Here is a 56225-nt window from a genome sequence, read left to right as displayed (position 1 = left end):
CCCTCGCCCAGCCCCGAGGAAGCGGACGAGGACGCCCGGCAGCAAGCTCCTCCCGGCCGTACCGCACCCGGCCTACCCCGCACCCGCCCTCCTCCAACAGGCCACGGACCTCCTCGCAGGCCTCCACCGCGAGGACAGCCGCCTCCTCCTCTCCACCCGCGACGTCGCCCACCTCGCCCCCGGTGTCGCCGCCTGGTTGGAACGCGACGTCTCCCCCACCGCCGTACGCCACGCCCTGACGACCGACCTCCCGCCCGAATCCCTCCGCCGCCCGGCCGCCCTCCTGGCCCACCGCCTCACGGCCCAGCTGCCACCCCCGCCCCCGTTCGGTGCCCCTACTCCCCCGCCGGCCGTCCCCCACCGATTCCAGACCTGCGACGGCTGCGACCGCGCCTTCCGCGCACCGGCTCCCGGCCACTGCCGCGATTGCCGATCACGTCTCCTGGAGGCCGCCTAGCATGAAGGCAACGATCCTTGCCCCTGGGCACAGACGACGAGGAGCGAGCGCCATGACCATCGCCCCGGACAACCCGCGGCAGGGCACCTCCCACCTGTACCGGGCCATGCGCGACTTCGTTCAGTCCGCGGACGACGACCTCCCCGGCAAGTTCGAGATCACCAAGGAAGGGATCGTCCTCGACATGATGGCGCCCATGAAGCCGCACGAGCTCACCGTGCTGCGCGTCCGCAAGCGCCTGGAAAAGGTGATGCCGGACGAGATCGTGGCGCACACGGGTGAGCCCGACGTGGAGGACGAACCCCAGGGCATCATGCGCCGGCCGGACGTCATGGTGATCGCCGAGTCGGAGATGGAAGGAGAGGGCTCGTTCGACCCCCGGTCGCTCGTCGCCGCCATCGAGGTCGTCTCCCGCTCCAACCCGGACAACGACCTCGTCACCAAGATGCGCGACTACCCCCTCATCGGTATCCCCGTCTACGCCGTCTTCGACCCCCGCACCGGCACGGGCGCCGTCCTCACCGACATCCACCCCACACCGCACGGCCCGCGCTACGCGACCCGCAAAGACTTCGTCTACGGCGAAGACGTGACCATCGCCGACTGGACGATCGCGACGGAGGGCCTGCCCTTGTACCGGGACAGCGACGCCCCACAGGAGTGATCCGGCACCGCGGGCACAGCAAAGGGGCCCGCACGACCGAAGTCGTACGGGCCCCTCCGAGCCACTCAGGTCAGCAGACCCTCAAGCCAGTCCGAAGACTCACTTGTTGATCTTGGTGACCTGGCCGGCGCCCACGGTCCGGCCACCCTCACGGATGGCGAACTTCAGGCCCTCCTCCATGGCGACGGGCTGGATGAGCTCCACCTTCATCTCGGTGTTGTCACCCGGCATGACCATCTCGGTGCCCTCGGGGAGGGTCACCACGCCGGTCACGTCCGTCGTACGGAAGTAGAACTGCGGGCGGTAGTTGTTGAAGAACGGCGTGTGGCGGCCACCCTCGTCCTTGGACAGGATGTAGGCCTGCGCCTCGAACTCGGTGTGCGGGGTGACCGAGCCCGGCTTGATGATGACCTGGCCGCGCTCGACGTCCTCGCGCTTGATGCCACGCAGGAGCAGACCGACGTTCTCACCGGCCTGGCCCTCGTCGAGGAGCTTCCGGAACATCTCGATGCCGGTGACCGTGGTGGTGGTCTTCTCCTGCTTGATGCCGATGATGTCCACGGTCTCGTTGACCTTCAGGACACCACGCTCGATACGGCCGGTGACGACCGTACCGCGACCGGTGATCGTGAAGACGTCCTCGATCGGCATGAGGAACGGCTTGTCGACGTCGCGCTCGGGCTCCGGGATCGCCGTGTCGACGGCGTTCATGAGCTCGAGAACCGAGTTGCCCCACTCCTTGTCGCCCTCAAGGGCCTTCAGAGCGGAGACCTTGACGACGGGAACGTCGTCGCCCGGGAACTCGTACTCGGTGAGGAGCTCACGGACCTCGAGCTCGACGAGCTCCAGGATCTCCTCGTCGTCCACCATGTCGGCCTTGTTCAGGGCGACGACGATGTACGGAACGCCGACCTGGCGGGCCAGGAGCACGTGCTCCTTGGTCTGCGGCATCGGGCCGTCGGTGGCGGCGACCACGAGGATGGCGCCGTCCATCTGCGCCGCACCCGTGATCATGTTCTTGATGTAGTCCGCGTGACCGGGGCAGTCGACGTGGGCGTAGTGACGCGTCTCGGTCTGGTACTCGACGTGCGCGATGGAGATGGTGATACCGCGCTGGCGCTCCTCAGGAGCCTTGTCGATCTGGTCGAAGGCCGAGGCCTCGTTCAGGTCCGGGTACGCGTCGTGCAGCACCTTGGTAATGGCGGCCGTGAGGGTCGTCTTACCGTGGTCGATGTGACCGATGGTGCCGATGTTGACGTGCGGCTTAGTCCGCTCGAACTTCGCCTTCGCCACTGGGGTCCTCCTGTGGAGTGGTTCTGGTACGCCTTACTCATCGGCGCCAGGTGATCTTTGCTGGAAAGCCCGGGCCCCGGGGCACTCTCACCATGATTGCGGCGGAATGCCCCTCAAGGCTCCGGAGTCAAGCCTACGGCGTGCAGACGCGGTGCGTTACTCGCCCTTGGCCTTCGCGATGATCTCCTCGGCGACGTTCCGCGGAACCTCGGCGTAGGAGTCGAACTGCATGGAGTAGCTGGCACGGCCGGACGTCTTGCTGCGCAGGTCGCCGACGTAGCCGAACATCTCCGAAAGGGGCACGAGGCCCTTCACGACGCGGGCACCGGCCCGCTCCTCCATGGCCTGGATCTGGCCACGGCGGGAGTTGATGTCACCGACGACCTCACCCATGTAGTCCTCGGGCGTGGTGACCTCGACGGCCATCATCGGCTCGAGCAGTACGGGGCTGGCCTTGCGCGCGGCCTCCTTGAAGGCCTGCGAACCGGCGATCTTGAACGCGAGCTCGGAGGAGTCGACCTCGTGGTAGGCACCGTCGAGCAGCGTCACGCGCACACCGGTCATCTCGTAACCGGCGAGGATGCCGAACTGCATGGCCTCCTGCGCACCGGCGTCCACCGAAGGGATGTACTCCTTCGGCACACGGCCACCGGTGACCTTGTTGACGAACTCGTAACTGGCGTCGCCGCCCTCGATCGGCTCGATCGCGATGATCACGCGAGCGAACTGGCCGGTACCACCCGTCTGCTTCTTGTGGGTGAACTCGACCTTCTCGACGGCCTTGCGGATCGTCTCACGGTACGCGACCTGCGGCTTGCCGACGTTGGCCTCGACCTTGAACTCGCGCTTCATGCGGTCCACGAGCACCTCGAGGTGAAGCTCGCCCATACCGCCGATGACGGTCTGGCCGGTCTCCTCGTTGGTGTGCACCTGGAAGGAGGGGTCCTCCTCGGCCAGGCGCTGGATCGCGACGCCGAGCTTCTCCTGGTCGCCCTTCGACTTGGGCTCGATGGCGACCTCGATGACCGGCGCCGGGAAGTCCATGGACTCCAGGATCACCGGGTTCTTCTCGTCCGCCAGCGTCTCACCGGTGGTGGTCTGCTTCAGGCCCATGACGGCGACGATGTCGCCGGCGCCCACCGACTCGATCTCCTCACGCTTGTTGGCGTGCATGCGGTAGATCTTGCCGATGCGCTCCTTGCGGCCCTTGACCGAGTTCAGCACGGCGGTGCCGGAGTGCAGGCGGCCGGAGTACACGCGGACGAAGGTGAGCTTGCCGAGGTGCGGGTCGCTCATGATCTTGAACGCGAGTGCGGCGAGGGGCTCCTCGTCCGACGGCTTGCGCGCGATGACCTGCTCCGGGTCCTTGACGTCGTGGCCCTCGATGGCCTCGACGTCGAGCGGGGTGGGCAGGTAGCGCACGACCGCGTCGAGCAGGGGCTGAACGCCCTTGTTCTTGAACGCGGTACCGCAGAACACGGGGGTGACGGTGGTGCCGCCGCCCTTGCCGGACGCGATGGTGATGCGACGGATCGCGGCGTAGAGCTGCTCCACGGTGGGCTCGGTGCCCTCCAGGTACAGCTCCATCAGCTCGTCGTCGTTCTCGGCGACGGCTTCGAGCAGCTTGCCGCGGTACTCCTCGGCGGCCTCGACGTGGGTGTCCGGGATGTCGACGGTGTCGTACATCTCGCCCTTGGTCGCCTCGGCCGACCAGACCAGGGCCTTCATCGTCACGAGGTCGATGACGCCCTTGAAGTCCGCCTCGGCACCGATCGGCAGCTGCATGACCAGCGGCTGCGCGCCCAGGCGGTCGCTGATCATGTCGACGCAGCGGTGGAACTCCGCGCCGGTGCGGTCGAGCTTGTTGACGAAGCAGATACGCGGAACGCCGTAGCGGTCCGCCTGACGCCACACGGTCTCGGACTGGGGCTCAACGCCGGCGACACCGTCGAACACCGTCACGGCACCGTCGAGCACGCGCAGGGAGCGCTCCACCTCGACGGTGAAGTCGACGTGACCCGGGGTGTCGATGATGTTGATGGTGTAGTCGTTGCCCTCGAGCGGCCAGTGACAGGTGGTGGCAGCAGAGGTGATCGTGATGCCACGCTCCTGCTCCTGCTCCATCCAGTCCATGGTGGCGGCGCCGTCGTGGACCTCACCGATCTTGTACGAAACGCCGGTGTAGAACAGGATCCGCTCGGTGGTGGTCGTCTTGCCCGCGTCGATGTGGGCCATGATCCCGATGTTGCGGACCCTGGCCAGGTCAAGCGAAGTGGTAGCCATAAGGCTTCAGTCTTCTCTCGGTCTCGATGGGGTCTGCGACTACCAGCGGTAGTGCGCGAAGGCCTTGTTGGACTCGGCCATCTTGTGCGTGTCCTCGCGCTTCTTCACAGCGGCACCCAGGCCGTTGCTGGCATCGAGGAGCTCGTTGAGCAGACGCTCGGTCATGGTCTTCTCGCGACGGGCGCGGGAGTAACCGACGAGCCAGCGCAGCGCCAGGGTGTTGGCACGGCCGGGCTTGACCTCGACCGGGACCTGGTAGGTGGCACCACCGACACGGCGGGACTTGACCTCGAGGGTCGGCTTGATGTTCTCGAGAGCGCGCTTCAGCGTGATGACCGGGTCGTTGCCGGTCTTCTCGCGCAGGCCCTCCATGGCGCCGTAGACGATGCGCTCGGCGGTGGAGCGCTTGCCGTTCAGCAGCACCTTGTTGATCAGGGAGGTCACCAGAGGAGAGCCGTAGACCGGGTCGATGATGACCGGGCGCTTCGGGGCGGGGCCCTTACGAGGCATTCTTACTTCTCCTTCTTGGCGCCGTAGCGGCTGCGGGCCTGCTTGCGGTTCTTGACACCCTGAGTGTCGAGCGAGCCGCGGATGATCTTGTAGCGAACACCCGGCAGGTCCTTCACACGGCCGCCGCGCACGAGCACGATGGAGTGCTCCTGCAGGTTGTGTCCCTCACCCGGAATGTAAGCGGTGACCTCGATCCCGCTGGTCAGACGCACACGCGCGACCTTACGCAGGGCCGAGTTCGGCTTCTTCGGGGTGGTCGTGAACACACGCGTGCAGACGCCACGACGCTGGGGCGAACCCTCGAGTGCGGGCGTCTTGTTCTTCTCGACCTTGTCCTGCCGGCCCTTGCGGACCAGCTGCTGGATCGTAGGCACTACTTCTCCGGTTTCTGTGTGCCGAATGGTGAAGCTAACCTGGAACGTCGCCGACCCACGCGGTCGGGTGTGTCGAATCCCGCGGACTCCCGCCGCCAGGCAGAATTAAGCGCAGATTGCGGTGGCCGGTGTCAGCTCGCAGTGCGGGTGATGGCACGCACGAGAGCCAGGGCACACCCCAGGCACAAGGTCTGAGCGTACCTACCGCATTCGCTGCGGTCAAAACAATTGGGCGCCGGCCGCATCACCCTGCGGGGCATGTCAAGCCCCACGGCCGTTCCCGATCTTCATTTCGATGACGGCCTGTCCGATTTACCCATGTTTCTGTGTGCGTCACCCGGCCGCGATGGACACCACCGTCAGCAACACCAGGACGAGTGCCCAGCCTGCCGTGGACAACCATCCGAGCACGAGACCGGTCAGGGCGAGCCCGTCCCCCAGCTCCCCCCGGCTGCGGATCTCGGCCCGCGCCACATGCCCCAGCACCACGGCCGGAATCCCGGTCAGCCCCATGGTCGGCACGCACAGCAGCCCGCACACGCCGGCCGCCACCGCCTTCCCGTTCGTATGCGGCCGCGGCACGGGCAGGAACGTCCGCGGCACCGGCAGGACCCCGGCGGGCTGCGGCAGGGGCCCCTGCGGCAGATCCGCGACGAGCACCGCCAGCTCCCCCACCGTCCGCGCCGCGTACGCCCGCGCCACCCGCTTCTCGAACTCGTCGTGCTCCATCCGCCCCTCGCCGTACCCGGCTCTGAGCACGTCCACGGCCCGCTCCCGATCGGCATGCGACGCGAGCATCGACGGGGCACCGGGCCCCTGCCAGGGATGCCAGGAGGGATAGGGCGGCTGCGACACGAAGAACCTCCCCGGAAGCCGGAGTCCTTCCATGATGCGCCGAAGCGCGGCATCCGGCACCGGTGCGTCCGCGGCCGGGGGACTGTCACCGGCCAGGCGGCTGATTGTCGCTCGTTCCTTCCATGGTCATCTCAAGTACGTTGACTGCCTGTACGCGACAGGCGTCGGCAAAGGTGAACGCGGGGGTCGGCGGGATGACCGGGGGGCAGGCACGAGCGTGGGACGACGACGGCGTCCCGTTCCTCGCCCGGCTGGAGAAGGAGGACCGCGCCGCCCTGCTCGCCATCGGCCGCCCCCTGCGCTACCCCGCCCGCGGCGTCATCCTGCACCAGGACGAGCCCTCGTCCCACGTTCTGCTGTTGCTGCACGGCTGGACCAAGGTCACGGCGATCGCGGCCAACGGCTACGAGGCCCTGCTCGCCCTGCGCGGTCCCGGCGACATCATCGGTGAGGGAGCGGCGCTGACCGGCCGCCACCGCGCGGCGACCGTGACGGCTCTGGAACCGGTCGAGGCGGTCGTCATCGACCAGGCCCGTTTCACCGTCTTCGTCTCGGATCACCCTCCGGTGGCATTGAAGCTGCTGAGTCTGTCCACGGACCGGCAGCGCTCGACCGACCGCCGGCGGCTGGAGTGGGCGGCCCTCACCGTCCGGGAGCGGCTGGCCGTACTGCTCCTCGAACTGCTGCGCACCCACGGCAACCGGACGGACGAGGGCATCGAACTCACCATCGGACTCAGCCAGCAGGAGTTCGCCGGCTCGGTCGGCTCCTCGCGCGAGGCGGTGGCCCGGCTCCTCAAGGAGCTGCGGGACCGGCAGGTCGTCGCCACCCGGCGCCGCCGCATCGTCGTACTCCGCCCCGACGTCCTGCGCCGCATAGCCGGCGAGAGCCCGGCCTGACCTACGCACATCCCCCGCCCCCGGTCTGTGCACACGGTCACACTCCCTCCATGTCATCGGTCCTCTGACGCTCGCCCGCGGCCCGCCATCGTGCTGGTGGACGGACACCGACGCCAGAGAGGCAGCCATGACCGACCCCGTGTACCGCACGATCCTCCTCTTCGACATCGAGCAGTACGGCTCCCGCGACGACGTGGAACAGGCGTTCCTGCGCCGGGTCCTCTACGACGTCGTCGACGCGACCCTGCTCGACGCCGCCGTCGACGAGACGGCCCGCATGCGCGCCGACCGCGGCGACTCGGTCATGGAGCTCATCGACACCGCGGTCCCCGTACCGGCCCTGATCAAGACCCTCCTGACCGAGACGCCCGCCCTCCTTCACAACAAGAACCGCCTCCTCGCGACCAGCGCCCGCATGCGCCTGCGCATCGTCCTCTCCTCCGGCTACGTCGCCGTCGACGAACTCGACGGCTGGGTCGGCTCGGACCTCAACCACGCGGTCCGTCTTCTGAACTCCGACCCGCTGCGCGACGCCCTGAAGCAGCGCGAGGCCGACTGCGTGCTGTGCGTCTCGGAAGGCGTCTATCAGGGGGTAGTACGCCACGGCCCGCTGGGCGTGCGCCCGGAGGAATTCCATCGGGTGACCGTGGAGACGAAGGAGGGGCCCACGGTGGCTTGGGTGCATGGGGAGCCGGGCACGCCGGGTTCCCCCGAGGCCGCTGCCGGAGCCGCTGCCTCGGGCCCGGGCGCACCCGCCTCCCAGCACAACGACGTCAGCATCGGCGGCGACCAGTACGGTCAGGCGGGCGGCATCCACAACGGCGACCAGCACTTCGACTTCACCGGCCGGGCCCGGGACGAGCGCCGATGAGCCAGGAGGAAGCGGCAGCCGGCGCGGCGAAACCGGCCGACGAGGCCGCGCAGGACGGCGAGCAGCAGAAGCAGGAAGACGCGACCGGGGAACAGCCGAGGCAGGAGGCGTGGGCCGCCCGCCGGGACCTGATCGCGCACGGCCCGGACTTCGTCTCCACCCTCGTCACCCGCGACCAGTTCGGCCAGACGGGCGGCACGCACTTCGGCGACCAGCACTTCCACTTGGGGGGCGGGGCCGAGACACCCCGCACGCTGTCCGGGCCCGTCCCCCAGTCGGAGATCGACGAACTGGCGGACGTCTTCCGGGGCTGCGACAGCTTCGACGAGGCGCTCGCACGGCTGAGGAACGACAGGCTGGTCATCCTGTCCGGCGGACGCGAGACGGGCCGCCGCTCCGCCGCGCTGATGCTGCTGCGCCGACTGGGCGTCGACCGCATGCGCTCCCTCGTTCCCCCCGCGTCGCTCTCGGCGCTGCCCGACCAGCTGGACACCTCGGCCGGATACGTCCTGTGCGATCTGGCCGTCAGCCGGAACCGGCCCCTGCGCGAGGCCCAACTCCTGGCACTCTGCGAGCAGTTGGAGCGCATCCGAGCCCATCTGGTGATCACCGTCGAGCCCTCGGCGGCGCTGGACGACATCCGCTCCGTACGGTGGGAGCCGCCGTCGGCCGAGGACATGCTGCACGCCCATGTCACGCCGGCGACCGGTGAGTCAGCCTGGCCGGACCTGTGCGGCCTGACAGCGGTGAAGGAGTTCCTCACCCGGTCCCACCGGCCGAGAGAGATCAAGGAGTTCGCGCTGCGGCTCGTCGCACACCATCGCGGCGAGATCGCCGAGCCGGAGCTTGCCTCCTTCGGCGAAACGGCCGTGGCGACCCGGGTGTTCCGCTGGCTCACCCAGGAGAAGCCCGAGCTGCGCGACAAGGCGTTCCTCGTCTCTCTGGCGGTGTTCGACAAGGCGCCGTACGCGGTGACCGCCGAGCTCGCGGACGGCCTCTTCGTACGCCTGCACAAGATCCAGGAGCCCGGGCTGCCACCGCCCATCCCCGTCTTCGGCAGCTCCCGCGAGGAGCGGCTCCGGCTCGCGCACGCCGACGGGTACGTGACCGCGGAAGTCACCGAGTGGGGTCCTCTGGAGGGCAGGTTCTGCGCCCGGTTCCGGGACGAACGGACGGCTCCGATGCTGCTGGAGGAGGTGTGGAACCTCCACCCGTCCGCCCGTCCGGCCTTCGCGGAGTGGATCCGCAAGCTGGCCGACGACCGCCGGCCTCTGGTGCGGACCCGCGCTGCGTCGGCGGCGGCGCTGCTCGCCACCGCCGATCTGTCCTCCGCCATGGCCCACCTCATCGAGCCGTGGGCGGACGGCCGTAAGCCGCATGCCTGGCTGACTGCGGCCAACGCGCTCACCATGGCCGAGCTGCTGAAGGTGCCGACCGCCTCCCGGATCCTGCACGACTGGTGCACCGGAGACGCCGAGAGCCGCCGCTGGACGGCGATCCGCGCCTACGGCCTACTGGGGCCGGTGCACCACAGGGAGACCCTGGCGGCCCTCGTCGACGCCATGCACCGGCCCCCGTCCGCCGAAGCCGAGAGCAGCCAGGAGAACGAGGAGGTACCGGAGGAGGCCCGCCAGCTCGCCGACGCCCTCGAACTCCTGCTCCTCGCCGTACGGGACCCCGTACTGGCAACCCTGACCGAACTCCTGCGCACCGACCGCGCGGTCCGCCCGCACGCCCTGCTCGCCTTTCTCCATGCCTGCAAGCAGACGAAGGACGACGACAGCGACCGTCCGCCCGTCCTCGACTGGTACGCCCGAGCCGCAGCGGCCGAGGACCCGGCGGCCGCCCGGCACCTGGCCGTGTTCTGGGACGCGCTGCTCACCGACCGGACGCACAACCCGCAGGCCCTCGGCATCCTGCGCGGCTGGGTGCGCAGGGCCGACGACGATCCGGAGTCCGAAGCGGCCCTCGCGGCGCTGCTCGGCGCCCTCGTCACCACGCCCACCAACCAACGGAGGGTCAGCCATCTGCTGCGCGCGGTCCGCGACTCCAAAGCGGCCTCCTCGCCGGCCGCGGATCGGCTGCTGAAGCGCCTCTCCCTCGACTGACCCCCTTTCGGAGGCCGACCATGGAACACCCCGGGCAAGAGCAACTGGACTGGTTCCAGCAGCAGCCCCAGCCCCCCGCCGCCCCTCACGCCGACGCGGACCCCGTCCGCACCGTCTGGCAGCTCCCGCGCTTCCACCTCGGTGGCCGGCGTTTCACCGGGCGCATCGACCACGCCCTGGTCTGCGTGACACGGAAGGGGACGTACGACACCTTCCCGCCGCCCGACCGTCCCACGTCCGTGCGGCGCTACGTCGCCGTGTACGAGGTGGATACGGGCCCGCACGCCTTCCAGCTGAACATGCCCGTGCCCAGCCTGGTCGACAGTTTCGAGTTCGAGGTCACCGCCGACATCGGCTGGCGGGTCGCCCACCCGGCGCTGTTCGTCCGCAGCCAGGAGCGGGACGTGCCCGGGCTGCTCACACGAGAGCTGCTGCCGCTGATGCGTGCCGCCGGCCGCCGGCATCCCATCGAGGCCGGGGCTGACGCGGAGCAGGCCCTGCAGCGGGCGGTGCGGGACGCGACCTGGCTCGGCCAGGCCCAGGGCCTGCACGTCACCTGCGCCATACGCCTGCGCCACGACGCGACGGAGCGCTCTCACCAGGCCCGCCTGCGCACCGCCCGGCACGAACTGGAGGCCGCGAAACCGGAGCACGCGGCGGCCCTGCTCCGCGAGTCGTACGAGGCCGAGCGCAGGGCCGAACAGATCAGGTTCTACGAACTCACTCTGGCCAGGGGCGGCACCGCCGCGCTCGCCCTGCACCTGGCGGCACACCCCGACGAGACCCAGCTCGTCCTGGAACACCTCCAGGCAGGTCAGAACAGGCTGCTGGACACCCAAGTGAGCCTGATCAACCAGGCCTTGGAGAACAAGCGTCTGGAGGACTACCACCTCGACGAGCCGCACAAGCTCATCGCCGAGCGGATGAAGGCCATCCTGCGGGCCACGGACCCGTCCACGCCGCCCGAGGAGGACTCGGAGCCGGGCACATGACCCCGCCGGACGACCCCGAGATGCGCGCGGGCCTCCAGCTGCTCGCCGACCTCCGCAGCGAGATCGCCCGCGCCGATGCGAAGGCCACCGTTCTGGTCGGCGCGCTCGGCATCTCGGCGGGCGTGCTGGCCGCGCCGCTGACCGACCGCGGCTGGAGTCCCGCTCAGCTCCCCACGCTCGCAGCCCTGCTGTGGTGGGCCGGGGCGACGTCCTTGGTCGTCGCCCTGTTCGCCCTTCTGCTGGCGGTCATGCCCCGCTACCGAAGCAGCCGCTGGACGCCCGGCCACCCACTCACCTACTTCGGTGACGTACGACGCGCCGCACAAGCCGGCCGGCTCACCACGGCTCTCGCCGAAACGGGCCGCGACCCCGTACGCGGCGTCCTGCTCGCCCTCGCCGAGACGAGCGGCATCGCCGCCCGCAAGCACTTCTGGATCCGGACCGGACTGAGCGCGTTCGGCTGCGCGACCGTTCTGTTCCCCGGCTCTTTGCTCCTCGCCTGACCCCCACGCTTCGTGCCCCGCACGGGAAGGAAGGCCCACAACCATGTCCCCACCGGACCACGACCACCTCCCCCGACACCCCGGCCGCGTCCACATAGCCGCCCGCCAGCGCAGGACGGACCTCACCGCGCTCGGCTCGCTGGCGCTGCACCTTCCCCACCTGGCGGCCAGCCTGGCCGTCGTCTTCGTCGTGTCGTACGCACTGGCCTGTCTGAGCAATCCGCCGTGGTGGCTTTTCTTCGGCTGCTGGGCCGCGAGCGGAGCCCTGGTCTTCCACCGCCCGTGTGAGCGGCTCATGGCCCGGTGCCTGTTCGGACTGCGCTACCCCACTCCGGAGGAGGACGGGCGGCTGCGGCCCGTGTGGCGCGAGGTGACCGCCCGGGCCGGAGTGGACGGGGGCGCCTATCAGCTGTGGATCGAGGAGAGCGACGGGGTCAATGCCATGGCGGCGGCCGGTCACATCGTCGGCGTGACCAGTCACTCACTGCGGACGCTGACGCCCGGGCAACTCGCCGGCGTTCTCGCCCACGAGCTGGGTCACCACACGCGGGGACACGCGTGGGCCTCCCTGCTGTCCTTCTGGTACGCGCTGCCGGCCCGGCTCGCCTGGCGTCTGCTGCTGCGGCTGGCCACCCGGTTGGGCCGGCTCCCGACCGGTGCGGCCGCCGTGGTGATCGGCGTGTCCGGCGCGGCCGTGGCCGCACTGGCGACCGCCACGTATGGACTGATCTTCCTGCCCCTGGCCACGCCCTATCTGGTGGCCGCCGTGTCCCGGCGCTCAGAGCTCCGGGCCGACGAGCATGCCGCGGGCCTCGGCTTCGCGCCCCAGCTGATGGCCGTACTGCACCAGGAGCGCGACATGGAGGAGTGCCGTCGCGTCCTGGCCGCCGCCCCGGGTGCCGCCTTCACAAAGGGAGGGATGATCGCGCGGCTGCTCGACTCCCATCCCGACGTCCACACCCGGCTCCACCACTTACAGACCCATGTGGAGAACCGTCACTGACACGCCAAAGGGCGGTCACCCCAAAGGATGACCGCCCTCGGCTCAAGCGACTCGCTTACTGGTTGTACGGACCGTAGTCGTAGTCCTCCAGCGGCACGGCCTGGCCGGAGCCCGTGCCGAACGGCGAGTAGTCGATGTCGTCGTAGCCGACGGCCGAGTACATCGCGGCCTTGGCCTCCTCGGTCGGCTCCACCCGGATGTTGCGGTAGCGGGACAGGCCCGTACCGGCCGGGATGAGCTTACCGATGATGACGTTCTCCTTGAGGCCGATGAGCGAGTCGGACTTGGCGTTGATCGCCGCGTCCGTGAGGACTCGCGTCGTCTCCTGGAAGGACGCCGCCGACAGCCAGGACTCCGTGGCCAGCGAGGCCTTGGTGATACCCATGAGCTGCGGACGACCGGAGGCCGGGTGACCGCCCTCCTGGACCACACGACGGTTCTCGGTCTCGAACTTCGAGCGCTCGACCAGCTCGCCGGGCAGCAGCTCGGCGTCGCCGGACTCGATGATCGTCACACGGCGGAGCATCTGCCGGATGATGATCTCGATGTGCTTGTCGTGGATCGACACACCCTGCGAGTTGTAGACCTTCTGGACCTCGCCGACCAGGTGGACCTGGACGGCACGCTGGCCCAGGATGCGCAGCACGTCGTGCGGGTTGGTGGCACCCACGGTGAGCTTCTGGCCCACCTCGACGTGCTCGCCCTCGCTGACCAGGAGCCGGGCACGCTTCGAGATCGGGTACGCCGTCTCGTCGCTGCCGTCGTCCGGGGTGACGACGATCTTCTTGGTCTTCTCGGTCTCCTCGATCCGGATGCGGCCGGAGGCCTCGGAGATCGGGGCGACACCCTTCGGGGTACGGGCCTCGAAGAGCTCGACGACACGCGGCAGACCCTGGGTGATGTCGTCACCGGCCACACCACCGGTGTGGAAGGTACGCATCGTCAGCTGGGTGCCGGGCTCACCGATGGACTGGGCGGCGATGATGCCGACCGCCTCACCGATGTCGACCAGCTTGCCGGTGGCCAGCGAACGGCCGTAGCACATCGCGCAGGTGCCGACGGCGGACTCGCAGGTCAGGACCGAGCGGGTCTTGACCTCCTCCACGCCGTGGCGGACCAGCTCGTCGATGAGCACGTCGCCGAGGTCGGTACCGGCCGGGGCCAGCACCTTGCCGTCGACCACGATGTCCTCGGCGAGGCAGCGCGCGTACACGGACGTCTCGACGTCCTCCGCCTTGAGCAGCGTGCCCTCGGCGTTCCGGCTCGCGATCTTCAGACGCAGACCGCGCTCGGTGCCGCAGTCCTCCTCGCGGATGATGACGTCCTGGGAGACGTCGACCAGACGACGGGTGAGGTAACCCGAGTCGGCGGTACGCAGAGCGGTGTCCGCCAGACCCTTACGGGCACCGTGCGTGGAGATGAAGTACTCCAGCACGGACAGGCCCTCACGGAACGACGCCTTGATCGGACGCGGGATCGTCTCGTTCTTCGCGTTCGACACCAGACCACGCATACCGGCGATCTGACGCATCTGCATCATGTTGCCTCGTGCACCCGAGTTCACCATCATGAAGATCGGGTTGGTCTTCGGGAAGTTGTCGTTCATCGCCTCGGCGACCTCGTTGGTCGCCTTGGTCCAGATCGCGATGAGCTCCTGCGTGCGCTCGTCCTTGGTGATCAGACCGCGCTCGTACTGCTTCTGGACCTTCTCGTCCTGCGCCTCGTAGCCCTTGACGATCTCCTTCTTCGCCTCGGGAACGACGACGTCGGAGATGGCCACGGTGACACCGGAACGGGTCGCCCAGAAGAAGCCGGACGCCTTCAGGTTGTCGAGCGTCGCCGCCACGATGACCTTCGGGTAGCGCTCGGCGAGGTCGTTGACGATCTCCGAGAGCTGCTTCTTGCCGACCTCGTAGTCGACGAACGGGTAGTCCTCGGGCAGCAGTTCGTTGAAGAGCGCACGGCCCAGGGTGGTGTTCAGCCGGAAGCTGTCACCCTGCTGCCACTCGGGCTCGCCCTCCTCACGCGCCGGCGGGGTCCAGCCACGCGGCGGGATGGTGCCGACCGGGAAGCGGACGTCGATCCTCGACTGGAGCGACAGCTCGCCCGCGTCGAAGGCCATGATCGCCTCGGCGACCGAGGCGAAGGAACGGCCCTCGCCCTTGAGGTCGCGCATCTCGCCGTCGGTGGTGAGGAAGAACAGACCGAGGACCATGTCCTGGGTCGGCATCGTCACCGGACGGCCGTCGGCCGGCTTGAGGATGTTGTTCGAGGACAGCATCAGGATGCGGGCCTCGGCCTGCGCCTCCGCGGACAGCGGCAGGTGCACGGCCATCTGGTCACCGTCGAAGTCCGCGTTGAACGCGGTGCAGACGAGCGGGTGGATCTGAATGGCCTTGCCCTCGACCAGCTGCGGCTCGAAGGCCTGGATGCCGAGGCGGTGCAGCGTGGGCGCACGGTTCAGCAGAACCGGGTGCTCCGCGATGACCTCTTCCAGCACGTCGTACACGACCGTGCGGCCGCGCTCGACCATGCGCTTGGCGCTCTTGATGTTCTGCGCGTGGTTCAGGTCGACCAGGCGCTTCATCACGAACGGCTTGAACAGCTCCAGCGCCATCGCCTTCGGCAGACCGCACTGGTGCAGCTTCAGCTGCGGACCGACGACGATCACGGAACGCGCGGAATAGTCCACACGCTTACCGAGCAGGTTCTGACGGAAGCGACCCTGCTTACCCTTCAGCATGTCGCTGAGGGACTTCAGCGGGCGGTTACCGGGACCGGTGACCGGACGGCCGCGGCGGCCGTTGTCGAACAGCGCGTCGACGGCCTCCTGGAGCATGCGCTTCTCGTTGTTCACGATGATCTCGGGCGCACCGAGGTCGAGAAGCCGCTTCAGGCGGTTGTTCCGGTTGATCACACGGCGGTACAGGTCGTTCAGGTCGGAGGTCGCGAAGCGGCCACCGTCCAGCTGCACCATCGGGCGAAGGTCCGGCGGGATGACCGGGACGCAGTCCAGCACCATGCCCTTGGGGCTGTTGGACGTCTGCAGGAACGCGGAGACGACCTTCAGGCGCTTGAGCGCACGGGTCTTCTTCTGGCCCTTGCCGGTGCGGATGATCTCGCGGAGGCGCTCGGCCTCCTCGTCGAGGTCGAAGGACTCCAGGCGCTTCTGCAGCGCCGCGGCACCCATCGAACCGTCGAAGTACGTGCCGAAGCGGTCGCGCAGCTCGCGGTAGAGCAGCTCGTCGCCCTCCAGGTCCTGGACCTTGAGGTTCTTGAAGCGGTTCCACACCTCGTCGAGACGGTCGATCTCGCGCTGCGCGCGGTCACGCAGCTGCTTCATCTCGCGCTCGGCACCCTCGCGCACCTTGCGGCGCACGTCGGCCTTGGCGCCCTCGGCCTCCAGCTCGGCCAGGTCGGTCTCGAGCTTCTTGGCGCGGGCCTCCAGGTCGGCGTCGCGGCGCTGCTCGATCTGCTGGCGCTCGACGGAGACGTGGGCCTCCAGCGAGGGCAGGTCGCGGGTGCGGCGCTCCTCGTCGACGTACGTGATCATGTACGCCGCGAAGTAGATGACCTTCTCCAGGTCCTTCGGGGCGAGGTCGAGCAGGTAACCCAGCCGCGACGGAACGCCCTTGAAGTACCAGATGTGCGTCACGGGCGCGGCGAGCTCGATGTGGCCCATCCGCTCACGGCGCACCTTGGCGCGCGTCACCTCGACGCCGCAGCGCTCACAGATGATGCCCTTGAAGCGGACACGCTTGTACTTGCCGCAGTAGCACTCCCAGTCCCGGGTCGGACCGAAGATCTTCTCGCAGAAGAGTCCGTCCTTTTCGGGCTTGAGCGTGCGGTAGTTGATGGTCTCGGGCTTCTTGACCTCGCCGTGGCTCCACTGACGGATGTCGTCAGCGGTAGCCAGACCGATCCGGAGCTCGTCGAAGAAGTTGACGTCGAGCACTATGCGTCAATCCCTCTCAGGGTTGTAAGTCTTTGGTCTGATACGGGGGTCCTGGGGCCGGCGGACCTTGGGTCTCCCAAGGCCCGCCGGACTCCCGTCAGACCTCTTCGACGCTGCTCGGCTCGCGCCGGGACAGGTCGATGCCGAGCTCCTCCGCAGCGCGGAAGACGTCCTCGTCGGTGTCACGCATCTCGATGGACATACCGTCGCTGGACAGCACCTCCACGTTCAGGCAGAGAGACTGCATCTCCTTGATGAGCACCTTGAAGGACTCGGGGATGCCGGGCTCGGGGATGTTCTCGCCCTTGACGATGGCCTCGTAGACCTTCACGCGGCCGGTCACGTCATCGGACTTGATGGTCAGCAGCTCCTGGAGGGCGTACGCGGCGCCGTAAGCCTCCAGCGCCCACACCTCCATCTCGCCGAAGCGCTGGCCACCGAACTGGGCCTTACCACCCAGCGGCTGCTGGGTGATCATCGAGTAGGGGCCGGTCGAACGGGCGTGCAGCTTGTCGTCGACCAGGTGGTGCAGCTTGAGGATGTACATGTAGCCGACCGAGATCGGCTCCGGGAACGGCTCACCGGAGCGGCCGTCGAACAGCCGCGCCTTGCCGGACGGGAGCACCATGCGCTCGCCGTCGCGGTTCGGGATGGTGTGCTCCAGCAGGCCGGCCAGCTCGTCCTCACGGGCGCCGTCGAAGACCGGCGTCGCGACGTTGGTCCGCGGCGGCACCTGGTCGGCGTCGATGGCCTGGAGGCGCTGCGCCCACTCGTCGGCGAGACCGGAGACGTCCCAGCCCTGGCTGGCGAGCCAGCCGAGGTGGATCTCCAGGACCTGCCCCGGGTTCATTCGGGACGGCACACCGAGCGGGTTGAGGATGATGTCGACCGGGGTGCCGTCCTCCAGGAACGGCATGTCCTCGATCGGCAGGATCTTCGAGATGACGCCCTTGTTGCCGTGCCGGCCGGCGAGCTTGTCACCGTCGGTGATCTTGCGCTTCTGCGCGACGTAGACGCGCACCAGCTGGTTCACACCGGGGGGAAGCTCGTCGCCCTCCTCGCGGTCGAAGACGCGCACACCGATGACCTTGCCGGTCTCGCCGTGCGGCACCTTCAGCGAGGTGTCACGGACCTCACGGGCCTTCTCACCGAAGATCGCGCGCAGCAGGCGCTCCTCGGGCGTCAGCTCGGTCTCACCCTTGGGCGTGACCTTGCCGACGAGGATGTCACCGGCGATGACCTCGGCACCGATGCGGATGATGCCGCGCTCGTCGAGGTCGGCGAGGACCTCCTCGGAGACGTTCGGGATGTCCCGGGTGATCTCCTCGGGGCCGAGCTTGGTGTCACGGGCGTCGACCTCGTGCTCCTCGATGTGGATCGAGGAGAGGACGTCGTCCTGCACGAGGCGCTGCGACAGGATGATCGCGTCCTCGTAGTTGTGACCCTCCCACGGCATGAACGCCACGAGCAGGTTCTTGCCCAGCGCCATCTCGCCCTGCTGGGTGGCCGGACCGTCGGCCAGGACCTGGCCCTCGATGATCCGGTCACCCTCGGCGACGATGACCTTCTGGTTGACCGAGGTGCCCTGGTTGGAGCGGGCGAACTTGGCCAGGCGGTACGTGATGTACGTGCCGTCGTCGTTGGCGGTGGTGATGTAGTCCGCGGAGACCTCCTGGACGACACCGGCCTTCTCGGCCTTGACCACGTCGCCGGCGTCGACCGCGGAGCGGTACTCCATGCCGGTGCCGACGAGCGGGGCCTCCGCCTGGATCAGCGGAACGGCCTGGCGCATCATGTTCGCGCCCATGAGGGCACGGTTGGCGTCGTCGTGCTCCAGGAAGGGGATCATGGCGGTCGCGACCGACACCATCTGGCGCGGCGAGACGTCCATGTAGTCCACGTCCTCGCCGCCGACGTAGTCGACCTCGCCGCCCTTACGGCGGACCAGCACGCGGGCCTCGGCGAAGCGGAGTTCGTCCGTCAGCGGCGCGTTGGCCTGCGCGATGACGAAGCGGTCCTCCTCGTCGGCGGTCAGGTAGTCGACGTCGTCGGTGACCTGGCCCTCGAACACCTTGCGGTACGGGGTCTCGACGAAACCGAACGCGTTGACCCGGCCGTAGGAGGCGAGCGAACCGATCAGACCGATGTTCGGGCCTTCAGGGGTCTCGATCGGGCACATGCGGCCGTAGTGCGAGGGGTGCACGTCACGGACCTCGAAGCCGGCCCGCTCACGGGACAGACCACCCGGGCCGAGCGCGGACAGACGCCGCTTGTGCGTCAGACCCGACAGCGGGTTGTTCTGGTCCATGAACTGGGACAGCTGGCTGGTGCCGAAGAACTCCTTGATGGAGGCGACGACCGGCCGGATGTTGATCAGGGTCTGCGGCGTGATCGCCTCGACGTCCTGGGTCGTCATCCGCTCGCGGACGACTCGCTCCATACGCGCCAGACCCGTACGGACCTGGTTCTGGATGAGCTCGCCGACGCTGCGCAGGCGGCGGTTGCCGAAGTGGTCGATGTCGTCGGTCTCGACGACGACGGACGTGCCGTTGTCCCCGACCGTCTCGGTCTCGCCGGCGTGCAGCTTCACCAGGTACTTGATCGTCGCGATGATGTCCTCGACGGTCAGGATCCCGGCGTCCAGCGGGGTGTCCGTGCCCAGCTTCTTGTTGACCTTGTAGCGGCCGACCTTGGCCAGGTCGTAGCGCTTGGGGTTGAAGTAGAGGTTCTCCAGCAGCGTCTGCGCCGCCTCACGCGTGGGGGGCTCGCCCGGGCGCAGCTTGCGGTAGATGTCGAGCAGCGCGTCGTCCTGGCCCTGGGTGTGGTCCTTCTCCAGGGTGGCGCGCATGGACTCGTACTCGCCGAACTCCTCGAGGATCTGCTCGGTGGTCCAGCCGAGCGCCTTGAGCAGGACGGTGACGGACTGCTTGCGCTTGCGGTCGATGCGGACACCGACCATGTCGCGCTTGTCGATCTCCATCTCCAGCCAGGCACCCCGGGACGGGATGATCTTGGCGGAGAAGATGTCCTTGTCGGACGTCTTGTCGATGGAGGAGTCGAAGTAGACACCGGGCGAACGGACCAGCTGCGACACCACGACACGCTCGGTGCCGTTGATGACGAAGGTGCCCTTGTTGGTCATGAGCGGGAAGTCGCCCATGAAGACCGTCTGGGACTTGATCTCACCGGTCTCGTTGTTGGTGAACTCGGCGGTGACGAAGAGCGGGGCCGCGTACGTGAAGTCGCGCTCCTTGCACTCGTCGATCGAGTTCTTCGGCGGCTCGAAGCGGTGGTCGCGGAAGGTCAGCGACATCGACCCGCTGAAGTCCTCGATCGGGGAGATCTCCTCGAAGATCTCCTCGAGCCCGGACTTGGTGGGGACGTCCTGACCGTTCTCGAGAGCCTCCTCGACCCGACTCTGCCAGGCGGTGTTGCCGAGCAGCCAGTCGAAGCTCTCGGTCTGCAGCGCGAGCAGGTTCGGAACCTCGAGAGGCTCCTTGATCTTTGCAAAAGAGATGCGCAGCGGGGCAGTGCTGGCGGCGTTGTTCGTATTCGCGGTCGAGGCGTTGCGCGAGGCGGCCAAGAGGGGGTCCTTCCGAGGGCTCGGACTCACTACGCGCGTACCGGCCCCTCTCCCGTACACGGAGACAAGCTGCGTCGGTCCGGCCTAACGGCCAGGTCAGACAGCTCTTGTCGTCGATGCTCGGGCGAGGGCAGACCCCTGGTGACGGGCAGGGGACAGCTAACAGGCAGCGCAAAGGGTCAGTGTAGCCACTTGGCACACTGATGTCCAGTCCGGGTTGTGAAACCCGTGTTGACCCTCGTTGTTCCACTCCTGCGACAAGGCGCTGCCCTCAACGCACGTTGATACTGCCCTCTTCGTCGCCGATCCATACCTCGGATTCGGATCCTTGTGACGACGCGTCCTGAGAATTGCGCGCTGCGTGCGGTTCGTCAAGGCCCCCTTGCCCGAACCGGGGCCGGCCCAGAGACACGACGAAGATCACCATACCCCCCGCCACTGAGGGTGCAAGCAACCGTGGCCGGACCCCGGAAACGCCGAAGAGCGACCACCCGGATGGATGATCGCTCTTCCGCGCTTACGCGTTACACGCCCGGCGGGACGTGTCGTGGATCCTGGCGGATCCGGGAGGTCTTACTTGACCTCGACGGAGGCACCGGCGCCCTCGAGGGACTCCTTCGCCTTGTCGGCGGCCTCCTTGTTGACCTTCTCCAGAACCGGCTTCGGCGCACCGTCGACCAGGTCCTTGGCCTCCTTCAGGCCCAGGGAGGTCAGCTCACGCACGACCTTGATGACCTGGATCTTCTTGTCGCCGGCACCGGTGAGGATGACGTCGAACTCGTCCTTCTCCGGCTCGGCCTCGGCGGCGGCGGCGCCACCGGCGCCACCGGCCATGACGACCGGGGCGGCCGCGGCGGCGGTGACGTCGAACTTGTCCTCGAACGCCTTCACGAACTCGGAGAGCTCGATGAGGGTCATCTCCTCGAACTGCGCGAGCAGGTCTTCCTGGCTGAGCTTCGCCATGATTGGCGGTCCTTCCACTAAATCGGCAGGTGCCGGATGTACATGTGAGGCGGGCGTACTACTGGCCCGCGACGGTCGCCGCGTTCAGGCAGCGGCGGCCGGGATGCGAGCCGAGTTACTCGGCACCGCCCTGCTCGTCCTGCTTGGCACGGAGCGCGTCCACGGTGCGGACGAGCTTCGACGGCAGCGCCTGGAAGACAGAGGCAGCCTGGGACTGCTTGCCCTTCATGGCACCGGCCAGCTTGGAGAGCAGAACCTCGCGGGACTCGAGGTCCGCAAGCTTCTTGATCTCATCGGCGGACAACGCCTTGCCGTCAAGGACGCCGCCCTTGATGACCAGGTTGGGGTTGTCCTTGGCGAAGTCACGGAGACCCTTCGCCGCCTCGACCGGGTCACCGGTCACGAAGGCGACGGCCGACGAACCCGTGAAGAGGTCGTCGATCGCGGTGATCCCGGCCTCGTTGGCCGCAATCTTGGTCAGCGTGTTCTTCGCCACACGGTAATGAGCGTTCCCACCGAGTGAACGACGCAGCTGCTGCAGCTGCGCCACGGTGAGACCGGTGTACGCAGTAACGACAGCGCCGTTGGAGTCGCGGAACCTGTCCCGCATCTCCTCGACGGCATCGACCTTGTCAGGCCTCGCCATGAGCCTCGGCCTCCTTCCGGGTGATTCGGACCGCGCGGACCCGAAGGAGGACTGGGAAAAACGAAACGCCCCGGCGCAGGGGCACGGGGCGCAGCTCGACCGTTCGTACGCACGCACGGGGCGGCGGACTACGGGAGCTTCTCCAAGTGTCACCTGCGCGGGCCGTCCGCCGTTCAGCGGATCCTTCGGCCACCGCGCCCTCGTCCGAGTGCGCGGTAAACGACCAGCGGTCTTTGGCTTCTGTAGGAGGGTACGGGAACGGATCGCTGTCAAGCAAATCCGCCCGTACGACGGATCAGCTCGCGACGAGTTCCTTCCGGCGACAGGTAGGGATGCGCTCAGGACGTACCGGCCTTCTTCCCCATCAGGTCCCCGAAGTCCCCGGTGTCGGACAACGGTGGCCGTTGGGCCCGGACCGGAACGCCGTAGTCGCCGTAGTGCGCGGTCTGGGTCATCAGGCCCGTGCTCATCCGCGCCTTCTCCACCTTCTTGACCAGCAGGTTCCGCTCGTCGATCCAGATGTCGACGGTCTCGGTGGTGACACCGGCCTCGGTGAGCTGTTTCCTCAGGGCGGTGTCGGTGACGTCCGCGGCGGCCACGGTGCCGGAGTAGCGCGTCGCGGGCCGGCCGCGCACCGACTCCTCGCCGGCCTTCCTGACGTCCCCGGAGGCCAGCAGGAGCTTCACGGACTGGTTCGGTGTGGTGCCGCGCATCTGGTCGCCGAGCTGGGCTCCGGAGCCCCCGGCCATGGCTTCCAGGTCCTCGTAGGCGTACCGGATCCAGCGTTTGCCGCCGGCCTGTTCGGCGAACTTCTCCCCCACGCGCGCGTAGTAGGCGTCGGGCAGGTAGCGGGCCTCCATGGAGGCGCTGCCGAGCCGGCGCATGGTGTCGGCCACGGTGCCACCGGTATACCTGATGCTGAGGGTGCCGGTGGTGCCGTCGCGCCAGCCGAGGGTGCCGTGGGCGGTCATGGACATCAGCGAGCCCATGATCGTCGTGGACTCGATGCGGGCGGAGCCGGCCCGCTGGGTGGCGCGCTCGGCGGTGCGCAGGGCCGCGACGGACCGGGCGTGCGCGGCGCGGTCGCCCTTGCCTGGGTCGTCGGAGGAGTCCGGGGAGGTGCAGGCGGCCACCCCCGCCAGCGCGCTCGCCACCGCGAGCACCAGGCCCACGCCGCGCACGGTCGTGCCCTGCATACGTCCCCCCGTTCGCATCCGGTTCCCGCACGTTAACCCAGGCCACCGGCGTACGTACCGGAAAAAGGGAACGGGCCCCGCACCTGTGAGAGGTGCGGGGCCCGTGACCGGTTGCGTGAGCCGTCAGACTCAGACCGCGGCCGGGTCCTCCTCGACGAGGAGGTTGCGGGTGCGGTTCGGGTCGACCGGGATGCCGGGGCCCATCGTGGTGGTGATGGCGGCCTTCTTGATGTACCGGCCCTTGGCGGCGGACGGCTTCAGACGGAGGATCTCCTCCAGCGCGGCGCCGTAGTTCTCCACCAGCTTGGTGTCGTCGAAGGACGACTTGCCGATGATGAAGTGCAGGTTCGCGTGCTTGTCCACACGGAACTCGATCTTGCCGCCCTTGATCTCGGTCACGGCCTTGGCCACGTCCGGGGTCACGGTGCCGGTCTTCGGGTTCGGCATCAGACCACGCGGACCGAGCACGCGGCCGAGGCGGCCGACCTTGCCCATGAGGTCCGGGGTGGCGACGACGGCGTCGAAGTCCAGGCGGCCCTTCGAGACCTCGTCGATCAGTTCGTCGGAGCCGACGATGTCGGCGCCCGCGGCCTCCGCGGCCGCAGCACGGTCACCGGTCGCGAAGACCAGGACCCGGGCAGTCTTGCCGGTGCCGTGCGGCAGGTTCACGGTGCCACGGACCATCTGGTCGGCCTTGCGCGGGTCGACACCCAGACGGAAGGCGACCTCGACGGTGCCGTCGAACTTGGTCGTGGAGGTCTCCTTGGCGAGACGGACGGCCTCGAGCGGGGCGTAGAGCTTCTCCCGGTCGACCTTGGCGTCCGCAGCGCGAAGGGACTTGCTGCGCTTGCTCACTACTGCTCCTGTGGATTCTTAGGAGTCGTGGTCCGGGCCGAGCAGGCCCCGCCACTTCTGCTGATGGGGTTGGGGCTCAGCCCTCGACCGTGACGCCCATGGAACGGGCGGTGCCGGCGATGATCTTCTCGGCGGCGTCCAGGTCGTTGACGTTGAGGTCGGGCATCTTGGTGGTCGCGATCTCGCGGACCTGGTCACGCGTGATCTTCGCGACCTTGGTCTTGTGCGGCTCGCTGGAGCCCTTCGCCACGCCCGCGGCCTTGAGGATCATCTTCGCGGCCGGCGGGGTCTTGGTGATGAAGGTGAAGGAACGGTCCTCGTAGACCGTGATCTCCACCGGCACGACCCAGCCACGCTGCGACTCGGTCGCGGCGTTGTAGGCCTTGCAGAACTCCATGATGTTGACGCCGTGCTGGCCCAGCGCGGGGCCGACCGGCGGAGCCGGGTTGGCGGCACCGGCCTGGATCTGGAGCTTGATGAGCCCCGTGACCTTCTTCTTCTTGGGAGGCATGTGCTCTCTCCGGGTCCTAGTGAGAGTTTTCCAGCCTCCGAACCGGATCAGCCGGATGGAGGCATACCGCACAACGATAACGGGTATCTATGCGCGGCCAAAAACCGAGCAGGTCAGGCGGACTCCAGGAGCCCGTCTGACCTGCTCGGAAGCCGGGGTGGTGCTAGTTCTTCTGGATCTGGTCGAAGGAGAGCTCGACCGGCGTCTCGCGGCCGAAGATCTCCACGAGGCCCTTGACCTTCTTCGAGTCCGGGTTGATCTCGTTGATGGTCGCCTGCAGCGTGGCGAACGGGCCGTCGGTGACGGTGACCGAGTCGCCGACCTCGAAGTCCAGCACCTGGACCTCGACCTTGCGCTGCGGAGCCGGCTTGCCCTCGGCCTCGGCGGCCTCGCGGGCGGCCTTCTCCTCGGCCTCCGGGGCGAGCATCTTGACGATCTCGTCCAGCGTCAGCGGGTACGGGTCGTAGGCGTTGCCCACGAAGCCGGTGACGCCCGGGGTGTTGCGGACGACGCCCCAGGACTCGTTCGTCAGGTCCATGCGGACCAGGACATAGCCCGGGAGCTTGTTCTGCTTGATCGTCTTGCGGTCGCCGTTCTTGATCTGGACGACCTCTTCCTGCGGCACCTCGGCCTGGAAGATGTAGTCCTCGACGTTCAGCGAGACGGCGCGCTGCTCCAGGTTGGTCTTCACGCGGTTCTCGTAGCCGGCGTAGGTGTGGATGACGTACCACTCGCCGGGCAGGACCCGCAGTTCCTCGCGGAGCTTCTCGATCGGGTCGCGGTCGTCCTCGGGCTCTTCCTCGGCCTCGTCCGCGACCTCTTCGCCGGTCTCGGTCTCCGCCTCGGCGGCGTCGTCGTCCGCGACGGCGTCGGCAGCCTCGACCTCGGCGGAGGTCTCGGTGTCCTCGCTGTCCGCGCCCTCGACGGTGTCGAGCTCGTCCTCGACGGACTCGACAGGCTCGATGGCGTCGTTCACGTTCGGGTCAGACACGGTGGCTGCTTCTTCCTGGATACATGGGGGTGGAACATGCGAAAGGAGCGCCGGGTACCTCGGCGCTCTTCGCTGGCGGCTCAGCCGAACACGTACTTGGCGGCGTGGCTGAGTCCATAGTCAATCACGGTGACCAGGCCGATCATGATGACCACGAAGATGATCACCACGGTCGTGTATGTCGTCAGCTGGTTGCGGGTCGGCCAGACGACCTTGCGCAACTCCGCGACGATCTGGCGGTAGAAGAGGGCGAGCCGCTTCAGCGGGCCCTTCTTTCCGCGCTTGCCGCCCTTGCGGGTCTTCTTGGACTCCGGCGCCTCATCCTGGGCATCAGGCATGTCGATGGAGCCCACGGCGTCCGTCACTCGTCCTCACCTGATTCCGGGTCGTGGCCGTGCCGCGCCCGGTCTGAGCCGCACGGCGGTGCATTGCTGTACGTACATGCGCACACATCCTGGCGAAGGTGTGTGTAGCAGGGCCGGAGGGACTTGAACCCCCAACCGCTGGTTTTGGAGACCAGTGCTCTACCAATTGAGCTACGACCCTTTGTGTGTCCCCCAACGTACCGCATCCGTCCGGATGCTTGGTGTGCACCGAACGGGCGCGGCCTGCGAGAGGCCAACGAGGTGAGAGTGTACGTGGTCTGCGGCCGGTCGTCGAACAGAAAGGGCTCCGGCAAGGCCTTGTTGGCGGAAGATCGCCTGCGGAGCGGGGAGCGGACGGGCGGGCTCCGGGTGAAGATCGCCCAGGCCGCACGGCCGGTCCGGACTGTTGTCCAGGGGTTTGCCCGGCGTTGTTCAGTCTGTGAAACCCCCGTGCCGCGCACGTTTCCAGTCTGAAACGATGGGGCGCATGAGCGCTGCAACCCCTCCCACCGAGCGCCGGGTCTCCGCCCGAGTCGGCGCGATCTCCGAGTCCGCCACCCTCGCCGTGGACGCCAAGGCCAAGGCCCTCAAGGCCGCAGGGCGGCCGGTGATCGGCTTCGGCGCCGGTGAACCCGACTTCCCGACTCCGGACTACATCGTCGAGGCCGCGATCGAGGCCTGCAAGAACCCCAAGTTCCACCGCTACACGCCGGCCGGCGGTCTGCCCGAGCTGAAGGCCGCGATCGCCGCGAAGACGCTGCGCGACTCCGGACTCGAGGTCGACGCGTCGCAGATCCTCGTCACCAACGGCGGCAAGCAGGCCATCTACGAGGCCTTCGCCGCGATCCTCGACCCGGGCGACGAGGTCATCGTGCCCGCGCCCTACTGGACGACGTACCCGGAGTCGATCCGGCTGGCCGGGGGTGTCCCGGTGGAGGTCGTCGCCGACGAGACGACCGGCTACCGGGTGACCGTCGAGCAGCTGGAGGCGGCCCGTACGGAGAAGACGAAGGTCGTCCTGTTCGTCTCGCCGTCGAACCCGACCGGCGCGGTCTACAGCGAGCAGGAGACCGAGGCGATCGGCCGCTGGGCCGTCGAGCACGGTCTGTGGGTGATGACGGACGAGATCTACGAGCACCTGGTCTACGGCGACGCCTCGGCCGTGTCGCTGCCGGCGGTGCTGCCCGAGCTGCGCGACAAGTGCGTCGTGGTGAACGGTGTCGCGAAGACGTACGCGATGACCGGCTGGCGGGTCGGGTGGATCATCGGTCCGAAGGACGTGGTCAAGGCCGCGACGAACCTCCAGTCGCACGCCACGTCGAACGTGTCCAACGTCGCCCAGGCCGCCGCGCTGGCCGCCGTCTCCGGTGATCTGGTCGCCGTCGAGAAGATGCGCGAGGCCTTCGACCGGCGCCGCAAGACCATCGTGCGGATGCTGAACGAGATCGACGGTGTGGTGTGCCCGGAGCCGGAGGGCGCGTTCTACGCGTACCCGTCGGTGAAGGCGCTGGTCGGCAAGGAGATCCGGGGCCGACGGCCCAAGGACACGGTCGAGCTGGCCGCGCTGATCCTGGAGGAGGCCGAGGTCGCGGTGGTGCCGGGTGAGGCGTTCGGTACGCCCGGGTATCTGCGGCTGTCGTACGCGCTGGGTGACGAGGATCTCGTCGAGGGCGTGAGCCGGATGCAGAAGCTGCTGGCGGAGGCCAAGGACTGACGTCCGCCGCGTCGGCCCCCCGGCCTGGGGCACATACCGAATTCGGTATGTGCCCCATTTGTTTGTGCGAGCAAGACCACTAAAGGGGAAACGGCTTCCGGGACGGCTGGGGCGTACGGCAGGATCCTGGAATGGAGCGTGTACGTGATGTCTCTGAGCTGCCGAAAGCCCATCTGCACCTGCACTTCACCGGGTCGATGCGGCCCACGACCGTGCTGGAACTGGCCGACAAGCACGGGGTGCGTCTTCCTGACGCGCTGACCGATGCGCTGAGCGGCGGGGAGCCGCCGAGACTGCGGGCGACGGACGAGCGGGGCTGGTTCCGCTTTCAGCGGCTGTACGACGCGGCGCGCTCGTGTCTGCGGGAGCCGGAGGACATCCAGCGGCTGGTGCGGGAAGCGGCGGAGGAGGATCTGCGGGACGGGTCGGGGTGGCTGGAGATCCAGGTCGATCCGACGTCGTACGCGCCGCGGCTGGGCGGGCTGATCCCGGCGCTGGAGATCATCCTGGACGCGGTGGAGACGACGTCGCGGGAGACCGGGCTCGGGATGCGGGTGCTGGTCGCGGCGAACCGGATGAAGCATCCGCTGGACGCGCGCACCCTGGCGCGGCTGGCGGTGCGGTACGCGGACCGGGGGGTCGTCGGGTTCGGGCTGTCGAACGACGAGCGGCGGGGCATGGCGCGGGACTTCGACCGGGCGTTCGCGATCGCCCGGGAGGCCGGGCTGCTGTCGGCGCCGCACGGGGGTGAGCTGGCGGGGGCGTCGTCGGTGCGGGACTGTCTGGACGACCTGGGGGCGAACCGGGTGGGGCACGGGGTACGGGCGGCGGAGCACCCGGGGCTGCTGCGGCGGTTGGCCGAGCGGGGCGTGACGTGTGAGGTGTGCCCGGCGTCGAACGTGGCGCTGGGGGTGTACGAGAAGCCGGAGGACGTGCCGCTGCGGACGTTGTTCGAGGCGGGGGTCCCGATGGCGCTGGGCGCGGACGACCCGTTGCTGTTCGGGTCGCGTCTTGCCGCGCAGTACGAGATCGCGCGGCGGCATCACGGGTTCACGGACGAGGAACTGGCGGAGGTGGCGCGGCAGTCGGTACGGGGGTCGGCGGCGCCGGAGGATGTGAAGGCGAAGCTGCTGGCCGGGGTGGACGACTGGTTGGGGTCGTAGCGCCTGCGGGTGGCTTGTGGGTCGGGGCCGCGGCGGGGGGTGTCCGTCCTCGGAACGGCGCGATGGGGTCGGACGCCGACTGACTGTCCGTTGACGCGCCAACCGCTGCGGGCGGACACCCCCGACACGTCCCCTTCGCGCCGTCGGCGACTCGCGGGTGCGTCGTGGTTGCCCCGGCTGCGGGCAGTCGTGCCTCCCCCGTACCTAAAGGGCCTGGGTGGTATCGCCAGGCGGCACGGGTGGGCGCGTGCCTACAGGCTCACTCCCACCGTCACCGGTTCGTTCACCAGCGTGATTCCGAAGGCCTCGCGGACCCCGGCCACCACCTCGCGGGCCAGGGCGAGCAGGTCCTCCGTGGTCGCCGTGCCCCGGTTGGTCAGGGCCAGGGTGTGCTTCGTGGAGATGCGGGCCGGTCCGTCGCCGTACCCCTTCGTGAAGCCCGCCTTGTCGATCAGCCAGGCCGCGGAGGTCTTGGTGCGGCCCTCCCCCGCGGGATACGCCGGCGGCTCGACACCCTCGCCGAGCCGCTCACGCACGCGTGCGCGGAACGTCGCGAAGTCGGCGTCCATGAGGATCGGGTTGGTGAAGAAAGAGCCCGCCGACCAGGTGTCGTGGTCCTCGGGGTCCAGGACCATGCCCTTGCCGGCGCGCAGCTTGAGCACGGTGTCGCGGGCCGAGGCGAGCGGGACGCGGTCGCCGGCTTCGACACCGAGGGCCCGGGCCGTCTCGGCGTACCTCAGGGGCGCGGAGAGGCCGTCGGCGTCCTCCAGAGCGAAGCGGACGCGCAGGACCACGTAGCGCTCCGGGTCGGACTTGAAACGGCTGTGGCGGTAGGAGAAGGCACAGTCCTCGTTGGCCAGCGTGACCGTCTCGCCGGTCCGGCGGTCGTAGGCGACGACCTCCGTGATCGTGGAGGAGACCTCCTGGCCGTACGCCCCGACGTTCTGGATGGGGGTCGCGCCCGCCGAGCCGGGGATGCCGGCCAGGCACTCGATGCCGGCCAGGCCCGCCTCCACGGTGCGGGCGACGGCGTCGGTCCACACCTCGCCTGCGGCCAGCTCCAGTCTCGTGCCGTCGAGGGAGTAGCCCTTGGTGGCGATGACGAGGGCGGTGCCCTCGAAGCCCTTGTCGCCGATGACCAGGTTCGAGCCGCCGCCGATGAGGAGCAGCGGGGTGACCGTCTCGTCGGCCTCCCGGACGACGGCGATCACCTCGTCGTCCGTCGTCGCGGTGACCAGCCGGGTCGCGGGGCCGCCCAGCCGGAAGGTGGTCAGTGGGGCGAGGGGGGCGTCGTGGAGTTCCTGCACGGGCTCAAGAGTACGAGACGGCACTGACACGCTCCGGCACGCGTGCGTGCGGACCCCGCCCGGGAGACGAGGGCCGCACGCGCGCGTGGTGTCGTTCAGGGCAGGCGGCGCATCGCCTCCGGCCAGGAGAGCGGGAGGTCGTCGCCGCTCGCCCGCCATGTGGTGAAGCTCGCGTCCTTCATCTGCGGGGCGAGGCCCCGGGCCGCGGGTCCGTGGGCGCCCGCGGCGACGAAGTCCTGCTGTGCGGCCTTCGACTCCCAGACTGACAGCGTCGGCCGCGGGGCGGAGTGTGGGAGACGGTCCAGGGAAGGGTGGGCATGGCCGCTCCTCCTTCGGGTCGTCGGGGTCAGCGGGACGCGGTCTCCAGCACGGGTGCCGGTTCCGCCTGGGCGGCCTGCGGCTCGGTGCGTCGCCGGGTCGGGATCAGCAGGGCCGAGGCGCCCGCGAGGGCGACCACCGCGGAGCCCGTCACCAGAGCCGGACGCATGCCGTCGACGAAGGTCTGGCCGGTCTCGTAGCCGCCCCGTGCGGCGAAGATCGACGACATGACGGCGATGCCGAGCGCTCCGCCCACCTCGCGCAGGGCGTTGTTGGCGCCGGAGGCGATGCCCTGCTCCGAGGGCCGGACGCTGGACATCACCAGGTGCGAGGCGGGCGCGAAGAACAGGGCCATGCCGATGCCGCTGAGGATCAGGGCGGGCAGCTGGGCGGCGTAGGAGGCGTCCGCCGTGGCCACGACCGACATGTAGCCGAGGCCCAGGGCCTGGAAGAACAGGCCCGCGGCGACGACCGGGCGGCCGCCGACGCGGTCGGCGAGGATGCCGGCGATCGGGGCGACCAGCATCGGCATGCCGGTCCAGGGCAGCATCCTGAGGCCCGCCTCGGTGGGCGAGTAGCCGAGGACGCCCTGCATGTACTGGCTGAGCAGGAAGATCGAGCCGAACATGCCGAGGAACATCAGCAGGCTCGCCGCGTTGATGCCGGAGAAGGCCCGGGAGCGGAAGAGCCGCATCGGGAGCATGGGGTTGGCGGCGCGCGTGCTGTACAGGACGAAGCCGGTGAGGAGCGCGGAGCCCGCGAACAGGCCCGTCAGGACCATCGAGCCGGTCCAGCCGTCGACGGGGCCGCGGACCAGGCCGTAGACGATGCCGAAGAGGCCGCCGCTGGCGAGCAGGGTGCCGGGTATGTCGAGCGGGGCGCCGGTGCCGTGGGACTCGGCGAGGCGGAGGCGGGCGAGGGGCAGCAGGGCCAGACCGAGCGGGACGTTCAGCCAGAAGATCCACTGCCAGGAGATGTGCTCGGTGAGGGTGCCGCCGACCAGCGGTCCCGAGGCCACGGCGAGTCCGTTGACGGCTCCCCAGATGCCGTATGCCATGCCCCGCTTGGCCGCGGGCACGGCCGCGGTGAGCAGGGTGAGCGTCAGCGGCATCATCACCGCCGCGCCGGCTCCCTGTATCGCGCGGGCGGCGATGAGGGAGTCGATGCCGGGCGCCAGGGCCGCCGCGGCGGAGGCGCCGGTGAAGACGGCGAGCCCGGCGGTGAAGAGCCGGCGGCGGCCGAACCGGTCGCCGAGGGCCGCGCCGAACATCAGCAGGACGGCGAAGGTGAGCGTGTAGGCGCTCACGGTCCATTCCAGATCGTGCAGTCCCCCGCCGAGGTCCTCCCGGATGGAGGGCAGGGCCGTGGTCACGACGAGGTTGTCGAGGGCCGCCATGAATCCGGCGACGCTGGTGATGACGAGGGCCCAGGCGGCTCCCCCGCGGCGTGCGGTCTGCTGTGACATCTCTCCCCCTGAGAGGTGAACGGTTGATTACTTAGTTATCGATTACTAACTTTCGCGCTCAGGAAAATGCGCGCCCGTGCGCCTTCCCCGTCATTTCTCCAGCCGGCCCGTGCCCCTCGCCGCCGGGTACAGCCCCTCCCAGACGCGGTGCTCGGGAGGGAAGCCCATGCCCACCAGGCAGTTGATGAGCATCCCGTGGGCCAGGAAGGTCGTCGTCTCGCCGACGTCGGCGCCCAGCGGCACATGGACGGTGTCCCACAGTCGCATCCAGCCGGCGCGGACCGTCTCGCCGAACTCGCGGTCGCCCTCCTGCTCGGCGGCCGCCACGGCGACGTACATCTGCATCTGCATCATCAGCCGCTCGGGCCGCTCCGCGATGACCTTGGTGTACGCGTTCGCCATGGCGTGCAGGGCCTCTTCGCCCTCCAGACCGTCGGCGGCCTCCGCGAAAGTCTGGATCGTGTCCTCGACACACCGCTCGGCCACCGCCAGGAAGATCGCCTTCTTGCCCGGGAAGAGCCGGAAGAGATAGGGCTGCGAGACCCCGACCCGCCGGGCGATCGCCTCGGTCGAGGTGCCGTGGTAGCCACCGCGCGCGAACTCGGTCGTCGCCGCACGGATGACGCTCTCGCGCCTCTCCTCCGCACTCATCCTGACCATGCAAGTAAGTTAGTACTTAATCACTAATTGCGTCAAGCGGGTGTCGGCAACCCCCTACGGGTAAGGGGCGCCTCGCCATGGAGAGCGCCCCTTACTCACTTGCCTGTCGTCTCAGGCCAGCCGCACGACCGCGCGCGACATGCCGAGCACCTTCTGCCCCGCGCTCGTCGCCGTGAGGTCCACGCGGACGGTGTTGTCGTCGAGCTTGGCCGCGACCTTGCCGCTGACCTCGATCACAGCGCCCTGGTCGTCGTTCGCCACGACGACGGGCTTGGTGAAGCGGACGCCGTACTCGACGACCGCGCCCGGGTCGCCGGTCCAGTCGGTGACCACGCGGATCGCCTCGGCCATGGTGAACATGCCGTGGGCGATGACGTCCGGCAGGCCGACTTCCTTGGCGAACTTCTCGTTCCAGTGGATGGGGTTGAAGTCGCCGGAGGCACCCGCGTACCGGACGAGGGTCGCGCGGGTCACCGGGAAGGTCTGCGCGGGCAGTTCGGTGCCGACCTCGACGTCCGAGTAGGAGATCTTCGCCGTCATGGGATCGCTCACGCCTCCTCGGCCCCGCGGGCCACGAGCTTGGTCCAGGCGGTCACGACGTGCTCGCCGGCCTCGTCGTGGACCTCGCCGCGGATGTCCAGGATGTCGTTGCCCGCCATGGACTTGATCGCCTCGATGGTGGAGGTGACCGTGAGCCGGTCGCCGGCGCGGACCGGACGGCGGTAGGCGAACTTCTGGTCGCCGTGCACCACTCGGCTGTAGTCAAGGCCGAGCTGGGGGTCCTGGACGACCTGCCCGGCGGCCTTGAAGGTGATCGAGAAGACGAAGGTCGGCGGCGCGATCACATCGGGGTGGCCGAGCGCCTTGGCGGCCTCCGCGTCCGTGTACGCCGGGTTGGCGTCCCCGACCGCCTCGGCGAACTCACGGATCTTCTCCCGGCCCACCTCGTAGGGCTCGGTGGGCGGGTACGTCCGCCCCACGAAGGACTGGTCGAGCGCCATGGCCCGGCACCTCCTGGTTCCGCTACTGCACGATACGGGTCATTTACTGAACGATACGGGTCGTTCAACGACGCGAGGCCGCCCCCGATCACTCGGGAACGGCCTCGCGTACGAGCCTGATTTATCGCGTTTCGCGGTGCGCGGTGTGCGCGTTGCAACGCGGGCAGTGCTTCTTCATCTCAAGACGGTCCGGGTTGTTACGCCGGTTCTTCTTGGTGATGTAGTTCCGCTCCTTGCACTCCACGCAGGCCAGCGTGATCTTCGGGCGGACGTCGGTGGCAGCCACGTGAGTGCTCCTAAGACGAACGGATGGACTGTTTAACGCAAGAAGAGTAGCCGATCGAAGGACCGACCCCACAATCGGCTACTGTCAGTAGCGGTGACCGGACTTGAACCGGTGACACAGCGATTATGAGCCGCTTGCTCTACCGACTGAGCTACACCGCTTTGATGTGGCCCGGCCCCGCCTCGCGACGGGAACCAGTCACACCAGAGCCCCAAAACGGAATCGAACCGTTGACCTTCTCCTTACCATGGAGACGCTCTGCCGACTGAGCTATTGGGGCGAGCGATGAAGACATTACACGCTCCGCCGCCGTTCGCCCAAATCCGTTTCGGGGTACCCGGCCGGGCCGCACCACCGTCCGCACAGCGGCCTCGTACGCGCCTGTCGTTCCGGTCTCCGGCCGTACGGCGGACCACGCCGGTACGACTATTGCGCTCCTCCCCGCGACGGGCGGGAGGCCGTCCTAGGCTCGACTCACTCTGAGTGATCATGCGTCCTCGCGTGCGCAGCCGAGCCCCAGGAGCGCGATGCCCGACAGCCAGCCGCAGCCGCCGCCCCCGTCGTCCTCGCCGGGTCCTGCCGACCCGTCGTCACTGCTGCTGTGCGGGGCGCGGCTCACCGACGGCCGGATCGTGGACGTCCGGCTGGTCGGCGGGCGTATCGAGGCGGTCGGCACGGCCGGCAGCCTGACGGCGGGCGGCACGCGTGCGTGCGGGGCGCGCGTGGATCTCGGTGGCTATCTGCTGCTGCCGGCCCCGGCCGAGCCGCACGCCCACGCCGACACGGCGCTGTCGGCCGACACCCAGGGACCGGTCTCGTACGAGCCCCGGGACGTCCAGCGCCGGGCGACCGAGGCCGCGCTGCTCCAGCTCGGGCACGGGGCGACGGCCGTGCGGGCCCACGTGCGCGTGGGGGACGTCCAGGGGCTGGGCGCGCTGGCGGCCGTGCTGCGGGCGCGGCGGGCGCTGCGGGGGCTGGCCGAGCTGACGACGGTGGCGATGCCGCGGGTGCTGACCGGGGTGGCCGGGGCGGACGGGCTGGCGGTGCTGCGGGACGCGGTGAAGATGGGCGCCTCGGTGGTGGGCGGCAGGCCGGATCTCGACCCGGATCCGACGGGGTACGTGGAGGCGGTCCTGGAGGTGGCCTCCGAGCACGGCTGTCCCGTCGACCTGCACACGGACGCCGGGGACCCGGCGCGGCTGGCCCGGCTCGCGGCGATGGCGGGCGGACTGCGTCCCGGGGTGACCCTCAGCCCGTGCGGCGATCTCGGCCGGCTGCCCTCCGAGGTGGCCTCGCGGACCGCGGACCAACTGGCGGCGGCCGGGGTGCGGGTGGTGTGTCTGCCACAGGGCGGCTGCGGTGGCGTGGACCGGCGGGGCGCGGCTCCGGTGCGGCTGCTGCGCGCGGCCGGGGTGCGGGTGGCCGCCGGGAGCGGGGCACTGCGGGACGTGTCGAACCCCGTGGGGCGCGGCGACCCGCTGGAGGCGGCTTTCCTGCTGGCCTCGCGCTACGGCCTGTCGCCCGAGGAGGCGTACGACGCGGTGAGCGGGTCGGCGCGGGCGGTGCTGGGGCTGCCGGAGGTGCGGGTGGAGGCGGGTTTCCCGGCCGAGTTGCTCGCGGTGCGGGGGGACGGTCTCGCCGGGGCGCTGTCACTGGCGTACAGCCGGGTGGTGGTGCACCGGGGGCGCGTGGTGGCGCGGACCAGCGCGGTGCGCGAGTACAGCAGTTCGGCGGCTTCGGCGGACCTGGGGCTGCCGCGACAGGGGCGGGGGCAGTTGTCGTAGGCCGTGGTGGGGACCCCGGGTGGGCTTCGGGTCCTGGGGCCTGTGGCGGGCGGGGCCTCGCGGCGCAGGGCCCGCGGCGGACGGGGGCTCGGGGTGGGCCGTAGGGGCGTGACGTAGGGGCGTGGCCGCTCGGCGGGGCTCAAGGGTGCGGCGGACGGTGCTGTCGGGGCGTACGGTCGAAGGCATGCGTACTGTCATCGCTGGTGGTCATGGTCAGATCGCGTTGCGGCTGGAGCGGTTGCTCGCCGCGCGCGGGGACGAGGTCGCGGGGATCATCCGCAAGGCCGAACAGGCCGACGATCTGCGGGCGGCCGGTGCCGAACCGGTCGTGCTCGACCTGGAGTCGGCGTCCGTGGACGAGGTCGCGGAGCGGCTGCGGGGGGCCGACGCGGCGGTGTTCGCGGCGGGCGCGGGCCCGGGCAGCGGGGCGGCCCGCAAGGACACGGTGGACAAGGCCGCGGCGGTTCTCTTCGCGGACGCGGCGGTGCAGGCGGGCGTACGGCGCTTCGTGATCGTGTCGTCCATGGGCGCCGACCCGCGGCACCAGGGAGACGAGATCTTCGACGTGTACCTGCGGGCCAAGGGCGAGGCGGACGCGTACGTGAGCGGGCTGGACGCCCTGGACTGGACGATCCTGCGCCCCGGTCAGCTCACCGACGACGCCGGCACCGGCCTGGTACGCCTGGAGGCGCACACGGGCCGCGGGCCGATCCCGCGTGACGACGTGGCCGCCGTGCTGGCGGAGCTGGTCGACACGCCCGCGACGGCCGGCCTCACGCTGGAGCTGATCAGCGGACCGGCTCCGGTGTCCGTGGCGGTGAAGTCCGTGGCGGGGAACTGACGCCGCCGGGAACCCGCCCTCAGAACAAGGGCAGTTGGCCCGGGAAGTCGGGTACCGCGTAGCCGTCCAGGGAGGGCTGTTCGGGGCCGGGCCTCGCCTGGCGGCGGGAGCCCGGACATGAGGTGAGTTCCCCGTGTTCCCGGGCGCCGGGCGGGTCGTGGCGCGCGTACCGCCCGGCGACGACGGCGATCTCGCGACGGCACTCGGGGCAGGTTCTGCGACGGGAGGGCATGGGGCCAGTGTGCCGCGCGGGCGGCCACCACTGCGATTGCTCAAGTCAATCAATTGGCTTGGCTTCGAACGGGTCGTGCTGTCCCTGACGCCCGCCCCCTATGAAGGCCGGCCATGTCCCAAGCCCTTCCCCGAACCGTCGACGACGGGAGGCACCGCCGCACCGCGGGCGAACGCCGTCGTGGCGGTCCTGGCCTTCGGCGGGATCGTGGTCTCACTGATGCAGACCCTGGTGATCCCGATCGTCCCGGAACTCCCCCCGGCTGCTGAACGCGCCGGCGTCGGACACCGCCTGGGCCGTCACCGCCACCCACCCTGCTCGCCGCCGCCGTCGCCACCCCGATGACGGGCCGGCTCGGCGACACGTACGGCAAGCGGCGGATGCTTCTGAACTCGGTCCTGTACACGTCGCTGTAGTACTCCGCGATCACGACCAGTTGCCCATGCCCACTCCCCCTCGGCGCCGTTGCCAGTCAGCCACAGCTCAGCATCCGGAGCAAGAGTGATGCCGACCGATGGGTGGCCTCTGGGCGAGGGCGGCGGGGGCGACCACATGACGAAAGGCCCGTGACCTGCTGCGTTAGCAGGTCACGAGCCCTTCGTTCCCGTGTGGCGGCGCCAGGATTCGAACCTGGGAAGGCGAAGCCGGCAGATTTACAGTCTGCTCCCTTTGGCCGCTCGGGCACACCGCCGGGGTCGCTGCCCGTCGAACCGCCTTTTTCGGCGGCGCTCCGTGGCAACGACGTAAACAATACCTGATGCCGAGGGGTGCTTCGCCACCCGATTGATCGGCGCCCGTGGGGCGGGGGGTGGCTAGGCTTGTCCGGATGCGGCCCGGGATCTGAACAGGCCCGGCGGCCGCCCACGTACGTCGGTACGCACGATTCGCACCCCGATACAAGGAGCCACAGGACATGGCCGACTCCAGTTTCGACATCGTCTCGAAGGTCGAGCGGCAGGAGGTCGACAACGCACTCAACCAGGCCGCCAAGGAGATCTCGCAGCGCTACGACTTCAAGGGCGTGGGTGCCTCGATCTCGTGGTCCGGCGAGAACATCCTCATGGAGGCGAACTCCGAGGACCGGGTGAAGGCGATCCTCGACGTCTTCCAGTCCAAGCTGATCAAGCGTGGCATCTCGCTGAAGGCCCTGGACGCGGGCGAGCCCCAGCTCTCCGGCAAGGAGTACAAGATCTTCGCGTCGATCAAGGAAGGCATCTCCCAGGAGAACGCGAAGAAGGTGGCGAAGACCATCCGCGACGAGGGCCCCAAGGGCGTGAAGGCTCAGGTGCAGGGTGAGGAGCTGCGGGTCAGCTCCAAGAGCCGTGACGATCTTCAGGCCGTCATCAGCCTGCTGAAGGGCAAGGACTTCGACTTCGCCATGCAGTTCGTGAACTACCGGTAGGTCGGCCGGTCCTCGGGGCTCTTGGCCCGCACGGCCGGACTCCCGGCCTGCGCGGTGACGAGGAAGGGTGGGCACCTGCCGGGTGCCCACCCTTCTCGCCTGCCGTCTGCGGTCGGCAGGGGCCGGGAAGGGGAGGCGGCGTGGCATATACCCGCCGCGGGCGCGGTCAGTTGCGGGAGTTGCCGAACAGGAGGCGGTAGGCGATCAGGAGGACGAGCGATCCGCCGATCGCCGCTGCCCAGGTCGTGCCGTCGTAGAAGTCCTTGGTGATCGGGTGGTCCATCCAGCGGGCCGATATCCAGCCGCCGATGAACGCGCCCGCGATGCCGATCAGAGTCGTGCCGATGAGGCCGCCCGGGTCGCGCCCCGGCAGCAGGAACTTCGCGATGGCTCCGGCCAACAGTCCCAGGATGATCCAGCTGATGATGGTCATGCCGTGAACCTGCCCTTTCACGCTGTGCCCGCACTGCCCCGGCCATGTGATCTTGCTCCCGCACGGCCGTGATCGTGCGTCGTACGCCGGGCGTTCCGCGTGCGTCGTACTTGCCGCGCGCGTTCACGCCGTCTTGGTGGCAAGGACGCCCTGGCGGCGCCTGCCGGTTGCACCGATCAGTAGGGTGCGACGCATGACAGCCTCCACGCCCGGTCTGCGCCGCACTCTCGGCGTCGGGGACGCCGTCGTCGTCGGACTCGGCTCGATGGTGGGAGCCGGGATCTTCGCCGCCCTCGCGCCCGCGGCGCACGCGGCCGGCTCCGGACTGCTCCTCGGGCTCGCCGTCGCCGCCGTGGTCGCGTACTGCAACGCCATGTCGTCGGCACGCCTCGCCGCCCTGTATCCGGCCTCGGGCGGGACGTACGTGTACGGGCGTGAGCGGCTCGGGGAGTTCTGGGGGTATCTCGCGGGCTGGTCGTTCGTGGTCGGGAAGACGGCCTCCTGTGCGGCGATGGCGCTCACCGTGGGCGCCTACGTCTGGCCGGGGCAGGCGCACGCGGTGGCGGTCGCGGCCGTGGTGGCGCTGACCGCGGTGAACTACGGCGGTGTCCAGAAGTCCGCGTGGCTGACGCGGGGGATCGTGACGGTGGTCCTGGCTGTCCTCGCCGCGGTGGTGGTCGGGTGTCTGGTGTCGGGCGAGGCCGATGCGCGGCGGCTGGACATCGGGGCCTCGGGCGGCGTGGGCGGTGTCCTTCAGGCGGCCGGTCTGCTGTTCTTCGCGTTCGCCGGGTACGCCCGGATCGCGACCCTCGGTGAGGAGGTACGGGACCCGGCGCGCACCATTCCGCGGGCGATCCCGCTCGCGCTGGGCATCGCGCTGGTGGTGTATGCGGGTGTGGCGGTGTCTGTCCTTTCGGTGCTGGGGTCGGACGGTCTCGGCCAGGCGACGGCGCCGCTGGCCGACGCCGTGCGGGCGGCCGGGATGCCCTGGTTCGCGCCGGTGGTGCGGATCGGTGCGGCCGTGGCCGCGCTGGGGTCACTGCTCGCACTGATCCTGGGCGTTTCTCGCACGACGCTGGCCATGGCCCGGGACCGGCATCTGCCGGGCGCGCTGGCGGCCGTGCATCCGCGCTTCCAGGTGCCGCACCGGGCGGAGCTGGCGGTGGGCGCGGTGGTCGCGGTCCTGGCCGCCACGGTGGATGTGCGGGGCGCGATCGGGTTCTCCTCCTTCGGGGTGCTGGCGTACTACGCCGTGGCCAACGCGTCGGCCTGGACGCTGGATTCGGCGCCGACGGCACGGCTTGTGCCGGTGGTCGGGCTGCTCGGGTGCGCGGTGCTGGCGTTCTCGCTGCCGGGGGTTTCGGTGGTCGTGGGCGCGGGTGTGCTGGTGGTGGGGGCGGTTGCGTACGGAGTGCGGCGGGGGATGCGGGCGAGGGCTGGGAGGGAGTAGGGCTGCCCTCTTGGCTGTGTTCGCGGGCCTCTCAGCCGGTCGGCGGCCGGCTCGGGATGTGAAGTGCTACCGGGTGGGCGGGTGTTGTCGGCCTGGGCTGTCGCTCGTGTCGGCAACTGCTCGATCGCGGTCATGGGTTCATGATGCAGGCCGCCGCTGACAGCCGGGCGGGCCTGTGGATAACCCCGGGCCTGTGGACATCGGGCCGCGGTGCCCCGCCGTCAGCGCACCGCGAACGACTCGTTGGTCCGTACGATGTCGCGGCCCAGCGGGAGCAGCGAGACCGGGATGAGCTTGAAGTTGGCGACGCCGAGCGGGATGCCGATGATCGTGACGCACAGCGCGATGCCGGTGACGATGTGGCCGAGGGCCAGCCACCAGCCCGCCAGCACCAGCCACAGCACGTTACCGACGCAGGACGGCGCGCCCGCCTCGCGGCGCTCGACCGTTGTGTACCCGAAGGGCCACAACGCGTAGACGCCGATGCGGAAGGCCGCGATGCCGAACGGGATGCCGATGACGGTGATGCAGAGGAGCAGGCCCGCGGCCATGTAGCCGAGGAACAGCCAGAAGCCGCTCAGGACGAGCCATATGACGTTCAGGATGGTCTTCACTGGTTCCCACCTGCCATCTTCTCGAGCCGGGCGATGCGGTCCGCCATCGGCGGGTGCGTCGAGAACATCTTCGAAAGACCCTGGCCGGGCCGGAACGGGTTCGCGATCATCATGTGGCTGGCGGTCTCGATGCGCGGCTCGGGGGGCAGCGGGAGCTGCTTCGTGCCCAGTTCGAGCTTGCGCAGGGCGCTGGCCAGGGCGAGCGGGTCGCCGGTGAGCTGGGCGCCGGAGGCGTCCGCCTGGTACTCCCGGGAGCGGCTGATGGCCAGTTGGATGAGTGAGGCGGCCAGCGGGCCCAGGATCATGATCAGCAGCATGCCGAGCAGGCCGGGGCCTTCGTCGTCGTCCGAGCGCCCGATCGGGATCAGCCAGGCGAAGTTGACCAGGAACATGATCACGGAGGCGAGGGCACCGGCGACCGACGAGATGAGGATGTCGCGGTTGTAGACATGGCTGAGCTCGTGCCCGATGACGCCGCGCAGCTCGCGCTCGTCCAGGAGGCGCAGGATGCCGTCGGTGCAGCACACGGCGGCGTTGCGCGGGTTGCGGCCCGTGGCGAACGCGTTGGGCGCTTCCGTCGGGGAGATGTACAGGCGCGGCATGGGCTGGCGGGCCTGCGTGGAGAGCTCGCGGACCATGCGGTAGAGCCCCGGGGCCTCGAACTCGCTCACCGGGCGGGCGCGCATCGCGCGCAGGGCCAGCTTGTCGCTGTTCCAGTACGCGTACGCGTTGGTGGCCAGCGCTACCAGGACGGCGATGACGAGCCCCATACGGCCGAAGAAGCTGCCGATGACGATGATGAGTGCGGACAGTCCCCCGAGGAGGACTGCTGTCCTGAGCCCGTTGTGCCGGCGGTGCACGGTACGCCCTCCAAGTGGTGCGGCAGGGGGACCCTTGCTCGGTGATCTGCGGTGCCACTGGTGGCGTGATGTCACGTCCAGTGGACCCTCCCGTACTGGTCAACGCCAGGCGAGAGGCACTAGTTCCCTTGTGCGCGCGGCGGCGGGTGTGGACCGTCCGGGTGAACGGCGCCGGGACGCGGCACGCGCGCGGGGAGGGACGGGTGCCCCACGCGCGCGTGGCGAATGCGGCTGGTGCTCAGAAGAGGGCGGTGTCGGTGAACCGCATGACCAGCTGGGGTGCTCCGGACAGGGCGATGCCGAGGACTCCGGTGAGGGCGATCGCGGCGGTGAGCGGGGCGGGGACGCGGTGCTTCTCGGGTTCGCCCTCGGGGGCGCGGAAGAGCAGGGCCGTCCACTGGAGGTAGTAGAACAGTGCGATGACGACGTTCACGGCCATGATCACGGCCAGCCAGCCGAGGCCGGCGTCGACGGCCGCCGAGAAGACGGTGACCTTGGCGAAGAGGCCGATGATGCCCGGCGGCAGCCCGGCGAGGCAGAGCAGGAAGAACGCCAGGAGCAGCGCGGACAGGGGGCTCGACGCGTACAGGCCGCGGTAGTCGGAGACGCGGTTGAGCAACTTCGTCCGGCCGACGAGCGCGGCCACGGCGAAGGCGCCGAGGTTCACGGCGGCGTACATCAGGGCGTACGCGACGGTGGAGCCGATCGACTTCTCGGCGTCGCCGGAGTACGCGGCGGCCGCGATCGGCACCAGGAGGTAGCCGGCCTGGCCGACGGACGACCAGGCGAGCAGGCGTACCGCGCTGTACGCGCGCGTGGCCTGCTGGCGCAGGGCTCCGACGTTGCCCACGGTCATGGTGAGCGCGGCCAGGGCGGCCAGGGCCGGGCCCCAGACGTCGGCGTACGACGGGAGGGCGACGACCGTGACGAGGATGAGGCCGCTGAAGCCGACCGTCTTGCCGATGACCGACAGGTAGGCGGCGATGGGCAGGGGTGCCCCTACGTAGGTGTCGGGCACCCAGAAGTGGAAGGGCACGGCGGCCGTCTTGAAGGCGAAGCCGACGAGGGTGAGGACGACGCCGGTCTGGGCGAGCGTGTGGAGCTGTCCGTCGACGTTCTGGATGCGGTCGGCGACCTGGGTGAGGTAGAGGGTGCCCGTGGAGGCGTACACGAAGCTGATGCCCATGAGGCTGACCGCGGTCGCGGTGACCGAGGACAGGAAGAACTTCAGGGCCGCTTCGGAGGACTTCCGGTCGCCGTGCCTGAGGCCGACCAGCGCGAAGGCGGGCAGGGAGGCGACCTCCAGGGCGACGATCAAGGTCGCGAGGTCGCGGGAGGCGGGCAGGAGGGCGGCGCCGGCCGCGGAGGACAGCAGCAGGAACCAGTACTCCCCTTCGGGCAGCCCCTTGCGGGCGTCCTTCAGGGCGGTGACCGACAGGAGGGCCGTGAGGAGGGCGCCGCCGAGGACCAGGAACTGGATGATCAGGGTGAAGCGGTCGGCCGTGTAACTGCACACGGTGGTGTCGCCGGTCAGGCAGAAGGTGCTGCGGTCGCCGTCGAGGAGGGGCAGCAGCATCAGCATGGCGGCGGCGAGGCCGGCCACGGACGTCCAGCCGAGCAGCGGCTTGCGGTGCTCGGTGACGAACAGGTCGGCGACCAGGACGACGAGGCCGACGACCGCCGCGAGAGTGGGCGGCGCGATCGCGAGCCAGTCCACGGACTGGACCAGCGACGCGGCCAGGGGCTGGGCCGGGGAGCTCATCGGGTGCCTCCTGCGAGGAGCTGCTGTACGGCCGGGTTGCTCAGGCCGAGGAGAGCCTTGGGCCACAGGCCCGCGACGACGGTCAGGACGACGAGCGGGGTCCAGGCCGCGAACTCGTAACCGCGGACGTCGGTGAGCCTCGGGGCGTCCTGCGGCAGGGCGCCCATGCACACGCGGCGGACCACGACCAGCAGGTAAGCGGCCGTCAGCAGCGTCCCGAACGCGCCGATCGCCATGAACGTGAGGAAGGCGGGACGGCTGAGGCCGGCCGCCGGCTGGAACGCGCCGAACAGGGCCAGCATCTCGCCCCAGAAGCCGGCCAGACCCGGCAGGCCGAGCGAGGCGACCGCGGCGAAGGCGAGCAGGCCGCCGAGGCGCGGGGCCTTGCCGTAGAGCGCGGCTCCGGTCTCCTCGGCGAGGGTGTCGAGGTCGGTGGTGCCGGTGCGGTCCTTCAGGGCGCCGACGAGGAAGAAGAGCAGGCCGGTGATGAGGCCGTGGGCGATGTTGGCGAACAGGGCGCCGTTCACGCCGGTCGGAGTCATCGTGGCGATGCCGAGCAGGACGAAGCCCATGTGGCCGACGGAGGAGTAGGCGATGAGGCGCTTGAGGTCGCCCTTCGCGCCCTGCTTGGCGAGGGCCAGGCAGGCCAGGGACCCGTAGATGATGCCGACGACGGCGAGCGCCGCGAGGTAGGGCGCGAAGGTGCGGAAGCCGTCCGGTGCGATGGGGAGGAGGATCCGGACGAACCCGTACGTACCCATCTTCAGCAGGACACCGGCCAGCAGGACCGAGCCGACGGTTGGCGCGGCCGTGTGGGCGTCGGGCAGCCAGCTGTGCAGCGGCCACATCGGCGTCTTGACCGCGAGCCCGATCCCGATCGCCAAAACGGCGATGACCTGCACGGATGTGGTCAGCGACCGGCCGTTGTCAGTGGCGAGTGCCATCATGTCGAACGTGCCCGCCTTGAGCCCGATCAGGAGCAGGCCGAGCAGCATGACCACGGAGCCGAGCAGCGTGTAGAGGATGAACCGCCACGCGGCCTGGCTCCGGCCCTCGCCGCCCCAGCGGGCGATGAGGAAGTACATCGGGATGAGCACCATCTCGAAGGCGAGGAAGAACAGCAGCAGGTCGAGGACGGCGAAGGTGGCGAGCGTGCCGGACTCGAGGACGAGCAGCAGCGCGACGAAGGCCTTCGGGTCCGGACCCGCGGCCCGCGGCGTCAGCCGCTGATGCTGCTGCTCGAAGTACGAGTAGAGCGCGCAGAGGAAGGTCAGCAGCGCGGTCAGGACCAGAAGGGGGAGGGAGATGCCGTCGATGCCGAGGTGGATGCGTACGTCGAGTGCGGGGATCCAGCTGATGTCCGTGCTGGCCTGCATCTTCGACGGCTGGTCATGGTCGAAGCCGAGCGCGAGGACGATCACCGCGATGAGGACCGCGCCGGTGACGGTGACACCGTGCCGCAGCACGGCCTGCTCGGGTGACTTCCCCTTCAGCCCGGGCGGGGCGGGCAGGAGAGCGGCGACCGCTCCGAGGAGCGGCCCGACGACGACGAACGCCAGAAGGAACTGCATCACGGACTCGTTGATATCGATCACGCCTGCTCACGCTCCCGTGGCGACGAGGACGACGGCGACCGCGAGGACGACGGTGCCGGCGAGCAGCGCGCTCACATAGGTCTGGACGTTGCCGGTCTGGGCGCGCCGTACGGCGGCGCCGAGCCAGCGGGGCAGCGCACCCGCACCGCGTACATAGGTCTCGACGACCTCCCGGTCGAGGAACCGGACGAGGCTCGCCCCGGCTTGGACGGGTCGGACGAAGAGGGCGCTGTACACGGCGTCCAGGTGGAAGCCGGCGGCCGCGTGGCGGTGCAGCGGACCGAGCAGGAGCCGTCCCGGGTCGGCGGGGTCGGGTGCGTAGGCGATGTCGCCGTAGGCCGGCTCGTGTGTGGCGATGGCCTCCGCCTCGGCCTGGGCTGCGTCGCCCTCGGGGTGGGCCGTGACCGCGCCCAGCGGGACGCGTGCGGTGAGCGCGGTGGTGTGCCGCCAGGCGCCGTAGGTGACGATGCCGCCGACCAGGGCCATGCCCGTGCCGAGTACGGAGGTGGTGAGGGTCGGGCCGAGGTCGCGGCCGTCGAACCAGTCGGGCAGCAGACGGAACGCGAATCCGCCGAGGGCCAGGGACGGGGCGGCGAGCACCCACAGCACGACGGTCATCGTCAGCGGCTGCCTGCCGTGGTCGGGGGCTTCGGCGCCCCGGCCGCGGAAGGCCAGCAGCCACAGGCGCATCGCGTAGGCGGCGGTGAGCACGGCCGTGAGCAGACCGGTGACGAGGACGATCCAGCCCGCGGCGGCGGGGGCGTGCTCGGTGTGTCCGGTGACGACGTGTTCGGCGACGCCGAGGACGGCCTCCTTGGAGAAGAAGCCGCTGAACGGCGGGATCGCGGCGAGCGCGAGCAGCGCCACGGTCATCGTCCAGTAGGCGTCGGGGACGCGGTCGCGCAGGTTCCGCATGCGGGACATGGCGGCGAGCGAGTTGGTGCCGGCGGCGTGGATCATCACGCCGGCCGCGAGGAACAGCAGCGCCTTGAAGGCGCCGTGGGACAGGAGGTGGAAGACGGCGGCTCCGCGGTCGCCGACGGCGAGGGCGCCGGTCATGTAGCCGAGCTGACCGATCGTCGAGTAGGCGAGGACGCGCTTGATGTCGTCCTGGGCGAGCGCGGCGAGCGCCGAGCCGGTCATCGTGACGGCGGCCATGACGGCGAGGACGACCATCGCGGCCTGGGAGGCCTCGAAGACCGGGAGGAGACGGGCGATGAAGTAGACACCGGCGGCGACCATCGTCGCGGCGTGGATCAGCGCGGAGACGGGGGTCGGGCCCGCCATCGCGTCGGGGAGCCAGGTGTGCAGCGGGAACTGCGCTGACTTGCCCGCCACGCCCGCCAGGAGCAGCAGGGCGATCAAGGTCGGGTGGTCGAGTCCGCCGCTGGCGACGGTCCCCAGGACCCGGGTGATGCGGAACGAACCGGCGTCGGTGGCCAGGGCGAACAGACCGATGAGGAAGGGGACGTCGCCGAGCTTGGTGACCAGGAAGGCCTTGAGGGAGGCGGCGCGGGCCTGAGGAGTCTCCCAGTAGTGGCCGACCAGGAAGTAGGAGCAGATGCCCATGACTTCCCAGCCGACCAGCAGCACGATCAGGTCGCCGGAGTAGACGACCAGGAACATCGCGGAGGTGAACAGGGAGACCAGGGCGGCGTACGAGGGGTAGCGCGGGTCGTCGCGCAGGTAGCCCGTCGAGTAGATCTGCACGCAAGAGGCGACCAGGCCGACCAGGACGGCGACGAGGGCGGCGAAGCCGTCGACGTACAGGGCGAGTTCGATCGGGACGGAGCCGGTGGGGGTGAGTTCCGTGGCCGCGTTGACGGCCGCGTCACCGCCCTGCCGCGCGGCGACCAGCGCGGCGAGCACCAGGGAGGTGAGCGTCGGCAGGACGGCGAGCGGGCGGACGAAGCCGGGTGCCGTGCGGCCCAGGAGCAGGCCGGCGACGGCGCCGAGGAACGGAAGGAGAGGGACGAGGACGGCGAGGGTGGTCGTGGTCACGCGGTGGCCTCAGACTTCTGGGCCTCGCCGGGCTGCTCGGCCGTAAGGGCGTCGTGGTCGGTGCCGTCGGGGCCGTGCCGTTCGGCGGTGTCGCGGAGCTTGTCGATGTCGGCGGTGCCGCGGTTGCGGTGGACGGCGAGAACGATCGCCAGGCCGATGCCGATCTCGGCGGCGGCGATGGCGATCGTGAACAGGGTGAGGGCCTGGCCGGAGTGCAGGGTCTCCTCGGCGGTCCTGCTGAGCCAGACGTCGAAGGCGACCAGGTTGAGGTTGACGGCGTTGAGCATCAGCTCGACCGACATCAGGACCAGGATCGCGTTGCGGCGGGCGAGGACGCCGTACAGGCCCGTGCAGAAGAGGAGGGCGGAGAGGACGGCGGGATAGGCGAGGTGCATCAGCGGGCCCCCTCCGTGTCAGGCCGGGTGTCCGCGCCGCTCGGGGTGGTGGCGTCGGCCTTCGCCTTGCGGGACAGGACGATCGCGCCGACCAGGGCGGCGAGGAGGAGGACGGAGAGGGCCTCGAAGGGGAGGACCCAGTTCTGGAAGAGGCTCGCGCCGGTGGCCTCGGTGGAGCCGGCTGCGGGGCCGTCCAGGTCGATCCAGGTGGTGCGGAAGGCGTCGACGACGACCCAGACCAGGGCGGCAGCGGCGGCGACGGCCACGGTGAGGGCGGCCCAGCGGTTGCCGGAGTCGGCGTCCGGGGAGCGGCCGATGGGGGCTCTGGTGAGCATCAGACCGAACAGGAGGAGGACGACGACGGAACCGACGTAGATGAGGACCTGCACCCAGGCGATGAACTCGGCGGTGAGCAGCAGGTACTCCACGGCCAGGCCGCCGAGGGTGACCACCAGCCACAGGGCGGCGTGCACCAGTTGCCGGGTGGTGACGGTGACGAGCGCGGCGCCGAAGGTGACCAGACCGACGAGGAGGAAGGCGATCTCGACGCCCGTCGGGGAGAGGAAACCGTGGGTTTCGGCGGCCGTGGTGAGCGCGATCATTCCCGGTCCTCCTGCCCCGGCTTCGGCTGGTCCGGCTGCGGGGTCGGCTGGTCGGTCTGCGGGGTCGGCTGGTCCGGCTGCTGCTTGGAGTCGCCCGGCGTGCGGGTCGGGCGCTCGGCTGCCCGGGCCTGCTCGTCGGCGTGCGGTTCGGTGGCGGGCGGGGCCTGCCGGGCGGCCAGCTTGTCGGCGGTCTTGCGGGCTGTGACGAGTTCCTTCGGGTCCTCCGCGCCGGGGTCGAGGGCCGGCGGGGCCGGGACGGTCCACATCCACTCGCGGAGCTTGTCGCGCTCGTGGGTGAGGTCGCGGATGTCGGTCTCGGCGTACTCGAACTCCGGGGACCAGAACAGGGCGTCGAAAGGACATACCTCGATGCAGATACCGCAGTACATGCACAGGGAGAAGTCGATGGCGAAGCGGTCGAGGACGTTGCGGCTGCGTTCACGGCCGCCGGGGGTCGCCGCCGGGACCGTCTCCTTGTGGGAGTCGATGTAGATGCACCAGTCCGGGCACTCGCGGGCGCACAGCATGCAGACCGTGCAGTTCTCCTCGAACAGGCCGATCACACCGCGGGTGCGGGGCGGGAGGTCGGGCTGGGCGTCCGGGTACTGCGCGGTGACGGACTTCTTCGTCATCGTGCGGAGGGTGACGGCCAGGCCCTTGGCGAGGCCGGAGCCGGGGATGGGGGCCATGGTTAGTTGATCACCACCTTGACGATGCCGGTGAGGGCGATCTGGGCGAGGGAGAGGGGGACGAGGAGCGTCCAGGACAGTTTCTGCAGCTGGTCCTCGCGCAGGCGGGGATAGGTGACGCGCAGCCAGATGACGAGGAAGGCGAGGACGGCTGCCTTCAGCAGGGTCCAGACCCAGCCGAGGCCGTCGGCGCCCCAGGGGCCGTGCCAGCCGCCCAGGAAGAGGACGGTGGTCAGGCCGCACAGGACGACGATCCCGGCGTACTCGGCGAGGAGGAAGAGGGCGAAGCGGAGGCCGGTGTACTCGGTGTACGCGCCGAAGATGATCTCCGAGTCGGCGACGGGCATGTCGAAGGGCGGGCGCTGGAGTTCGGCGAGGCCGGCCACGAAGAAGACGATCGCGCCGACGATCTGCCAGGGCAGCCACCACCACTCGAAGGCGTCGAGGATGCCGGGGATCGAGACGGTGCCGGCCGCCATCGCCACCGAGGCGGCGGTCAGGAGCATCGGCAGTTCGTAGGCGAGGAGCTGGGCGGCGGTGCGCAGGCCGCCGAGGAGGGAGAACTTGTTCGCGGACGCCCAGCCGGCCATGAGCGAGCCGAGGACGCCGACGCCCATGACGGCCAGGACGAAGAAGACACCGGCGTCGATGACCTGCCCGACGGCTCCTTCATCCGGGCCGATGGGGATGGCGAGCAGGACGAGGAGGTACGGCAGGAGGGCGACGGCGGGGGCCAGTTGGAAGATACGGCGGTCCGCGCCCGCGGGGACGACATCCTCCTTCTGCGCGAACTTCACGCCGTCGGCGATCAGCTGGGCCCAGCCGTGGAAGCCGCCGGCGTACATGGGGCCGAGGCGGCCCTGCATATGGGCCATGACCTTGTGTTCGGTCTGGCCGATGATCAGGGGGAAGGTGAGGAAGACGACGAAGACGATCAGGAGTCGCAGGGTGACGTCGAGCACGTCGTTCACCGCGGGCCTCCTTCGGGGTCTTCGGAGTTGTCGGGGCTGTCGGCGGGCTGCGGGTTGCTCGCCGGTTCCGAGGGTTCGGGGGTGTCCGAGGTTTCGGGGGCGTCCGAGAGGCCGGGGCTGTCGGCGGGCTCGGGGGTGCCCGGTGACTCCGAGGTGGTGTTCGGTGACTCCGAGGTGGTGTTCGGGGGCGTCGAGTCATCCCCCGGCGGCGGCTCGGGAGTCGGCAGCGCGCCGGCCTCGGGTGACGGTTCGGGAGCCGGTTCCTCTAAGGCCGGGCGGGCGTGGTGCCAGGGGGCGTCCGAGCTGCGTGGGGGGCGCGCGGACCTGCCCGGTCGGCTGCCGCCGGGGTCGGACGCGGCCCGCTGACTGGCGGAGCCCTCCGAGGCGCTGCGCGCCCGGCGAGGTCCGGCAGGGGCACCTGGCTGTTGCCGCTGCGACGCCGAGCTGTCACTCGCGCTGCGCGCCCCGCGCGGCTCCGCCGAGGCGGCCGGGGTTGCGGGCCCGGCGTCCGGCCCTGGGGTTCCGGGTCGGGCGTCCGGCGACTCGGGCTCGCTGGCCGGTGGCTGAGAGCCGGTCGCGCCCGCCGCCGGTTCGGCTTCGGTCGCCTGAGCTTCGGGACCGGGGGTTGTGGATTCGGGACCGGAGGTCTTGGAAGCAGGGCCGGACGTCGTGGACTCAGGACCGGAGGCCCTGGAACCAGGACCAGACGTCGCGGACTCAGGACCGGAGGCCCCGGAACCAGAACCAGACATCGCGGACTCAGGACCGGAGGCCCCGGAACCAGAACCAGACATCGCGGACTCAGGACCGTTGGACGCCTGGCTCACCGAGCCCTCCCCCGCCGTTCGGGCACGCCGTGGCGGAGTCGCAGACGACGCACCCGCCTCACCGGCAGCAGTCTGACTGGCCGAACCCTCCGCCACCGAACGGGTCCGCCGTACCGGACGTTCGCCCGCGGGGCGGGCGGTGCCTCGGGCCGGGCGGTCGCCTGCCGCGCGGGCGCCGCGGGCCGGGGCCGGGGGGAGTTGGCCCTTCAGGGGGCCCCATTCGTTCGGGTCGGGGACGCCGGGGGGAAGCATCTGGCGGCGCTTGGGGCCGCCGTGTTCCGACTCGCCGGGTTCCTTCGCGCCGGGCCAGGCCTTGGCGACGCGGGCGGCCAGGACGAAGTCCTTGCGCAGGGGGTGGCCTTCGAAGTTCTCGGGCAGCAGCAGGTGGTCCAGTGCCGGGTGGCCTTCGAAGGCTATGCCGAACATCTCGTGCGTCTCGCGTTCGTGCCAGGCGGCGCCCGCGTAGACACCGGTCGCCGAGGGCAGAGTGGCGGCCTCGTGCGGGACCGTCGTACGCAGGAGGAGATGGCGCAGCGGGGACAGCGCCGCGACGTGGGCCGTGACGCGAAAGCCCGTGCCCGGTTCGTCGACCGCGCTCAGCCAGTCGAAGTACGTGCAGGTCAGACGGTCGCGTGCGGTCTCCAGGGCGGTGATCCAGGCTGTCGGCGGTACGTCGACCGTCAGGACCTCGTACGACTCCTCGGCCGTGGCGTCCGTGCCGAAGAGTTCCTCGGCGTCGGCGGGGAGCCAGCCGACCGCAGTCATCGCCCCTCCTCCGAAGCCGAAGCCGAAGCCGAGTCAGAAGCCGAGCCCGAGCCCGGGACCGGCGGCTGCACCAGGCCGCTCTGCAGCGCCGCTGCCGAAGGACGGGCGGCGCCGCTTCCGTACCGCTCCCCCAGCGACTCGCGGGCGATCTTCTCCTGGAGCTTGAGGATGCCCTGGAGCAGCGCCTCGGGCCGGGGCGGGCAGCCGGGGACGTAGACGTCGACGGGGATGATCTGGTCGACGCCCTTGGTGACGGAGTACGAGTCCCAGTAGGGGCCGCCGCAGTTGCTGCACGCGCCGAAGGAGATGACGTACTTGGGTTCCGGCATCTGCTCGTAGAGGCGCTTCACCGCCGGCGCCATCTTGTCCGTGACCGTGCCGGACACCACCATCAGGTCGGCCTGGCGGGGGCCTGGCGCGAAGGGGATGACGCCGAGCCGGATGAAGTCGTGGCGGGCCATCGACGCGGCGATGAATTCGATCGCGCAGCAGGCGAGGCCGAAGTTGAAGACCCAGAGCGAATAGCGGCGGCCCCAGTTAAGGATCACCTTCATCGGCTCGGGTGCGAGGCGCGCCAGGGCGCCGAGCCGCTTCGGCTCGGGAAGCAGCACGGGCTCGGTGCCGGCGGGGGTCACGTCCATGCCAGGACGCCCTTCTTGTATGCGTAGAGCAGGCCCACGGCCAGGAAGCCGAGGAAGATGAACATCTCCACCAGGGTCGTCGCGCCGTAGCCGGGGGCGGCGAAGACGGTCGCCCAGGGGAACAGGAAGATCGAGTCGACGGCGAAGATCACGTACAGGAACGCGTAGACGTAGTAGCGGACCTGGGTGTGGGCCCAGCCCTCGCCGACGGGGTCGACGCCGCACTCGTACGTCAGGAGCTTCTCGGGTGTGGGGACCACGGGCCGCAGCAGGCGGCCGGCCCCGAAGGCGACGGCGACGAACAGCACGCCGACGACGGCGAGCAGCCCGACGACCGAATAGGACTGGAAGTAGTCCGCCGCGACGACGGTCGTGGTGACGACGGTCGGTTCCGGCACGTCCGTCCCTCGCTCCCTGAAACTCGGACTGGATCCTGCGACGGTTCCGCGGCTCCGGGGCACGGCCGGGAACTACGGACGCCGCCGTTCGCCGATCGGCGGACGCCGCCGTTCGACGATCTGTACGCACGGGAGTCTAGGCCCTGATAAAGGCAGGGTAAGCAGCCCGTCATGCCCTGGCATGCGGGGGTGGGGTTTACCCCAGTTGTTCCTGGCGGTCCGCCTCATGGCGCGGCCGCCCGCCGCCGGGCACGCTAACGCATATGACCGAACGCATCCCGCCCTCCGGCACGAGCGCGGCCCCGACGGCGGCCGGACCGGACGACCGCCCGCCGCCGCCCCGTCTCGCCTACGACCGGCACACCTGGAAGGAGATCGCGCATCTCCTGGCGAACCTTCCGGTCGCGCTGCTCGGCTTCACCTATGTCGTGACGGTGCTGTTCACCGGCTTCGGGCTGACGGTCACGGTGATCGGGTTCCCGCTGCTCGCGGCCGGGCTCAGCGGCGCGCGGCTGCTGGGCCGGATGGAGCGGGCGAGGGCCAGGGCGCTGCTCGGGGTGCGGGTGGACGAGCCGAGCCGGCTGCCGCTGCGCGGCCCGGGCGGTTTCTTCCAGAAGCTGTGGATGTCGCTGAAGGACCCGGTGGGCTGGCGCACGGTGCTGTACGAGTTCATACGGCTGCCGTGGGGCGTCCTCACCTTCGCCCTCACGCTGACCTCGCTGTTCGTGCTGTGGCCGGTGCTGCCGTTCATCGCGCGGGGCCTGGCCAACGCCGACCGGGCCATGGTGCGCGGGCTGCTGTCTCCCTCCGACGACCTGGAGCGACGGATCGCCGAACTGGAGTCGGACCGGGGGGTCGTGGTCGACACGGCGGCGGCCGATCTGCGGCGCATCGAGCGGGATCTGCACGACGGGGCGCAGGCCCGGCTGGTCAATCTGGCCATGGGGCTGGGACTGGCCAAGGAGAAGGTGCTGGAGGACCCCGACGCGGCGGCGGCGATGGTGGAGGAGGCGCACGGCGAGGTGAAGCTGGCGCTGCAGGAGCTGCGCGACCTGGCCCGGGGCATCCACCCGGCGGTGCTGACCGACCGCGGCCTGGACGCGGCCCTGTCCGCGGTCTCCTCGCGCTGCACGGTCCCGGTCAAGGTGACGGTCGACCTTCCGGCGCGGCCGGCCGCGGCCATCGAGGGCATCGCCTACTTCACCGTCTCGGAGCTGCTGCAGAACGTCAGCAAGCACAGCGCGGCGAAGTCGGCGTCGGTGGAGGTGTGGCGGACGAACGACCGGCTGCTCATCCAGGTGTGGGACGACGGCCGCGGGGGCGCGAGCCTCGACGGCGGTACGGGGATGCGGGGCCTGGCCGAGCGGCTGGACGCCGTCGACGGGCTGTTCGTCCTGGAGTCGCCCGAGGGCGGCCCGACGACGGTCACGGCGGAGCTGCCCTGGCGCGACCGCACGGAGGACTCCGGCACGCGCACGCCCTGAGGAGCCCCGGAGGTGGGGAAAACCCCCCGTCCAAGACGCCGACGGACTCCATGGCCCGCCGACCTGCGGCGGAGCAGGGTGGAGGTACGGAAGACAGCCGCAGGACGAGGGAGAAGGACGCGCCGATGGCCACGGAGTACGGACAGGGGTACGGGTTCGACGGCAGCCCCGGGTTCCCCGGGAGCACCGAGCGGCGGCACCGGCTGCCCGCCGCGCTGCGGGCGCCGGTCGAGGGCCGCACCTGGCGGGAGCTCGGATATGTGCTGCTCAGCCTGCCGGTCAGCATCCTGCTGTTCACCTACGCGGTCACGATGGTGTCGCTGGGGGCGGGGCTGCTGGTGACCTTCCTCGGCATTCCGGTGCTGGCGGCGGCGCTCGCCGGGTGCCGTGGCCTCGGGGCGCTGGAGCGGGGGCGGGCGCGGACGCTGCTGGACCTGGACGTGGCCGGCCCGGAGCCGCTGCGGATGAAGAAGCCAGGCGCCATGGCGTGGATGGGGGCCGTCCTCAAGAGCGGCGCCTCCTGGCGGGCCCTGCTGTACGCGGTGCTGCATCTGCCCTGGGCGGTGTTCTCGTTCGTCGTCGCCGTGAACCTCTGGGTGCTGGGCTGGGGCTTGCTGACGTACCCGCTGTGGTTCTGGGTGTTCCCGATGTACACCGGGCAGGACGGGATCCAGCTGTACGGCGACGAGACGCACCGGATCTATCTCGACAACCCCTTCGAGATCACGGTGACCGCGTTGGTGGGTCTGCTGCTGACGATCGCCACGCCGTGGATCGTGCGGGCGCTGACGACGGTGGACCGGCTGCTGGTGCACGGACTGCTCGGGCCGTCGCGGCTGGCCTCGCGGGTGGTGGAGCTGGAGTCGGACCGGGGCGTCGTGGTCGACACGGCGGCGGCCGACCTGCGGCGCATCGAGCGGGATCTGCACGACGGGGCGCAGGCGCGGCTGGTGGCGCTGGCCATGGATCTGGGGCTGGCGAAGGAGAAGCTCCACGAGGACCCGGAGGCGGCCCAGCGGATGGTGGGCGAGGCGCACGGCGAGGTGAAGACGGCGCTGCAGGAGCTGCGGGACCTGGCCCGGGGCATCCACCCGGCGGTGCTGACCGACCGCGGCCTGGACGCGGCCCTGTCCGCGGTCTCCTCGCGCTGCACGGTGCCGGTGCAGGTGGAGGTCGACCTGGCGGAGCGGCCGGCGCCGGCGATCGAGGGGATCGCGTACTTCACGGTGTCGGAGCTGCTCCAGAACGTCAGCAAGCACGCGCGGGCGACCCGGGCGGGCGTGGAGGTGTGGCGGACTCGGAACCGGCTGATGCTCCAGGTCGTGGACAACGGCGTGGGCGGGGCCGACGTCTCCCGGGGGTCCGGTCTCGCGGGGCTGGCGGAGCGGCTCGGCGCGGTGGACGGGATCCTGGTGGTGGACTCGCCGGCGGGCGGGCCGACCCGGGTGACCGCGGAGTTGCCCTGGCGGGGCGCGCACATGAGGTGACCTTCGGCTACTCCATCCCCCATCGGCTGTCCCGCCCCCCAACCGGTCTGATCGGCCGGACAACGAGCCGGTCCACCCCCATCCGGCCCCCTTTCCTGAAATGCTGGACCCGTCGCACGGGTGGGCGCGGAGCCGTTGTGGGCTGCGGACGGGCGGCGTCGGGGTGGGGGGCCGAACATCGTGGAGGACAGGGTGCGGGTGGTCATCGCCGAGGATTCAGTGCTGCTCAGGGAGGGCCTGACCCGGCTGCTGACCGACCGGGGACACCAGGTGGTCGCCGGGGTCGGTGACGGCGTGGCGCTGGTCAAGACCATCACGGAGCTGGACGCGCAGGGCGAGCTGCCGGACGTCGTGGTCGCCGATGTACGGATGCCTCCGACGCACACCGACGAGGGCGTACGCGCGGCGGTGCAGTTGCGCAAGGAGCACCCGGGGCTCGGCGTGCTGGTGCTGTCGCAGTACGTGGAGGAGCGCTACGCCACGGAGCTGCTCGCGGGGTCCAGCCGGGGCGTCGGCTATCTGCTGAAGGACCGGGTGGCCGAGGTGCGGGAGTTCGTGGACGCGGTGGTGCGGGTGGCCGAGGGCGGTACGGCCCTGGACCCGGAGGTCGTGGCGCAGCTGCTGGGCCGCAGCCGTAAACAGGACGTGCTCGCGGGGCTGACCCCGCGGGAGCGGGAGGTGCTGGGGCTGATGGCCGAGGGCCGGACGAACTCGGCCATCGCCCGGCAGCTCGTGGTCAGCGACGGAGCGGTGGAGAAGCACGTCAGCAACATCTTCCTGAAGCTGGGCCTCTCCCCGAGCGAGGGGGACCACCGCCGGGTGCTGGCCGTGCTGACGTACCTCAATTCATGAAACTCCCGACATACGAGTCAGGGTGCTCGATCGTCTCAAAGTCGTGTCCAACATGCGAATGACCCGAAGAAGGCGACCCTTACGGTCGTAGTGTTGATCCTGGGAACGCCTGCGGGAAGGTTTTCCCAGGACAGCCGCCTCGAGGGAGGTCCAGTTCAGTGACCAGCCAGGTCAGTAGCCCAGCGGAGCAGGCCGACGATTCAGTCGCGGGAGAGCAGCGCAAAGCGGCGGCGACGAAGGACGTTCGCCGCTTGGACCGGGTGATCATCAGGTTCGCGGGGGACTCGGGTGACGGTATGCAGCTCACCGGTGACCGTTTCACCTCGGAGACCGCGTCGTTCGGCAACGA

At 69.8% G+C, this 56225-nt stretch carries 52 protein-coding genes, 4 tRNA genes and 1 pseudogene (1 of these 57 running past the window's edge); 19 read left to right on the top strand and 38 right to left on the bottom strand.

Annotated elements, in window-relative coordinates:
* A protein-coding gene (locus tag ACFZDA_RS20865) for a helix-turn-helix domain-containing protein (protein ID WP_391083427.1) crosses the window boundary here: on the top strand, positions 1–457 show its 3' portion. The gene continues 398 nt to the left of window position 1, outside the view; the window shows 457 of its 855 coding nt (coding positions 399–855); the start codon falls outside the window, past its left edge; the stop codon is at positions 455–457.
* A gap of 52 nt (positions 458–509) precedes the next feature.
* Complete coding sequence (locus tag ACFZDA_RS20860) at positions 510–1121, top strand: Uma2 family endonuclease (RefSeq protein WP_391083424.1); 612 nt, start codon at positions 510–512, stop codon at positions 1119–1121.
* A 99-nt stretch (positions 1122–1220) separates the two neighbouring features.
* Here ACFZDA_RS20860 and tuf read toward each other — a convergent pair whose 3' ends face one another.
* From tuf to ACFZDA_RS20835, 5 genes are all read right to left on the bottom strand, one after another.
* The gene (gene tuf / locus ACFZDA_RS20855) at positions 1221–2414 is read right to left on the bottom strand and encodes an elongation factor Tu (protein ID WP_020274921.1); all 1194 of its coding nucleotides are present in this window, start codon (positions 2412–2414) and stop codon (positions 1221–1223) included.
* A gap of 156 nt (positions 2415–2570) precedes the next feature.
* Entirely contained in the window at positions 2571–4697 is a 2127-nt protein-coding gene (gene fusA, locus ACFZDA_RS20850; protein ID WP_391083420.1) for an elongation factor G, read from the bottom strand.
* Between the two features lie 39 nt (positions 4698–4736).
* Entirely contained in the window at positions 4737–5207 is a 471-nt protein-coding gene (gene rpsG / locus ACFZDA_RS20845; RefSeq protein WP_003998848.1) for a 30S ribosomal protein S7, read from the bottom strand.
* Between the two features lie 2 nt (positions 5208–5209).
* Positions 5210–5581 (bottom strand): 30S ribosomal protein S12, encoded by a 372-nt coding sequence (gene rpsL / locus ACFZDA_RS20840; protein WP_003948652.1) that lies wholly within the window; start codon positions 5579–5581, stop codon positions 5210–5212.
* A 333-nt stretch (positions 5582–5914) separates the two neighbouring features.
* Positions 5915–6469, bottom strand: a complete 555-nt coding sequence (locus ACFZDA_RS20835) for a DUF1707 domain-containing protein (RefSeq protein ID WP_391083417.1) — start codon at positions 6467–6469, stop codon at positions 5915–5917.
* A 161-nt stretch (positions 6470–6630) separates the two neighbouring features.
* Here ACFZDA_RS20835 and ACFZDA_RS20830 point away from each other — a divergent pair, with 161 nt between their 5' ends.
* The 6 genes from ACFZDA_RS20830 (at position 6631) to ACFZDA_RS20805 (ending at position 12812) form a co-directional block, all read left to right on the top strand.
* The gene (locus ACFZDA_RS20830) at positions 6631–7335 is read left to right on the top strand and encodes a cyclic nucleotide-binding domain-containing protein (protein WP_391083414.1); all 705 of its coding nucleotides are present in this window, start codon (positions 6631–6633) and stop codon (positions 7333–7335) included.
* 127 nt (positions 7336–7462) lie between these two features.
* Positions 7463–8206 (top strand): hypothetical protein, encoded by a 744-nt coding sequence (locus tag ACFZDA_RS20825; RefSeq protein WP_391083411.1) that lies wholly within the window; start codon positions 7463–7465, stop codon positions 8204–8206.
* The gene (locus ACFZDA_RS20820; RefSeq protein ID WP_391083408.1) at positions 8203–10314 is read left to right on the top strand and encodes a hypothetical protein; all 2112 of its coding nucleotides are present in this window, start codon (positions 8203–8205) and stop codon (positions 10312–10314) included. The genes ACFZDA_RS20825 and ACFZDA_RS20820 overlap by 4 nt, the downstream gene beginning before the upstream one ends.
* 20 nt (positions 10315–10334) lie before the next feature.
* A complete protein-coding gene (locus ACFZDA_RS20815; protein ID WP_391083405.1) occupies positions 10335–11306 on the top strand; it encodes a hypothetical protein in 972 nt (323 codons plus the stop codon).
* Positions 11303–11809 (top strand): Pycsar system effector family protein, encoded by a 507-nt coding sequence (locus tag ACFZDA_RS20810; protein WP_391083402.1) that lies wholly within the window; start codon positions 11303–11305, stop codon positions 11807–11809. The genes ACFZDA_RS20815 and ACFZDA_RS20810 overlap by 4 nt, the downstream gene beginning before the upstream one ends.
* 43 nt (positions 11810–11852) lie before the next feature.
* Positions 11853–12812: a M48 family metalloprotease gene (locus ACFZDA_RS20805; protein WP_391083399.1), complete on the top strand. Its 960-nt coding sequence runs from the start codon at positions 11853–11855 to the stop codon at positions 12810–12812.
* A 55-nt stretch (positions 12813–12867) separates the two neighbouring features.
* Here the strand turns inward: ACFZDA_RS20805 and ACFZDA_RS20800 are convergent, their stop codons facing one another.
* From ACFZDA_RS20800 to ACFZDA_RS20755, 10 genes are all read right to left on the bottom strand, one after another.
* Positions 12868–16767 carry a DNA-directed RNA polymerase subunit beta' gene (locus tag ACFZDA_RS20800; RefSeq protein ID WP_391083397.1) on the bottom strand — a complete coding sequence of 1300 codons (3900 nt, stop codon included), beginning with the start codon at positions 16765–16767 and terminating at the stop codon, positions 12868–12870.
* Positions 16768–16864: 97 nt separating this feature from the next.
* Positions 16865–20350, bottom strand: a complete 3486-nt coding sequence (gene rpoB, locus ACFZDA_RS20795; RefSeq protein ID WP_391083394.1) for a DNA-directed RNA polymerase subunit beta — start codon at positions 20348–20350, stop codon at positions 16865–16867.
* Positions 20351–20923: 573 nt separating this feature from the next.
* Positions 20924–21313, bottom strand: a complete 390-nt coding sequence (gene rplL / locus ACFZDA_RS20790; protein ID WP_391083391.1) for a 50S ribosomal protein L7/L12 — start codon at positions 21311–21313, stop codon at positions 20924–20926.
* A gap of 115 nt (positions 21314–21428) precedes the next feature.
* Positions 21429–21959 (bottom strand): 50S ribosomal protein L10, encoded by a 531-nt coding sequence (gene rplJ / locus ACFZDA_RS20785; protein ID WP_306964769.1) that lies wholly within the window; start codon positions 21957–21959, stop codon positions 21429–21431.
* Between the two features lie 338 nt (positions 21960–22297).
* Positions 22298–23155, bottom strand: coding sequence for a hypothetical protein (locus tag ACFZDA_RS20780; RefSeq protein WP_391083387.1), 858 nt, complete (start codon positions 23153–23155; stop codon positions 22298–22300).
* Positions 23156–23284: 129 nt separating this feature from the next.
* Positions 23285–24010, bottom strand: a complete 726-nt coding sequence (rplA, locus tag ACFZDA_RS20775) for a 50S ribosomal protein L1 (RefSeq protein ID WP_391083384.1) — start codon at positions 24008–24010, stop codon at positions 23285–23287.
* Positions 24011–24086: 76 nt separating this feature from the next.
* Positions 24087–24521: a 50S ribosomal protein L11 gene (gene rplK, locus ACFZDA_RS20770; RefSeq protein ID WP_010036796.1), complete on the bottom strand. Its 435-nt coding sequence runs from the start codon at positions 24519–24521 to the stop codon at positions 24087–24089.
* A 163-nt stretch (positions 24522–24684) separates the two neighbouring features.
* Entirely contained in the window at positions 24685–25512 is an 828-nt protein-coding gene (gene nusG / locus ACFZDA_RS20765) for a transcription termination/antitermination protein NusG (protein ID WP_391083380.1), read from the bottom strand.
* Positions 25513–25592: 80 nt separating this feature from the next.
* Positions 25593–25877, bottom strand: coding sequence for a preprotein translocase subunit SecE (gene secE / locus ACFZDA_RS20760; protein WP_010036800.1), 285 nt, complete (start codon positions 25875–25877; stop codon positions 25593–25595).
* Positions 25878–25985: 108 nt separating this feature from the next.
* Positions 25986–26058 (bottom strand) — tRNA-Trp (locus ACFZDA_RS20755).
* A gap of 306 nt (positions 26059–26364) precedes the next feature.
* Here ACFZDA_RS20755 and ACFZDA_RS20750 point away from each other — a divergent pair.
* Together ACFZDA_RS20750 and ACFZDA_RS20745 are read left to right on the top strand one after the other, a co-directional pair.
* Positions 26365–27591 (top strand): aminotransferase class I/II-fold pyridoxal phosphate-dependent enzyme, encoded by a 1227-nt coding sequence (locus ACFZDA_RS20750; RefSeq protein ID WP_391083377.1) that lies wholly within the window; start codon positions 26365–26367, stop codon positions 27589–27591.
* Positions 27592–27722: 131 nt separating this feature from the next.
* Positions 27723–28754, top strand: a complete 1032-nt coding sequence (locus ACFZDA_RS20745; RefSeq protein ID WP_391083374.1) for an adenosine deaminase — start codon at positions 27723–27725, stop codon at positions 28752–28754.
* A 251-nt stretch (positions 28755–29005) separates the two neighbouring features.
* Here the strand turns inward: ACFZDA_RS20745 and ACFZDA_RS20740 are convergent, their stop codons facing one another.
* The 8 genes from ACFZDA_RS20740 to ACFZDA_RS20705 form a co-directional block, all read right to left on the bottom strand.
* Positions 29006–30061 (bottom strand): UDP-N-acetylmuramate dehydrogenase, encoded by a 1056-nt coding sequence (locus ACFZDA_RS20740; RefSeq protein ID WP_391083371.1) that lies wholly within the window; start codon positions 30059–30061, stop codon positions 29006–29008.
* A 346-nt stretch (positions 30062–30407) separates the two neighbouring features.
* A complete protein-coding gene (locus ACFZDA_RS20735) occupies positions 30408–31844 on the bottom strand; it encodes a DHA2 family efflux MFS transporter permease subunit (protein WP_391083368.1) in 1437 nt (478 codons plus the stop codon).
* Positions 31845–31934: 90 nt separating this feature from the next.
* Entirely contained in the window at positions 31935–32504 is a 570-nt protein-coding gene (locus tag ACFZDA_RS20730) for a TetR family transcriptional regulator (RefSeq protein WP_391083365.1), read from the bottom strand.
* A 111-nt stretch (positions 32505–32615) separates the two neighbouring features.
* Positions 32616–33044, bottom strand: coding sequence for a MaoC/PaaZ C-terminal domain-containing protein (locus ACFZDA_RS20725; RefSeq protein WP_391084565.1), 429 nt, complete (start codon positions 33042–33044; stop codon positions 32616–32618).
* 8 nt (positions 33045–33052) lie between these two features.
* Complete coding sequence (locus tag ACFZDA_RS20720; RefSeq protein WP_391083362.1) at positions 33053–33505, bottom strand: MaoC family dehydratase N-terminal domain-containing protein; 453 nt, start codon at positions 33503–33505, stop codon at positions 33053–33055.
* A gap of 121 nt (positions 33506–33626) precedes the next feature.
* A complete protein-coding gene (gene rpmG / locus ACFZDA_RS20715) occupies positions 33627–33791 on the bottom strand; it encodes a 50S ribosomal protein L33 (protein ID WP_003948671.1) in 165 nt (54 codons plus the stop codon).
* A gap of 88 nt (positions 33792–33879) precedes the next feature.
* Positions 33880–33952, bottom strand: a tRNA-Met gene (locus ACFZDA_RS20710).
* 46 nt (positions 33953–33998) lie between these two features.
* Positions 33999–34071: transfer RNA gene (locus tag ACFZDA_RS20705), tRNA-Thr, on the bottom strand.
* A gap of 247 nt (positions 34072–34318) precedes the next feature.
* Here ACFZDA_RS20705 and ACFZDA_RS20700 point away from each other — a divergent pair.
* Both ACFZDA_RS20700 and ACFZDA_RS20695 read left to right on the top strand, forming a co-directional pair.
* Positions 34319–35575 (top strand): amidohydrolase family protein, encoded by a 1257-nt coding sequence (locus ACFZDA_RS20700; protein ID WP_391083359.1) that lies wholly within the window; start codon positions 34319–34321, stop codon positions 35573–35575.
* 184 nt (positions 35576–35759) lie between these two features.
* Positions 35760–36416, top strand: coding sequence for an NAD(P)H-binding protein (locus tag ACFZDA_RS20695; RefSeq protein ID WP_391083356.1), 657 nt, complete (start codon positions 35760–35762; stop codon positions 36414–36416).
* A 19-nt stretch (positions 36417–36435) separates the two neighbouring features.
* Here the strand turns inward: ACFZDA_RS20695 and ACFZDA_RS20690 are convergent, their stop codons facing one another.
* The gene (locus ACFZDA_RS20690) at positions 36436–36648 is read right to left on the bottom strand and encodes a hypothetical protein (RefSeq protein ID WP_391083353.1); all 213 of its coding nucleotides are present in this window, start codon (positions 36646–36648) and stop codon (positions 36436–36438) included.
* A gap of 219 nt (positions 36649–36867) precedes the next feature.
* On the opposite strand from ACFZDA_RS20690, the pseudogene ACFZDA_RS20685 reads away from it, so the two are divergent.
* Positions 36868–37049: pseudogene (locus ACFZDA_RS20685) on the top strand (MFS transporter); the annotation flags it as partial.
* A 208-nt stretch (positions 37050–37257) separates the two neighbouring features.
* On the opposite strand, the gene ACFZDA_RS20680 reads toward ACFZDA_RS20685, so the two are convergent.
* A tRNA-Tyr gene (locus ACFZDA_RS20680) sits at positions 37258–37339 on the bottom strand.
* 222 nt (positions 37340–37561) lie between these two features.
* On the opposite strand from ACFZDA_RS20680, the gene ACFZDA_RS20675 reads away from it, so the two are divergent.
* Positions 37562–38050, top strand: coding sequence for a YajQ family cyclic di-GMP-binding protein (locus tag ACFZDA_RS20675; RefSeq protein ID WP_391083350.1), 489 nt, complete (start codon positions 37562–37564; stop codon positions 38048–38050).
* Positions 38051–38216: 166 nt separating this feature from the next.
* On the opposite strand, the gene ACFZDA_RS20670 is transcribed toward ACFZDA_RS20675, so the two are convergent.
* Positions 38217–38483, bottom strand: a complete 267-nt coding sequence (locus tag ACFZDA_RS20670) for a GlsB/YeaQ/YmgE family stress response membrane protein (RefSeq protein ID WP_274818387.1) — start codon at positions 38481–38483, stop codon at positions 38217–38219.
* A 193-nt stretch (positions 38484–38676) separates the two neighbouring features.
* Between ACFZDA_RS20670 and ACFZDA_RS20665 the strand changes: the two genes are divergently transcribed.
* Positions 38677–39933, top strand: coding sequence for an amino acid permease (locus ACFZDA_RS20665; RefSeq protein ID WP_391083346.1), 1257 nt, complete (start codon positions 38677–38679; stop codon positions 39931–39933).
* A 221-nt stretch (positions 39934–40154) separates the two neighbouring features.
* On the opposite strand, the gene ACFZDA_RS20660 is transcribed toward ACFZDA_RS20665, so the two are convergent.
* From ACFZDA_RS20660 to ACFZDA_RS20605, 12 genes are all read right to left on the bottom strand, one after another.
* Positions 40155–40547: a YccF domain-containing protein gene (locus tag ACFZDA_RS20660; protein WP_391083343.1), complete on the bottom strand. Its 393-nt coding sequence runs from the start codon at positions 40545–40547 to the stop codon at positions 40155–40157.
* Positions 40544–41407, bottom strand: a complete 864-nt coding sequence (htpX, locus tag ACFZDA_RS20655) for a zinc metalloprotease HtpX (RefSeq protein WP_391083340.1) — start codon at positions 41405–41407, stop codon at positions 40544–40546. The genes ACFZDA_RS20660 and htpX overlap by 4 nt, the downstream gene beginning before the upstream one ends.
* Positions 41408–41645: 238 nt before the next feature.
* Entirely contained in the window at positions 41646–43169 is a 1524-nt protein-coding gene (locus ACFZDA_RS20650; RefSeq protein WP_391083337.1) for a proton-conducting transporter membrane subunit, read from the bottom strand.
* A complete protein-coding gene (locus tag ACFZDA_RS20645) occupies positions 43166–44764 on the bottom strand; it encodes an NADH-quinone oxidoreductase subunit M (protein ID WP_391083334.1) in 1599 nt (532 codons plus the stop codon). Before ACFZDA_RS20645 ends, ACFZDA_RS20650 begins: the two co-directional genes overlap by 4 nt.
* Before the next feature lie 6 nt (positions 44765–44770).
* Positions 44771–46765 (bottom strand): NADH-quinone oxidoreductase subunit L, encoded by a 1995-nt coding sequence (locus ACFZDA_RS20640; protein ID WP_391083332.1) that lies wholly within the window; start codon positions 46763–46765, stop codon positions 44771–44773.
* Positions 46762–47160, bottom strand: a complete 399-nt coding sequence (gene nuoK, locus ACFZDA_RS20635; protein WP_391083329.1) for an NADH-quinone oxidoreductase subunit NuoK — start codon at positions 47158–47160, stop codon at positions 46762–46764. Before nuoK ends, ACFZDA_RS20640 begins: the two co-directional genes overlap by 4 nt.
* Complete coding sequence (locus ACFZDA_RS20630; protein WP_391083327.1) at positions 47160–47762, bottom strand: NADH-quinone oxidoreductase subunit J; 603 nt, start codon at positions 47760–47762, stop codon at positions 47160–47162. Before ACFZDA_RS20630 ends, nuoK begins: the two co-directional genes overlap by 1 nt.
* Complete coding sequence (locus ACFZDA_RS20625; RefSeq protein ID WP_391083324.1) at positions 47759–48451, bottom strand: 4Fe-4S binding protein; 693 nt, start codon at positions 48449–48451, stop codon at positions 47759–47761. The genes ACFZDA_RS20630 and ACFZDA_RS20625 overlap by 4 nt, the downstream gene beginning before the upstream one ends.
* A gap of 2 nt (positions 48452–48453) precedes the next feature.
* On the bottom strand, positions 48454–49422 hold the full coding sequence (locus ACFZDA_RS20620) for an NADH-quinone oxidoreductase subunit H (protein ID WP_391083321.1): 969 nt from the start codon (positions 49420–49422) through the stop codon (positions 48454–48456).
* Positions 49419–51014, bottom strand: coding sequence for an NADH-quinone oxidoreductase subunit C (locus ACFZDA_RS20615; protein WP_391083318.1), 1596 nt, complete (start codon positions 51012–51014; stop codon positions 49419–49421). Before ACFZDA_RS20615 ends, ACFZDA_RS20620 begins: the two co-directional genes overlap by 4 nt.
* Positions 51011–51655 (bottom strand): NADH-quinone oxidoreductase subunit NuoB, encoded by a 645-nt coding sequence (locus ACFZDA_RS20610; RefSeq protein ID WP_391083315.1) that lies wholly within the window; start codon positions 51653–51655, stop codon positions 51011–51013. The genes ACFZDA_RS20615 and ACFZDA_RS20610 overlap by 4 nt, the downstream gene beginning before the upstream one ends.
* Entirely contained in the window at positions 51646–52053 is a 408-nt protein-coding gene (locus tag ACFZDA_RS20605; protein ID WP_010041427.1) for an NADH-quinone oxidoreductase subunit A, read from the bottom strand. Before ACFZDA_RS20605 ends, ACFZDA_RS20610 begins: the two co-directional genes overlap by 10 nt.
* A 263-nt stretch (positions 52054–52316) precedes the next feature.
* On the opposite strand from ACFZDA_RS20605, the gene ACFZDA_RS20600 reads away from it, so the two are divergent.
* From ACFZDA_RS20600 to ACFZDA_RS20585, 4 genes are all read left to right on the top strand, one after another.
* Positions 52317–53537 (top strand): sensor domain-containing protein, encoded by a 1221-nt coding sequence (locus tag ACFZDA_RS20600; protein WP_391083312.1) that lies wholly within the window; start codon positions 52317–52319, stop codon positions 53535–53537.
* Positions 53538–53662: 125 nt separating this feature from the next.
* Positions 53663–55024, top strand: coding sequence for a sensor domain-containing protein (locus ACFZDA_RS20595; protein ID WP_391083309.1), 1362 nt, complete (start codon positions 53663–53665; stop codon positions 55022–55024).
* 180 nt (positions 55025–55204) lie between these two features.
* Entirely contained in the window at positions 55205–55876 is a 672-nt protein-coding gene (locus ACFZDA_RS20590; protein WP_391083307.1) for a LuxR C-terminal-related transcriptional regulator, read from the top strand.
* Positions 55877–56034: 158 nt separating this feature from the next.
* Positions 56035–56225: hypothetical protein (locus tag ACFZDA_RS20585; RefSeq protein ID WP_391083305.1), on the top strand; the 191-nt coding region annotated here is incomplete at its 3' end.

The sequence above is a fragment of the Streptomyces sp. NPDC007991 genome (assembly GCF_042958445.1).
Taxonomy (GTDB): Bacteria; Actinomycetota; Actinomycetes; order Streptomycetales; family Streptomycetaceae; genus Streptomyces.
This window is presented reverse-complemented; position numbering and strand designations above follow the sequence as displayed.

What these genes read in the sequence shown, in the direction of transcription:
- ACFZDA_RS20820 (WP_391083408.1), top strand. Translation starts at nt 8,203, where the DNA reads ATGAGCCAGGAGGAAGCGGCAGCCGGCGCGGCGAAACCGGCCGACGAG.
- ACFZDA_RS20695 (WP_391083356.1), top strand. Translation starts at nt 35,760, where the DNA reads ATGCGTACTGTCATCGCTGGTGGTCATGGTCAGATCGCGTTGCGGCTG.
- rplK (WP_010036796.1), bottom strand. Translation starts at nt 24,521, where the DNA reads ATGCCTCCCAAGAAGAAGAAGGTCACGGGGCTCATCAAGCTCCAGATC.
- rplL (WP_391083391.1), bottom strand. Translation starts at nt 21,313, where the DNA reads ATGGCGAAGCTCAGCCAGGAAGACCTGCTCGCGCAGTTCGAGGAGATG.
- ACFZDA_RS20860 (WP_391083424.1), top strand. Translation starts at nt 510, where the DNA reads ATGACCATCGCCCCGGACAACCCGCGGCAGGGCACCTCCCACCTGTAC.
- ACFZDA_RS20595 (WP_391083309.1), top strand. Translation starts at nt 53,663, where the DNA reads ATGGCCACGGAGTACGGACAGGGGTACGGGTTCGACGGCAGCCCCGGG.
- ACFZDA_RS20675 (WP_391083350.1), top strand. Translation starts at nt 37,562, where the DNA reads ATGGCCGACTCCAGTTTCGACATCGTCTCGAAGGTCGAGCGGCAGGAG.
- ACFZDA_RS20810 (WP_391083402.1), top strand. Translation starts at nt 11,303, where the DNA reads ATGACCCCGCCGGACGACCCCGAGATGCGCGCGGGCCTCCAGCTGCTC.
- ACFZDA_RS20835 (WP_391083417.1), bottom strand. Translation starts at nt 6,469, where the DNA reads ATGGAAGGACTCCGGCTTCCGGGGAGGTTCTTCGTGTCGCAGCCGCCC.
- ACFZDA_RS20720 (WP_391083362.1), bottom strand. Translation starts at nt 33,505, where the DNA reads ATGGCGCTCGACCAGTCCTTCGTGGGGCGGACGTACCCGCCCACCGAG.
- ACFZDA_RS20750 (WP_391083377.1), top strand. Translation starts at nt 26,365, where the DNA reads ATGAGCGCTGCAACCCCTCCCACCGAGCGCCGGGTCTCCGCCCGAGTC.
- fusA (WP_391083420.1), bottom strand. Translation starts at nt 4,697, where the DNA reads ATGGCTACCACTTCGCTTGACCTGGCCAGGGTCCGCAACATCGGGATC.
- ACFZDA_RS20725 (WP_391084565.1), bottom strand. Translation starts at nt 33,044, where the DNA reads ATGACGGCGAAGATCTCCTACTCGGACGTCGAGGTCGGCACCGAACTG.
- ACFZDA_RS20630 (WP_391083327.1), bottom strand. Translation starts at nt 47,762, where the DNA reads ATGATCGCGCTCACCACGGCCGCCGAAACCCACGGTTTCCTCTCCCCG.
- ACFZDA_RS20665 (WP_391083346.1), top strand. Translation starts at nt 38,677, where the DNA reads ATGACAGCCTCCACGCCCGGTCTGCGCCGCACTCTCGGCGTCGGGGAC.
- rpsG (WP_003998848.1), bottom strand. Translation starts at nt 5,207, where the DNA reads ATGCCTCGTAAGGGCCCCGCCCCGAAGCGCCCGGTCATCATCGACCCG.
- ACFZDA_RS20730 (WP_391083365.1), bottom strand. Translation starts at nt 32,504, where the DNA reads ATGGTCAGGATGAGTGCGGAGGAGAGGCGCGAGAGCGTCATCCGTGCG.
- ACFZDA_RS20745 (WP_391083374.1), top strand. Translation starts at nt 27,723, where the DNA reads ATGGAGCGTGTACGTGATGTCTCTGAGCTGCCGAAAGCCCATCTGCAC.
- ACFZDA_RS20615 (WP_391083318.1), bottom strand. Translation starts at nt 51,014, where the DNA reads ATGACTGCGGTCGGCTGGCTCCCCGCCGACGCCGAGGAACTCTTCGGC.
- ACFZDA_RS20830 (WP_391083414.1), top strand. Translation starts at nt 6,631, where the DNA reads ATGACCGGGGGGCAGGCACGAGCGTGGGACGACGACGGCGTCCCGTTC.
- rplJ (WP_306964769.1), bottom strand. Translation starts at nt 21,959, where the DNA reads ATGGCGAGGCCTGACAAGGTCGATGCCGTCGAGGAGATGCGGGACAGG.
- ACFZDA_RS20815 (WP_391083405.1), top strand. Translation starts at nt 10,335, where the DNA reads ATGGAACACCCCGGGCAAGAGCAACTGGACTGGTTCCAGCAGCAGCCC.
- ACFZDA_RS20780 (WP_391083387.1), bottom strand. Translation starts at nt 23,155, where the DNA reads ATGCAGGGCACGACCGTGCGCGGCGTGGGCCTGGTGCTCGCGGTGGCG.
- ACFZDA_RS20805 (WP_391083399.1), top strand. Translation starts at nt 11,853, where the DNA reads ATGTCCCCACCGGACCACGACCACCTCCCCCGACACCCCGGCCGCGTC.
- ACFZDA_RS20700 (WP_391083359.1), top strand. Translation starts at nt 34,319, where the DNA reads ATGCCCGACAGCCAGCCGCAGCCGCCGCCCCCGTCGTCCTCGCCGGGT.
- ACFZDA_RS20650 (WP_391083337.1), bottom strand. Translation starts at nt 43,169, where the DNA reads ATGAGCTCCCCGGCCCAGCCCCTGGCCGCGTCGCTGGTCCAGTCCGTG.
- ACFZDA_RS20670 (WP_274818387.1), bottom strand. Translation starts at nt 38,483, where the DNA reads ATGACCATCATCAGCTGGATCATCCTGGGACTGTTGGCCGGAGCCATC.
- ACFZDA_RS20625 (WP_391083324.1), bottom strand. Translation starts at nt 48,451, where the DNA reads ATGGCCCCCATCCCCGGCTCCGGCCTCGCCAAGGGCCTGGCCGTCACC.
- nuoK (WP_391083329.1), bottom strand. Translation starts at nt 47,160, where the DNA reads ATGCACCTCGCCTATCCCGCCGTCCTCTCCGCCCTCCTCTTCTGCACG.
- ACFZDA_RS20735 (WP_391083368.1), bottom strand. Translation starts at nt 31,844, where the DNA reads ATGTCACAGCAGACCGCACGCCGCGGGGGAGCCGCCTGGGCCCTCGTC.
- ACFZDA_RS20825 (WP_391083411.1), top strand. Translation starts at nt 7,463, where the DNA reads ATGACCGACCCCGTGTACCGCACGATCCTCCTCTTCGACATCGAGCAG.
- ACFZDA_RS20600 (WP_391083312.1), top strand. Translation starts at nt 52,317, where the DNA reads ATGACCGAACGCATCCCGCCCTCCGGCACGAGCGCGGCCCCGACGGCG.
- ACFZDA_RS20610 (WP_391083315.1), bottom strand. Translation starts at nt 51,655, where the DNA reads ATGGACGTGACCCCCGCCGGCACCGAGCCCGTGCTGCTTCCCGAGCCG.
- ACFZDA_RS20690 (WP_391083353.1), bottom strand. Translation starts at nt 36,648, where the DNA reads ATGCCCTCCCGTCGCAGAACCTGCCCCGAGTGCCGTCGCGAGATCGCC.